General features: G+C 60.0%; 44 protein-coding genes and 1 other RNA gene (2 of these 45 cut by a window edge). 37 read left to right on the forward strand and 8 right to left on the reverse strand.

Annotated elements, in window-relative coordinates; all coding sequences use genetic code 11:
- Positions 1-2 carry a 2-nt sliver of a hypothetical protein gene (locus tag DW171_RS03655; RefSeq protein WP_118270446.1) on the forward strand. Its footprint begins 178 nt before the window's first position, so just 2 of its 180 coding nucleotides fall inside the window; its start codon lies off the left edge, out of view; its stop codon straddles the left edge of the window (only 2 of its three bases are visible, at positions 1-2).
- Between the two features lie 86 nt (positions 3-88).
- Here the strand turns inward: DW171_RS03655 and DW171_RS03660 are convergent, their stop codons facing one another.
- Positions 89-1,435, reverse strand: a complete 1,347-nt coding sequence (locus DW171_RS03660) for an MATE family efflux transporter (RefSeq protein WP_118270447.1) — start codon at positions 1,433-1,435, stop codon at positions 89-91.
- Positions 1,436-1,695: 260 nt separating this feature from the next.
- Here DW171_RS03660 and DW171_RS03665 point away from each other — a divergent pair, with 260 nt between their 5' ends.
- The 22 genes from DW171_RS03665 to gatB all read left to right on the forward strand — a co-directional run bounded on the left by DW171_RS03665 (position 1,696) and on the right by gatB (position 32,403).
- Complete coding sequence (locus DW171_RS03665; protein WP_118270448.1) at positions 1,696-3,525, forward strand: ABC transporter ATP-binding protein; 1,830 nt, start codon at positions 1,696-1,698, stop codon at positions 3,523-3,525.
- Complete coding sequence (locus DW171_RS03670; protein ID WP_118270449.1) at positions 3,518-5,416, forward strand: ABC transporter ATP-binding protein; 1,899 nt, start codon at positions 3,518-3,520, stop codon at positions 5,414-5,416. Before DW171_RS03665 ends, DW171_RS03670 begins: the two co-directional genes overlap by 8 nt.
- 215 nt (positions 5,417-5,631) lie before the next feature.
- Entirely contained in the window at positions 5,632-6,669 is a 1,038-nt protein-coding gene (locus DW171_RS03675; protein WP_118270450.1) for a hypothetical protein, read from the forward strand.
- 233 nt (positions 6,670-6,902) lie between these two features.
- A complete protein-coding gene (moaA, locus tag DW171_RS03680) occupies positions 6,903-7,958 on the forward strand; it encodes a GTP 3',8-cyclase MoaA (protein ID WP_233539088.1) in 1,056 nt (351 codons plus the stop codon).
- A gap of 4 nt (positions 7,959-7,962) precedes the next feature.
- Positions 7,963-9,264, forward strand: coding sequence for a molybdopterin-guanine dinucleotide biosynthesis protein B (gene mobB / locus DW171_RS10400; RefSeq protein ID WP_118270451.1), 1,302 nt, complete (start codon positions 7,963-7,965; stop codon positions 9,262-9,264).
- 243 nt (positions 9,265-9,507) lie between these two features.
- The gene (locus DW171_RS03690; RefSeq protein ID WP_117563640.1) at positions 9,508-10,092 is read left to right on the forward strand and encodes a histidine phosphatase family protein; all 585 of its coding nucleotides are present in this window, start codon (positions 9,508-9,510) and stop codon (positions 10,090-10,092) included.
- Between the two features lie 248 nt (positions 10,093-10,340).
- Entirely contained in the window at positions 10,341-11,186 is an 846-nt protein-coding gene (locus DW171_RS03695; RefSeq protein ID WP_117563639.1) for a PRD domain-containing protein, read from the forward strand.
- Positions 11,187-11,304: 118 nt separating this feature from the next.
- Complete coding sequence (locus DW171_RS03700; RefSeq protein WP_118270452.1) at positions 11,305-12,744, forward strand: PTS transporter subunit EIIC; 1,440 nt, start codon at positions 11,305-11,307, stop codon at positions 12,742-12,744.
- Positions 12,745-13,392: 648 nt separating this feature from the next.
- Positions 13,393-14,841 carry a glycoside hydrolase family 1 protein gene (locus tag DW171_RS03705; protein ID WP_117563637.1) on the forward strand — a complete coding sequence of 483 codons (1,449 nt, stop codon included), beginning with the start codon at positions 13,393-13,395 and terminating at the stop codon, positions 14,839-14,841.
- A 236-nt stretch (positions 14,842-15,077) separates the two neighbouring features.
- On the forward strand, positions 15,078-16,358 hold the full coding sequence (locus tag DW171_RS03710) for an MFS transporter (RefSeq protein ID WP_158571002.1): 1,281 nt from the start codon (positions 15,078-15,080) through the stop codon (positions 16,356-16,358).
- Positions 16,359-16,569: 211 nt separating this feature from the next.
- On the forward strand, positions 16,570-17,391 hold the full coding sequence (locus DW171_RS03715; protein ID WP_118270454.1) for an HAD family hydrolase: 822 nt from the start codon (positions 16,570-16,572) through the stop codon (positions 17,389-17,391).
- 504 nt (positions 17,392-17,895) lie between these two features.
- Positions 17,896-21,267, forward strand: a complete 3,372-nt coding sequence (locus DW171_RS03720; RefSeq protein ID WP_118270455.1) for a Spy0128 family protein — start codon at positions 17,896-17,898, stop codon at positions 21,265-21,267.
- Entirely contained in the window at positions 21,260-22,927 is a 1,668-nt protein-coding gene (locus DW171_RS03725) for a SpaA isopeptide-forming pilin-related protein (protein WP_158571003.1), read from the forward strand. The genes DW171_RS03720 and DW171_RS03725 overlap by 8 nt, the downstream gene beginning before the upstream one ends.
- Positions 22,928-23,041: 114 nt before the next feature.
- Positions 23,042-23,329, forward strand: coding sequence for a hypothetical protein (locus tag DW171_RS10135; RefSeq protein WP_158571004.1), 288 nt, complete (start codon positions 23,042-23,044; stop codon positions 23,327-23,329).
- Between the two features lie 161 nt (positions 23,330-23,490).
- Complete coding sequence (locus tag DW171_RS03730; RefSeq protein WP_199586823.1) at positions 23,491-24,807, forward strand: SpaA isopeptide-forming pilin-related protein; 1,317 nt, start codon at positions 23,491-23,493, stop codon at positions 24,805-24,807.
- Positions 24,808-25,421: 614 nt separating this feature from the next.
- Positions 25,422-25,574 (forward strand): hypothetical protein, encoded by a 153-nt coding sequence (locus DW171_RS10220; protein WP_199586825.1) that lies wholly within the window; start codon positions 25,422-25,424, stop codon positions 25,572-25,574.
- A 234-nt stretch (positions 25,575-25,808) separates the two neighbouring features.
- Positions 25,809-26,771, forward strand: a complete 963-nt coding sequence (locus DW171_RS03735) for a MarR family transcriptional regulator (protein ID WP_147357335.1) — start codon at positions 25,809-25,811, stop codon at positions 26,769-26,771.
- On the forward strand, positions 26,753-27,526 hold the full coding sequence (locus DW171_RS03740; protein ID WP_118270459.1) for a hypothetical protein: 774 nt from the start codon (positions 26,753-26,755) through the stop codon (positions 27,524-27,526). The genes DW171_RS03735 and DW171_RS03740 overlap by 19 nt, the downstream gene beginning before the upstream one ends.
- 132 nt (positions 27,527-27,658) lie before the next feature.
- Complete coding sequence (locus tag DW171_RS03745; protein WP_158571006.1) at positions 27,659-28,576, forward strand: class C sortase; 918 nt, start codon at positions 27,659-27,661, stop codon at positions 28,574-28,576.
- 325 nt (positions 28,577-28,901) lie between these two features.
- Positions 28,902-29,213, forward strand: a complete 312-nt coding sequence (gatC, locus tag DW171_RS03755) for an Asp-tRNA(Asn)/Glu-tRNA(Gln) amidotransferase subunit GatC (RefSeq protein WP_055287082.1) — start codon at positions 28,902-28,904, stop codon at positions 29,211-29,213.
- Complete coding sequence (gatA, locus tag DW171_RS03760; RefSeq protein ID WP_118270462.1) at positions 29,213-30,727, forward strand: Asp-tRNA(Asn)/Glu-tRNA(Gln) amidotransferase subunit GatA; 1,515 nt, start codon at positions 29,213-29,215, stop codon at positions 30,725-30,727. The genes gatC and gatA overlap by 1 nt, the downstream gene beginning before the upstream one ends.
- On the forward strand, positions 30,727-32,403 hold the full coding sequence (gatB, locus tag DW171_RS03765) for an Asp-tRNA(Asn)/Glu-tRNA(Gln) amidotransferase subunit GatB (protein ID WP_118270463.1): 1,677 nt from the start codon (positions 30,727-30,729) through the stop codon (positions 32,401-32,403). The genes gatA and gatB overlap by 1 nt, the downstream gene beginning before the upstream one ends.
- A gap of 299 nt (positions 32,404-32,702) precedes the next feature.
- On the opposite strand, the gene DW171_RS03770 is transcribed toward gatB, so the two are convergent.
- Positions 32,703-33,707, reverse strand: a complete 1,005-nt coding sequence (locus DW171_RS03770; protein ID WP_118270464.1) for an AraC family transcriptional regulator — start codon at positions 33,705-33,707, stop codon at positions 32,703-32,705.
- Between the two features lie 114 nt (positions 33,708-33,821).
- On the opposite strand from DW171_RS03770, the gene DW171_RS03775 reads away from it, so the two are divergent.
- From DW171_RS03775 to DW171_RS03795, 6 genes are all read left to right on the forward strand, one after another.
- Positions 33,822-35,648, forward strand: a complete 1,827-nt coding sequence (locus DW171_RS03775) for an ABC transporter ATP-binding protein (RefSeq protein WP_199569963.1) — start codon at positions 33,822-33,824, stop codon at positions 35,646-35,648.
- Positions 35,649-37,406 (forward strand): ABC transporter ATP-binding protein, encoded by a 1,758-nt coding sequence (locus DW171_RS03780; protein ID WP_118238410.1) that lies wholly within the window; start codon positions 35,649-35,651, stop codon positions 37,404-37,406.
- 195 nt (positions 37,407-37,601) lie between these two features.
- Positions 37,602-37,847: a DUF6110 family protein gene (locus DW171_RS03785; RefSeq protein ID WP_118238409.1), complete on the forward strand. Its 246-nt coding sequence runs from the start codon at positions 37,602-37,604 to the stop codon at positions 37,845-37,847.
- Between the two features lie 78 nt (positions 37,848-37,925).
- The gene (locus tag DW171_RS03790; protein WP_233539089.1) at positions 37,926-39,941 is read left to right on the forward strand and encodes a heavy metal translocating P-type ATPase; all 2,016 of its coding nucleotides are present in this window, start codon (positions 37,926-37,928) and stop codon (positions 39,939-39,941) included.
- A gap of 143 nt (positions 39,942-40,084) precedes the next feature.
- Positions 40,085-40,438: a hypothetical protein gene (locus tag DW171_RS10140; RefSeq protein WP_158571007.1), complete on the forward strand. Its 354-nt coding sequence runs from the start codon at positions 40,085-40,087 to the stop codon at positions 40,436-40,438.
- Positions 40,435-40,950 (forward strand): PIN domain-containing protein, encoded by a 516-nt coding sequence (locus tag DW171_RS03795; RefSeq protein ID WP_158571008.1) that lies wholly within the window; start codon positions 40,435-40,437, stop codon positions 40,948-40,950. The genes DW171_RS10140 and DW171_RS03795 overlap by 4 nt, the downstream gene beginning before the upstream one ends.
- 58 nt (positions 40,951-41,008) lie before the next feature.
- Here DW171_RS03795 and DW171_RS03800 read toward each other — a convergent pair whose 3' ends face one another.
- Positions 41,009-41,443: a hypothetical protein gene (locus DW171_RS03800; RefSeq protein ID WP_118270467.1), complete on the reverse strand. Its 435-nt coding sequence runs from the start codon at positions 41,441-41,443 to the stop codon at positions 41,009-41,011.
- Positions 41,444-41,682: 239 nt separating this feature from the next.
- Between DW171_RS03800 and ssrA the strand changes: the two genes are divergently transcribed.
- The 8 genes from ssrA (at position 41,683) to DW171_RS03840 (ending at position 50,988) form a co-directional block, all read left to right on the forward strand.
- Positions 41,683-42,046, forward strand: a transfer-messenger RNA (tmRNA) gene (ssrA, locus tag DW171_RS03805).
- 586 nt (positions 42,047-42,632) lie between these two features.
- Positions 42,633-43,511 (forward strand): patatin family protein, encoded by an 879-nt coding sequence (locus DW171_RS03810; protein WP_118270468.1) that lies wholly within the window; start codon positions 42,633-42,635, stop codon positions 43,509-43,511.
- Positions 43,512-43,668: 157 nt separating this feature from the next.
- Positions 43,669-44,112: a 50S ribosomal protein L13 gene (rplM, locus tag DW171_RS03815; RefSeq protein WP_022094635.1), complete on the forward strand. Its 444-nt coding sequence runs from the start codon at positions 43,669-43,671 to the stop codon at positions 44,110-44,112.
- A gap of 2 nt (positions 44,113-44,114) precedes the next feature.
- The gene (rpsI, locus tag DW171_RS03820; protein WP_022094634.1) at positions 44,115-44,510 is read left to right on the forward strand and encodes a 30S ribosomal protein S9; all 396 of its coding nucleotides are present in this window, start codon (positions 44,115-44,117) and stop codon (positions 44,508-44,510) included.
- 123 nt (positions 44,511-44,633) lie between these two features.
- On the forward strand, positions 44,634-45,971 hold the full coding sequence (gene glmM / locus DW171_RS03825; protein WP_118270469.1) for a phosphoglucosamine mutase: 1,338 nt from the start codon (positions 44,634-44,636) through the stop codon (positions 45,969-45,971).
- A gap of 101 nt (positions 45,972-46,072) precedes the next feature.
- A complete protein-coding gene (locus DW171_RS03830) occupies positions 46,073-46,540 on the forward strand; it encodes a PTS glucose transporter subunit IIA (RefSeq protein WP_334203750.1) in 468 nt (155 codons plus the stop codon).
- A 271-nt stretch (positions 46,541-46,811) separates the two neighbouring features.
- Positions 46,812-47,540 (forward strand): glucosamine-6-phosphate deaminase, encoded by a 729-nt coding sequence (nagB, locus tag DW171_RS03835; RefSeq protein ID WP_117716776.1) that lies wholly within the window; start codon positions 46,812-46,814, stop codon positions 47,538-47,540.
- Between the two features lie 448 nt (positions 47,541-47,988).
- Positions 47,989-50,988, forward strand: a complete 3,000-nt coding sequence (locus DW171_RS03840; RefSeq protein ID WP_118270471.1) for a BTAD domain-containing putative transcriptional regulator — start codon at positions 47,989-47,991, stop codon at positions 50,986-50,988.
- A gap of 70 nt (positions 50,989-51,058) precedes the next feature.
- On the opposite strand, the gene DW171_RS03845 is transcribed toward DW171_RS03840, so the two are convergent.
- The 5 genes from DW171_RS03845 to DW171_RS03865 all read right to left on the reverse strand — a co-directional run.
- Complete coding sequence (locus tag DW171_RS03845; protein WP_006234690.1) at positions 51,059-51,358, reverse strand: YhbY family RNA-binding protein; 300 nt, start codon at positions 51,356-51,358, stop codon at positions 51,059-51,061.
- A gap of 158 nt (positions 51,359-51,516) precedes the next feature.
- A complete protein-coding gene (locus tag DW171_RS03850) occupies positions 51,517-52,464 on the reverse strand; it encodes a methyltransferase domain-containing protein (RefSeq protein WP_369832463.1) in 948 nt (315 codons plus the stop codon).
- Between the two features lie 260 nt (positions 52,465-52,724).
- On the reverse strand, positions 52,725-54,089 hold the full coding sequence (locus tag DW171_RS03855; protein WP_117563617.1) for a PFL family protein: 1,365 nt from the start codon (positions 54,087-54,089) through the stop codon (positions 52,725-52,727).
- A 108-nt stretch (positions 54,090-54,197) separates the two neighbouring features.
- On the reverse strand, positions 54,198-56,765 hold the full coding sequence (locus DW171_RS03860; RefSeq protein ID WP_233539091.1) for a homocysteine S-methyltransferase family protein: 2,568 nt from the start codon (positions 56,763-56,765) through the stop codon (positions 54,198-54,200).
- Positions 56,755-57,671 carry the 3' portion of a DUF4928 family protein gene (locus DW171_RS03865; protein WP_117800482.1) on the reverse strand. The gene runs 97 nt beyond the window's last position, so the window shows 917 of its 1,014 coding nt (coding positions 98-1,014); the start codon falls outside the window, past its right edge; it ends in the stop codon at positions 56,755-56,757. Before DW171_RS03865 ends, DW171_RS03860 begins: the two co-directional genes overlap by 11 nt.

The raw sequence follows: 57,671 nt of genomic DNA on the forward strand, positions 1-57,671 counted from the left end.
AGAGAGACCGGCACCGTGATCTGCGTCACGTAGGTTGCTGGGTCGTCGCTGATGATGTCGTCGATCAGGGCGATTTTGCGTCGCCTCGCTACGCTACCAGTTTGTCAAAAGCCCCGCGCCGGTTGAGTACGGTAAACGCGACAACGCAAATGACCGCCGACAAAATCGATCCGCACGGCGAAGCGATGCCCATGGGAAACAGCGTATCGGAATAGGCGTTCGACAGCAGCCACGCGCCCGGCACGCGAATGAGTGCCACGGCCAGCACGTTGTGCGCAAAGCCGATGTAGCTCTTGCCATACGCAGCGAAAAAGCCACTAAAGCAAATGTGGATGCCGGCAAAAATCGCGTCGAAAATATAACTGTGCATATAGCCGGTACCGGCCGCGACCACCGCGGGGTCCTTGGCAAAAAAGCCAATAAACGCCGGCGCCACCAGCCACACCAGCGCTGTGATCAGGCAGCCGTACACTACCGAAATGGTCATGGCGTCTTTGAGTACCTGACGCGCGCGGTCGCCCTTGCCCGCGCCGGCGTTTTGCGCCGTGAGTGCGCTGACGGTGGCGCCCATGGAGCTCGGCACAATGAACAAAAAGCTGATCATCTTCTCAACCAGGCCCACGGCGGCGGCGTCGACGAGCCCTCGGTGGTTGGCGATGACGGTGATAAACATAAACGCCACCTGGATACAGCCGTCCTGCACGGCCACGGGCACGCCGATCTTAAGAATGCTGCCGAGCACCTCGGGCTGGGGGCGTAGGTCGCTGCGCTTGAGGTGAATGTGCGTACGGCGGCTCTTGAGCCACACGAGCGCGAGAGCCACGCTCGCCGTCTGCGCGATGACTGTGCCGAGTGCCGCGCCTACGGGGCCGAGCCCCATGTGGCCGATAAACAGAAAGTCGAGCGCGATGTTGATGATGCATGCCACGCCAATCACGTACATGGGCGAGCGCGAATCGCCTAGGCCGCGAAAGATGGCCGAGAGGATGTTGTACGCGGCGATAAAGGGAATGCCCATAAAGCAGATACGCAGGTAGGCGGCGGTTCCTTCGACCGCTTCGGCCGGCGTACCAATGAGTGCCACAATCTGCGGACACAGTGCGAGCAGGACAGCGGCCAGCACCACCGAGACACCCATAAAGAGCGTGATGGTGTTGCCGATGGCGGTCTCGGCGCGGTCAAACCGACGCGAACCCACGGCGTGGCCGACGATAACCGTCGTTCCCATGGCCAGGCCCACGAGCGTCACGGTAATGATATAGAGCGTCTGCGCGCCGTTGCCCACGGCGGTGATGCCGGCGGCGCCGCTAAACTGCCCCATCATGTACAGGTCGGCCATGCCGTAGAGCATCTGCAAAAAGTACGAGAGCATATAAGGCAGGGCAAAGACCGCGATGGTCTTAAGGACATTGCCGCGTGTGAGGTCGTGTTCCATGGGCGGGGCTTTCTGGCTTGGTCTGTTTACGTACCAGTGTAGTGAAAACCCTACAACGATTGTAGAGTCAAGGTTTGTGTTGGCGGCGGGGAGAAAAAAGTCACGCTCGCGTTCATTTCCAATTGAATACAGGGGCGCGTCCTGCGAGCTTGGCGCCTGCACTAGCCTTGCAGAAATCGATTTCGCATCACTTGACACCGCCGCACGGCGCGCCATAATACCTGGGTTTGCGAACAACGTTTGATGGGGGATGAACCTGCGTGCGCAATCTCAAGATTTTGTTTTCCTATCTGGGGGCATACCGCCGCGATGCCATACTCGGCGTGTTCTTTGTGACGGCCGAGACGGCGCTCGAGCTGTTTATCCCGGTCATCATGGCAAATATCATCGACGTGGGCGTTCCCGCGGGCGACATCAACTACATGCTGTTGCAGGGCGCGTATATGCTGGTATTCGCCGCATGTTCGCTGGTACTTGGCTTGGGCTATGCACGCACGTCTGCTCGCGTCGCCTCGGGGCTGGGCGCTAACTTGCGCGAGGCGGAGTACCGCAAGATCCAGACGCTCGCTTTTGGCAATCTGGATAACTACGACGCCAGCTCGCTCGTCACCCGCATGACTACCGATATCACCGTCATCCAAAATGCCATCGGCAATGGCTTTCGCCCCATGGTGCGCGGTCCCGTGACGCTCATCGTCGGCTTGGTCTATGCGCTGGTGCTGTCGCGTCCGCTCGCCACCGTTTTCGCGATCATCCTGCCGGTGCTGGCGATCGTGCTGGGCGTTATCACCTATCGCGTCAGTCCGCTCTACCGCCAGCTGCAGACCTCGATGGACCATCTCAACGGCGTGGTGCAGGAGGACCTCACCGCCGTGCGCGCCGTCAAGGCGTACGTGCGCGCCGAGCACGAGGAGGCCAAGTTCGATGCCGTCAATACCGAGCTTGCGCGCACCGCGACGAAGACCTTTGGCAACGCTGTGCTCAACTTGCCGGTGTTTCAGCTGTCGATGTACGTGGCGGCGCTTTCCATTCTGTGGATCGGCGGTCGCATGATTCTTGCCGGCGAGCTCGGCGTGGGCTCGCTCACGGGCTTCATGAGCTATGTGCTGCTGATCATGAACTCGCTCATGATGATTTCCAACGTGTTTTTGCTGCTCACGCGCGCACTTGCCAGCGTGGAGCGCATCTCGCGGGTGCTCGACGAGCGTTCGCTTATCCAGGCGCCCGACGCTGCCACTGCCGTGCACGGGGTGGCCGACGGAAGCATCGAGTTTCGCGACGTGTCGTTTAAGTACCGCGAGGATGCAGCCGAGGATGTGCTCGAACATATCGACCTTCGCATCGAGAGCGGCTCGACGGTGGGCATCCTCGGCGGCACGGGCTCGGGCAAGAGCTCGCTTGTGCAGCTGATCGCGCGCCTGTACGACGCCACTGAGGGCGCCGTGCTTGTGGGCGGACACGACGTGCGTGACTACGACCTGGCTACCTTGCGCGACGCGGTGGGCATTGTGCTGCAAAAGAATGTGCTGTTCACGGGCACCGTGCGCGAGAACCTGCAGTGGGGCAATCCACAGGCGTCGGACAATGAGCTCCTCGCGGCTTGCCGCGCGGCGTGCGTGGACGAGTTCCTTGATCGCATCGGCGGGCTGGACGGCGAGTTGGGCCAGGGCGGTGCCGGTGTCTCGGGCGGGCAGAAGCAGCGCCTGTGCATCGCGCGAACGCTGCTCAAGCATCCGCGCGTGCTCATTTTTGATGACTCCACCAGCGCGGTCGATATGGCGACCGACGCTAAGATTCGCGAGCATATTGCTCAGATTCCCAATACGACGGTGATTGTCATCGCACAGCGCATTGCGAGCGTCATGGATGCCGATCGCATTGTGGTGTTGGACGACGGTCGTGTCCATGGCGTGGGCACGCACGAGGAACTGCTGGCGGGCGACAACATCTACCAGGAGATTTACGCCTCGCAGATGGAGTTTGCGGGGGATGCGGACGCCGGTGACGGCAGCGACGATGGCTGCGCGAACGATCCGTTTTCTTCCGTCCCCAGCGGATCGACCTTGGAAGGGGGTGAGCGCCATGCCTAAGACATCCGCTCAGGCCCGTCCCACCAATCTGACGCAGACGCTTCGCCGCCTGCTCTCCTACATGGGGCATGCCAAGTTCTCGTTGCTCGCGGTGGGCGTGCTCGCCTCCGTCGCCGCCATCGCGAGCCTCGCCGGCACCTACATGGTGCGCCCCATCGTTAACGGTTTGGCCACGGGCGGGGAGGAACTGCTCGCCAAGCAGGTCATCCTGACGGCGATCATCTACGCCGCGGGCGTGCTCTCGGCTCTGGGCTACTCGCAGATTATGGTGCGCGCGGCCCAGCGCGTGGTCTCCGATATTCGTCGCGACCTGTTCGCGCACATCCAGACGCTGCCGCTCAGTTATTTTGACAGCACGCGCTCGGGCGACATCATGAGCTTCTTTACCAACGACGTCGACACCGTCTCCGAGGCGCTCAACAACAGCTTTGCCAACGTGATTCAGGCCGCCATTCAGGTTGTGGGCACCACGGCCATGCTCATCATCCTTAACTGGCAACTCACGATTATTACGCTCGTGTGCGACGCGGCCATTGTGCTGTATGCGCGCTACTCGGGCATGCGTTCCAAGCGCTTTTTTGCCGCCCAACAGGCGTCGCTGGGCGATTTGGACGGATACGTCGAGGAGATGGTCTCAGGCCAAAAGGTCATCAAGGTCTTTAACCACGAGCGGGTCAACGTGGCTGGTTTTGACGTGCGCAACCAAGAACTGCGCCGCACCGGTGGCGCCGCGCAAGCCTACGCCAACTCGATGGTGCCCATGACCGTGGTGATCGGCTATGCCAACTACGCTATCGTCGCCGTGGCGGGCGGCATGCTCTGCATCAAGGGGCTCGCCGATGTAGGTGCGCTCGCAAGCTACCTGGTCTTTGTGCGTCAGGCCGCCATGCCCATCAACCAGTTTACGCAGCTGGGCAACTTTTTGCTCAACGCGCTGGCCGGTGCCGAGCGCCTGTTTGCCGCCATGGACCTTAAGCCCGAGGTGGACGAGGGCTGCGTGGAGCTGGTGCAGACGGGCGACGCCGCGTGGGCGTGGAAGATTCCCGAGGGCCAGGGCGTGGGCGCGTACGGGCACTTGCATGATGTGGCTGCCGTTGATGAGTCGGGCCGTGCGGTGGCTGCCGACGGTACCGAGCTCACGTGCGGCTTGGTCCCGCTTGCCGGCGACGTGCGCTTCCATGCCGTGGACTTTTCCTACGTGCCGGGCACCCGTGTGCTCACGGACCTCAACCTGTTTGCCAAGCCGGGGCAAAAGATCGCGTTTGTGGGCTCCACAGGCGCCGGTAAGACGACCATCACCAACCTCATCAACCGCTTCTACGAGGTCGATGACGGCGAGATCACGTACGACGGCATCGACGTCAAGCACATTGCCAAGGCCAGCCTGCGCGGGTCGCTCGGCATTGTGCTGCAGGACACGCACTTGTTTAGCGGCACCATTGCGCAGAACATCCGCTTTGGCAAGCTCGACGCGACCGACGAGGAAGTGCGCGCCGCCGCCGAGGCTGCCTGCGCGGATTCGTTTATCCGCCGCCTGCCTAGAGGGTACGACACGCCGGTCACGGCCGACGGCGCCAACCTGTCGCAGGGCCAGCGCCAGCTGCTCGCCATCGCGCGCGTGGCCGTCGCCGACCCGCCGGTGCTCATCTTGGACGAGGCCACTTCGAGCATCGACACGCGTACCGAAAAGCTTATCGAGCGCGGCATGGACCGCATCATGCGCGGACGCACCACCTTTATGATCGCGCACCGCCTGTCCACCGTCCGCGACGCCGACGCCATCATGGTCCTCGAACACGGCCGCATCATCGAGCGCGGCACGCACGAAGAGCTGCTCGCCCAGCACGGCGAGTACTGGCAACTGGCGCATGGCTTAAAAGAGTTGGATTAACCTGTTCGAGCACGATGTTTTGACCCCTCCGTGCCCCTCACCTCGCCTCAAACCATCACAACATTCGACGTTTTTTGCCAAAATCGGGAAAAGCATCGAATGTTGTGATGGTTTTTCTACCACTCGATCGGGTGGAATCGCTTTCTTGCGCGCGAAGGTGTGCGGACCCGTGGGCAGGGGAATAAGGTTGGTTATCCGACTCCATTGGAGGGCTCATGGACCTGCCGATCGTCCTGTCCCATAAGACTGCCTGGCTGTACCACAACGTGGCGCGCCCGTCCGAGCCGCTCTCGCGAGCAAGCAGCCTATACGATGAGGACTCGCTTGCTAGCGAGGCGGAGCCGACTGCGGACCTGCCCAAATTGGGGCTCGATGCCAAGGGGCTGAGGGCTTCAACGGCAGTCGGGATTGTTACCGACCATCTGGTTTCGCTTGGTATTCCACGGGAAGAGCTCGATCATATCGACACGCTCGTCAACTTCGATTTTGAGCGCTCGACGCCGGCTGGATTTAGGTGCCACGTGTTTGGGGCGCCGGTACCTCCAGGCCATCTTATCGAGGTGGCAGAGGGCCTTCTAGTGGTTGATGAGGTCATGTGTTTTGTCCAAGCGGGTTCGTGGATGAGTGAGCCCGAGCAGCTGGAATATGGCTACGAAATCTGTGCCCGATACCATTTGAATCATCTGTCGACGGACGATTATGTCGAGATGGGGCAGAGGTATACCGTTGCCGACTTGATTGCTTATTGCAATGAGAACCGATCTCGTCAGGGGGCTATACGCGCGGCCGCCGTGCTCAAGCGCGTGCACGATGGCGCGCGGTCGCCCATGGAGACGGCCACCGCAATCATGGTCGTAGCAAAACGTTCCCAGGGCGGGCTGGGATACGCCAAGATCGAGCTCAACCGTCGGGTCGATGTTCCCAACGAGTTCAAGTATCTCGCTAAGGCTGGGTATTTCGAGATCGACGTATATGCGCCTGCGAGCGGTACGGGGATTGAATACAACGGCTCGGACCATCTTGATAAACAGCGCAGCGCGTCGGATGCGGAGCGCATGACCGTGCTGAGCGCGCTGGGCTTTAGGATGATCGTCCTCACCGGGACTCAGTTTGCCCACCAGCTGCAATTGCACCGGGCGATGAACGCCATCGCGCTCGCTATGGGCCTCAAGTGCGACCGAAGCGAAGCGTTCCAGAAACGTCAAAACGACCTGCGAGAATTCGTGATTCGGCACTGGGACGGCGGTCTTTAGGGGCGTTCCGGCCCTTCTACGGGGTGCCGTGGGAAGTCAAATCATCACAACATTCGACGTTTTTCGCCAAAATCGGAAAAAGCATCGAATGTTGTGATGGTCTGTGCTGAGGATGGGCTTGGAAAGTCCGTTTTGCTCGAAGCGACCTGTCCTGTCGTACGGGTGTCGGCATGATTCTCCCGTGGGGTATTATGTTTTCCGAAGAATAAAACGCCGCGTGAGGGGAGGGCTGCGTGGACGGGCGCGTGCAACATGACGTCTTTGGCCGCGATATCAACTACCTGCGCATTGCCGTTACCGACAAGTGCAATTTCCGCTGCATTTACTGCATGCCGGCCGATGGCGTGGCGCCCCGCGCGCACGACGAGCTGCTCAGCGCCGAGGAAATCGCCCGCTTTGTGCGCCTGGTAGCGGGGGAGGGCATTCGCCGCGTGCGCCTGACGGGCGGCGAGCCGCTGGTCAGCCGCCGCATCATTCCGCTCATTCGCGACATCCGCGCGATTCCGCAGATCGAGGACATCTCGCTTACCACCAATGGTGCCCTGCTGCCCAAGTTGGCACCGCAGCTCAAAGATGCCGGGCTTAACCGCGTCAACATTTCGCTCGATACACTCGACCCTACGCTGTTTGGAAAGATCACGCGCCTGGGTCGGCTCGAGCAGACCATGGCTGGCATCGACGCGGCGCTGGCTTGGGGCTTTGAGCCTGTTAAGGTCAACTGCGTTGTGGTGCGCCGGCTCAACCAGGATGTGGCGGCCCTTGCGCGGCTCACGCTCGACCGCCCCATCCACCTGCGCTTTATCGAATATATGCCCATTGGCGACGAACGCACGAGCTCGCATTGCGCCGTGGACCCGCATGCGCCCGCGCTCAATCCCGAGCTGTGGGACGCGAGCGACACCGTGCCGAGCGACGAGCTGCGGGCTCGCATCAATGCCGGGGCCGCGGCGGCGGGACTGGGCGAGCTCGAGCCGCTCGGCATCAACGACGCTCCTGCCGGCGCGGGCCCTGCGCGCTATTGGCACTTTCCGGGTGCGGCGGGTACGGTCGGCTTTATTAGCGCCATGTCCAACCATTTTTGTGCGAACTGCAACCGTCTGCGCCTGACGGCAGACGGCAACGTGCGTCCGTGCCTGTTCAGCGATGCCGAGTATTCGGTGCGCGACGCCCTGCGCCGTGGTGATGATATGCAGGTACTTTCGATTTGGCGCGATGCCGTGGCCCACAAACCGCAGGAACACGCGATAATTGAGGGCACGCAACGATTTATGTCCCAAATCGGAGGATGATCATATGGCCAAGAGCAGGTACGCCGATGCCACCAAGGCCGCTCGTAGGGCCGCGATGTCTGCCCACAAAGTCACGGCTGCGGCGAATGCTGGCAACGCCGACGCGTCCGCGCAGCCGACTTCCAGCGCTGTCGCCGAGCCCGCCCGCGACGCCCGTCGCGACGAGCTGACGCATGTGGACGCCAAGGGCGAGGTGCGCATGGTCGACGTGTCCGACAAGGCCGAGACCCATCGCATTGCCATCGCCGAGGGCACCATCCTCATGCACCCCGAGACGCAGGCCATGGTGCTGCAGGACCGCGCCAAAAAGGGCGATGTGCTTGCCTGCGCGCGCGTGGCGGGCATCATGGCCATCAAACGCACGAGCGACATCATCCCCATGTGCCATCCGTTGCTCATTACCAAGAGCAAGTGCGACATTGCGCCCATCGTTCCGGCGGGGACGCCGGCCGAGGACGTGCCCGAGGGCTGGGCGCCGGCGCGCACGGACGGGCAGGTTGGCTTTCACGTGCTGGTTACGGCGGGCGTGACGGGCAAGACGGGTATCGAGATGGAGGCGCTGACCGGCGCGAGTGCCGCGTGCCTAACGATCTATGACATGTGCAAGGCCGTCGATCGCGGCATGGAGATCGTCGACGTTCGTCTGCTGCACAAGGAGGGCGGCCGCTCGGGCGTGTGGGATCGTGCCGAGCGTCAGGCCGCTGCTGTTGAGGCTGTGGGAGCCGCGGGCGACGCACCCGCGAGCGCACCCGTCGCCGTTGTACCCGCAGCTCCCACTCCGGCCGTCCCCGCAATCGCGTTTATCGGCTACCAAAATTCGGGCAAGACCACGCTCGTCGAGAAGGTTATCGCCGAGCTCACTCGCCGCGGCCTGCGCGTGGGTTCGCTCAAGCATCACGGGCACCACGGCTTTGATATCGATGTGCCCGCTAAGGACACCTGGCGCCATCACCAGGCCGGATCCAAGCACGTGGGTCTCATCTGCGCCACGCGCTGGGCGGAGTACGCCGACACGCGCGAGGAGGACGAGATGCCCGCGCGCGAGCTGCTGTCGCGCTACAACGATGTCGACGTGGTGATTATCGAGGGCTACAAGACCGAGGGCTTCGACAACATCGTCGTCGCGCGCTCCGGTGTCGACCGTCTGCGCGGCAAGAGCTCGCTCGACCTGGTCGACGGTCACACGCTGGCCCTTGCCTGCAATGAAGCCCTGGCACGCCAGGCCTTCGACGCCGGCTTTGCGACCCGAGCCATCAACATCAACGACGCCCGAGCCATCTGCGATCTGATCCAAGATCACCTTTAAGGCTCGACGCTGCGCCGGCCCCAAGCACCCCATCTCGCCCCTCAAGCCGTCGCTCGCGTACCAAAGTACGCGTCGCTCCTCTTTCGGGGCGACCTGGGGCACTTGGAACCGGCTCGCTGCGCTGCCATAACCTGCCAAAAAGGGACAGGCATCTTTGTGGTGGTTTTTGCAAAAAAAGCTTTGACTTAAAGTTAGCTCAAGGTGTCATAATCGCTGACAAACGATTGCGATCACGGAGGCCTCATGTCAAAACTGTACTTTATGCGTCACGGTCAAACGCTCTTTAACTTGCTTCGTCGCAAGCAGGGCTGGTGTGACTCGCCGCTCACCGAGCTGGGAATCGAGCAGGCTAAAACTGTCGGTGCGACCCTGCGAGGGCGTGGCCTTACGTTTGACCATGCGTACAGTTCGACGTCCGAGCGTGCGTGCGACACGCTTGAGCTTGCGTTCCCCGGTCAGCCTTACGAGCGCGTCAAGGGCCTTAAGGAGTGGAACTTTGGCAAATTTGAGGGCGCGAGCGAGGATTTGAATCCGCGCCTGCCGTACGGCGATTTTTACAAGCAGTATGACGGCGAGGGCGAAGTCGAGTTTCGCGAGCGTATGATGGCGACCATCACCGAGTTCATGCAGCGCCCTGGACATGAGAGCGTGTTGTGCGTGAGCCATGGCGCCGCAGCGGCTCAGGTCATGCGCGGCGTGGGCGTGGAGCCGCTCAAGATGAAGCACCGCATTGGCAACTGCTGTGTGCTCGAACTCGACTTTGATGCTACTACCGGCACATTTGCTCTTGCAGATTTGTACAACCCCTACGGCACCCCGCGCGAGTAACATCGGGGCATCAGCCAAAACCACCACAAAGGGGCCAGGCACCTTTGTGGTGGTTTTGCCGTTTACAGGCGATTTCCTACCGTTCAGCGGACTTTCGCACCAATGGGGCTTACGCTGCATGCAAGTTTCATCCTACAATCGCCCACGTGCTCACAAGTTTGTTACTCCTCGGGAGGCATCACTTGCGCATAATAGAAGACGAGGAATATCGCCCCGTCGTCTAGCGCCGATGTCCGAGGAGTTTTTTCATGCTCATTTTAAAGAAGATCAACAATAACGTTGCTCTCGCCGCCAGCGATGACGGCCGAGAGGTTGTTGTCTTTGGCAAGGGCATCGGTTTTCACGAGATGCCCTACGAGCTTGCCGATGAGTCGCTCATCCAGCGCAAATTCTATAACGTTCCCGAGAGCCTGCAGGATATGGTCGGCACACTTCCCGACGACGTTCTGCTCGCGGCAAGCGACATTGCCTGCTTCGCATCCCAGCAGCTTGGTTGCAAGCTGTCCGGTGGCCTGCCCTTTATCCTGGCAGATCACCTGCAGTTTGCCGTTCAGCGCGACGACGACCAGATCAGCGCTCCCAACCCGCTCGAGCATGAGGTGGCTTTCATCTACCCGCGTGAGCTCGAAATCGGTCAGGCCGCGCTCGCCATCGTGCAAAAGCACACCGGCGCCAAGCTGGGTCAGAACGAGGCCACGAGCATCGCGCTCCACATCGTTAACGCCGAGGTCGACGGCATGGGCCGCGCCAAGGACATGGACTTCATCATGAAGAGCACCCGCGTGCTTGACGAGGTAACCCATTCCGTGGAAAAGCAGCTCGGCTGCTCGCTCGACACGGCGTCGTACTGCTACATTCGCTTTCTTGCGCACCTGCGCTTTTTGGTTCGCCGCCTTGTTAAGGGCAGCTGCACGCAGACCGAGAACTCCTCACTGTTTATGCAGGCCGCCCGCGATTTTCCCGAGGCCTACCAGTGTGCGTACGCCATCAACCGCGTGTTCGAGAAAGAGTTCAAGCAGAGCTGCTCGGACGAGGAGCTCTTGTATCTGATGATGCATATCAACCGTCTGCGATCGGCTTCGCAGACCGAGTGAGTAAAGCCGCCAGCCCGGCGGCAATCGCAACAATTCTTTTTGGTTTCTAACTGCGGGCAAGGTACCGGCTCGCGGTAGGGGATATTTTTGTCGAAATTTGGAAAAGAGAGGACAGATCATGGCAGGTAAATACGACGATCTTGCTGCCCAGATCGTAGAGCTGGTTGGCGGCAAGTCCAACGTCAAATGCGTCGCACACTGCATTACCCGTGTTCGTTTTAAGCTCAAGGACGAGTCGAAGGCCAATGACGAGGCAATCTCCGAGCTGCCCAACGTCATCAAGGTCATGCACGCCAACGGCCAGTACCAGGTTGTTGTGGGCAACATCGTCGAGGACGTCTACGACGCCGTTCTCAAGGCCGGCGGTTTTAGCGACGGCGGCGCCGTCGACGCCGATGACGACGATGCCGCTCCCAAGGGCGTTACCGATGTGATCATCGACCTCATCTCGGGCATCTTCGCCCCCATGCTCGGCACCTTCGCCGCTGCCGGTATCATGAAGGGCCTGCTGGCGCTCGCTACCTTCCTGGTCCCGAGCTTTGCCAACGACGGCGCCTACACGCTGCTCTACACCGTCGCTGACGGCATGTTCTACTTCCTGCCCGTGGTGCTTGGCTTTACCGCGGCCAAGAAGTTCAAGATGAGCGAGTTCAACGGCATGGCCATCGCCTTTGCCCTGGTGTATCCCACCATGGTTGCCCTGACCTCGGGCGAGGTTGTCGGCTCCGTCGAGCTCGGCTTTGCTGGCACCTTCTCTTGGTACACCACGTTCCTGGGCCTGCCGCTCATCATGCCTGCCTCGGGTTACACCAGCTCCGTTATCCCCATCCTGCTCATGGTCTGGTTTGGCTCCACCCTCGAGCACTGGGTTAAGAAGTGGATGCCCGCTTCTATGAAGATGTTCTTCACCCCGCTGATCGTCGTCACCGTTACCGTCACCCTTGGCTATCTGGTCATTGGCCCCATCGCCACGCTCATCACCAACCTGCTTGGTGAGTTCTTCGCGCTGCTGTTTGGCCTGCCCATGATCGGCTCCATCTTGGGCTGCACCCTCGTCGGTGCCTTCTGGATGTGCCTGGTCATCTTTGGCTTCCACTGGTCCCTCGTGCCCATCGCGCTGGTCAACCTGTCCACTCTGGGCTACGACTACGTTCTGGGCTCCGTTATCGCCCACTCCTTCTCGCTGGGCGCCGTGCTCTTTGCCATGTATCTCAAGAACAAGGACGAGAAGTTCCGCGGCATCGCGCTGCCGGCCATGATCTCCGCCTTCTTCTTTGGCGTCACCGAGCCCGCTATCTACGGTGTCGCCCTACCCGATAAGAAGGCCTTCATCAACGCCAGCATCGGTTCTGCTGTGGGCGGCCTCATCATCGGCATCTCCGGCGCCGTGGTGTACATGTCCGGTGGTCTGGGCGTCTTCAACTGGCTGTCCTTCATCGACCCCTCCGGTGTTAACGGCATCAACCACATGATCTGGGCTATCGTTGCCTCGCTCGTGGGTGCCGCCGTGGGCTTCGCAATCGAGTTTGTCACCTACAAGCCCGAGGCTGCCAAGTAGCCCAAACGACAAAGACTCGGTACCAAGCCGGCGGGAGAGCGCCCCGCCGGCTTTTCTCAAAGGGGCTAGATGCCATGCGCTCGTCCGAGCGACTGCCCAAAATCAAAACCATGCCGGATTACGGGGCTAAAACGGTGAGTGCTGACCATACCCCGTTTTTCCGTAAACTGACAAGCTTCCTACCTGCGGTTTTGTCCTTGCCGTTTCTGGCATGCTCAAGGGGCACTGGTTCTGCTCCGTAAACCGGCATGGTTTTGAACCTGCCAATAAGGGACAGGTTTATTTTGGTCGGTTTTATCTGGGCAAACGTCGTCTCCGTCAGCTCCGTCCGCATATCTTAAGCCGGCATAGTTTCGATCGGCCGGTCCGCGCGCGTCCCGCAACATGCCTCGCCACGAAACCGGTCTATCTACTACGTTTAAGTGGTAGGGGCCAACCACGCGACGGTTTTCCCAAAACCGTCAAGCCTTCTACCTGCGGTTTTATTATTGACAATTGCGGTGTGGTCGGTGATTCGCGGTAAAATGTAGTAGATAGGCCGGTTTCGTGGCGGCCGGCTCAACGCGAACCCCGATCGGGACGCAAATTACCTTGTGGACGCCGCTTCGGCGTCCACGCAACATCCCAACACGTACGAAAGGAGCCAACATGGCTTTTCCCGATGGATTTCTGTGGGGCGGCGCCACTGCCGCCAATCAGTGCGAAGGCGGATACAACGAGGACGGCAAGGGCCTCGGCGTTCCCGACATCATGACCGGCGGCACGGTCTCCGAGCCGCGTCACATCACCGACGGCATCCTGCCCCAGTACCACTATCCCAGCCACGAGGCCGTGGATATGTACCATCACTACCTCGACGACATCAAGCTTTTTGGCGAGATGGGCTTTAAGTGCTACCGCATGTCCATCAACTGGAGCCGTATCTTCCCCAACGGCGACGAGGCCGAGCCCAACCAGGCCGGCATCGAGTTCTACCGCCGCGTGTTCCAGGCCTGTCAGGAGCAGGGCATCGAGCCCATGGTCACCCTCAGCCACTATGAGCTGCCCTATGGCCTGTCCAAAAACTACGGCGGCTGGAAGAACCCCAAGCTCATCGATTTCTATCTCAACTACGCCCGCACCGTCATGACCGAGTACAAGGGGCTGGTGCGCTACTGGCTCACCTTTAACGAGATCAATTGCCTGCTCATGGGCGGTTTTGGCGGCGTGATGGGCGGCGGCATGGTGCCCGAGGCAACCGACACGCCCATGGCCTTTGGCGACTGCGACTGGGACGACCCGCAGGCGCGCTTCGATGCCCTGCACCATCAGTTCCTGGCGAGCGCCAAGTGCGTCACCATGGGCCATCAGATCGATCCCCAGAACAAGATCGGCTGCATGATCGCCGGCAACGCCTGCTACCCGCACACGTGCAATCCGGCAGACGTTCTGGCCGCACAAAAGCAGCAGCGCGAGATGAACTTCTACTGCGGCGACGTGCAGGTGCGCGGTGCGTATCCCTCGTGGGCGCCCAGCGTGTGGCGCCGCGAAGGCGTGCACGTGGAGGTTTCGCCCGAGGACGCCGCCACGCTGGCCGCCGGCAAGGTCGACTTCTACAGCTTTAGCTACTACATGAGCGCCACGGCCACGGCTGACCCGGTGCTGCTGGAGCAGGGCAACATCTTTGGTGGCGCCGGCAACGAGTACCTCAAGAAGAGCGATTGGGGTTGGGCGATCGACCCCGAGGGCCTGCGTTACTACCTGGAGGAGGTCTACGACCGCTACCAGGTGCCGCTGATGATCGTCGAGAACGGCCTGGGCGCGGTGGACGAGGTCGAGGCGGACGGTGCGATTCATGACGGCTACCGCATCGATTACCTGCGCGAGCATATCAAGCAGATGGAGATTGCCATCGAGGACGGCGTGGACCTGATGGGCTACACCATGTGGGGCTGCATCGATTTGGTGAGCGCCTCGACCGGCGAGATGAAGAAGCGCTACGGCTTCATCTACGTCGACAAGGACAACGACGGCAACGGCACGCTCGCCCGCAGCCGCAAGGACAGCTTCTTCTGGTACAAGAAGGTCATCGCCACCAACGGCGCCGACCTGGCCTAGCCAAGTCTCAACCAGCGTAAACGTCGCAACCACCACAAAGGGGCCAGGCACCTTTGTGGTGGTTTTTGCTTTGGTAGATGTGTGGGACATGCCTTACAATCTACCAAGTAGTTCATGACGGGCGAAAAACGGAGAGAAGGGTCCTGATGCGTCCTTAATGTTTCATGCGGATAGATTGATTTGACAGACGGTGGCGAATGCCCACCGCCCGTATTCGTATGAAACAAGGAGTCTCCATGCTCGCATCTCTTTTCTCAAAGCCTCAATCATCGCTGTCCGTGCAGGCCAAGCGGCTGGTGGCGATGCGCTTTCTCATCTACACCGGGTTTCAGACCAGTTATTTTATCGGCGTCATCGGAACGCTCACCTATGCAGACGATGCCTCAGTCGTGGCGACATCGCTGGCCGTTCTGTTTATGAACGTTTTCGTGATCCTGGGATCCTTTGCGGGTGGCGCTGCGCTCGACGCCTGGGGTCCGCGCCGCCATTTCTTGCTGAGCATCATCGGCGCTCTTGCAACTGGCACGGCAATCATCGCCTTTGGTAGCGCGACCGGCGTCGTCCTGCTCGGCGCGGTGTTTCTGGGCTTTGTGATGGGATTCGCCCAGCCCATCGCCACGTCCTATCCGGCCTACCTCACCGACGATCCTGTCGAGCTCAAAGACATCAACTCCGCCATCGCCATGTTTTCAAACGTGAGTATCATCGTTGGCCCCACGCTGGGTGGCTTTGTCGCGGCTGCTGCGTCGTCGCGCGCGGTGTTTGTTCTCATGATGCTCTTTACCGTGCTGGCGCTCATCGCCGGTTGGGGCTTTAGGCCGCAGACCAGCCATGTCGCCGGGGATGCGGATGCCGATTCGGCGGAGGAAGGGGAGCGTGCGGGACAAAGCTCCAACCCCAGCACATCCACCCGCGCCACCTTCGCAGCCAGCATCAAGACAGTCTTCACCAACAGTGTCCTCGCGCTACTTTTCTGCATCATTTTTCTTTCGAACTTTGGCTACGGAGCCTTCGATCCGCTCGAGTCGTTTTTCTATCGCGATGTCCTACGCGTCGGCGTTGAGTGGATGGGCTGGCTCTCGTCGGCCTCGGGCGTGGGCGCGGTACTGGGTGCCGTGCTCGCGCTCCGCTTGCCGCCGCACTTGGTCAACCTAAAAACGCTGCTCGTGGCACTTATGTCCGTGGGCCTGGGAAGCCTGCTCTATGTGGGGACGCCGTACGTGGGTGTGGCCCTTGTCGGTCAGGTCGCCCTGGGCATAGCTTGGGGTGTCGTCAACCCGCTCCACAACACCATCGTGCAGACGACGGCGCCGCTCGAGCAGCTTGGTCGCGTCAATTCGGTCATGGGCTTTGGCAATATGTTCGCTGGCGTGGCCCCGCTGGCGATTGCTCCGTGGCTGGCGGCGACGTTTGGCGTGCAGCAGACGCTCATCGGAGCAGGCATGGTCGTGACGGCAGTCCCCGCGGCGTTGCTGCTGTTTGGGCGCCGGCATTTTGATCGTGCCGCAAGGCAGTAAAGACCATCACAACATTCGATGAAAATCGCGATTTTGCCGAAAAACATCGAATGTTGTGATGGTTTGGCCCACAAACGCCACTTCCCCCACAAAGGGGGCCAGGCACCTTTGTGGTGGTTTTTGCTTTGACGGGCCGCGCCTGTGCCTTGGTATACCATGTACGCCGTTTGCGAATACACCCCACACCGCCGCACAACTCAGAAAGGCCCCCATGGACGCCACCTTCAGCCACATCAAAGCCGTGTTCTGCGATATCGACGGTACGCTGCTCACGAGCCAGCACACGGTGTCCCCGCGCACCGTGGCGGCGATCCGCGCCCTGCGCGAGCGTGGCGTGCTCTTTGGCCTGTGCACCGGGCGCGACGCCCATGCGACCGAGGCCATGTACGAGCTCTGGGGCATCGAAGGCCTGGTGGACGTGCTCGTGGGCTGCGGTGGCGCCGAGGTCATCGACCGCGCGCACGACATCAACGAGCTGAGCTATCCGCTGCCGGGCGAGACCATCGCGCGCATCTGCAAGCACATGGCGGACCTTCCGGCAACACCCGTCTGCCCCCGAGACGGCGTGTTCTACGTGCCCGAGAGCAACGCGTGCGTCGAGCACCTGTCACGCGTCGACGGCGTGCCCTACCAGGTGGTCGATTTTGCCGAGTTCTTGCGCGAGCCGCAGCCCAAGGTGATGTTTACCATGGCGCCCGAGGTAATGCCGCGGGTGATTGAGCGGGCGTCGACGTTTGCCGATAACACTGTTAAGGCGGCGGCTCTGCAAACCACGCAGCGGCTCTACGAGTTCATGGATCCGCGCGTGTCCAAGACGCGCGGCCTTGTACGCGTGGCAGAGCTCAACGACATGGAGCTTACGAACATTTGCGTGTTTGGCGATGCCGATAACGACACCTGCATGGTGGCTGACGCCGGCGTGGGCGTGGCCATGGCAAACGGCAGCGACGCCACCCGCGCCGCCGCCGATTTTGTAACCGCCAGCAACGACGAAGACGGCATCGCGATCTTTATCGAGGAGCATCTGCTGTAGCGCCGGGGGAGAGCCACCGCAAAGGGGGCAGGCGCCTTTGCGGTGGCCTCAGGCGATTTGGTCGAATTGATACCTAAAATCTGTGTGAAAATTCAAATATGGTTGTCTGAACATCATGCTTCTAACCACCGATGGGTTTTTAGATATTCTCATCAATTTGGTAGGATATTCATCCCGGTTAATGACCCCCGCTCACGGTCGATTTTCGACCGTTCACAGGATGCTCGCTCTTGAGCAAAATGTTGTGCAAATAAAACTAATGCCATTAAAAAATAATACGCAACTAAATTACCAGCAGAAACAAAAAATAGATAGCGAATAAACGAAGGTAAATCTGAGCAAATGTCAAGAGAATTGAGAACTCGCCACAAAAATGTCGGTTTTGTTGCTCAGATGTTTAAACAATCGTTATAATTGCATTACTAAACGAGCGCAATTACAGATTGCGCAGATACGTTTGATGGTGAAAGAGCAAGATCGCGGTCTCTTGGGGAGGAGACATCGATGAAAGCGAATTCGGGCAAATCTAAGCAGAGTAATAAAGCGACGCGCCGTGTACTGGCAGGCGTTTTGTGCGGAGCCTCCGTGTTGAGCCTGGTACTGTCGCTCGTCATGCCCCCGATCTCGCAGGCCATTGCCAACGATGCCGAGGCGGGTGCAGCCGAGGAAACTGTGGCGGCGGCTGATTCCTCAACTGAGTCTACTGATGTAGAAAACACCAACAACGGGGATACCGAAAACCAGAATAGTGACGATGCCGGGAATGACGCGAGCGAAGACGCCGCTGCCGCAGGCCTGCCGTCCGACGACACGGAGGTCGAGGGTGACACGCAGCCTTCCGACGCACAGCTTGCGGATGATGAGAATAACGATGAAAACGCGAACGCTCCCGCCACCGTCAATGCCGATGGCTATACCGAGGTAAGCAACGATGTTGCTAGGGCATTTACCAATGGCGGCAAGTTCCGACTGACGGGTTCTGTCTATTCGAGTCAGCAGATTGACATAAAAAAAGACACCACCATTAATCTTGCGGGAAACATGCTCTACAACCGCTCCGGCGGCTTAGACTCCTTCTTTGTGGTCGAAAACGGAGCCACGCTCACCATCGAGAACATTATCGAGGGCTCAGATAGCACAAAAGACGAAGAGACTCCGGTCGACAATGCGCCGGCGGGTCAGCCTGCGATTATGACACGGGAAAAAGGAGACGAGTCTAGCTCTAATAACGGCACTCCTAAGAGTCTTACTTACTATGAGACTAAGAGCACGCCCAATACAGATGGACTTTGCACCACCGAGACTACGTACAGGCATGACGTTACGGGCTTTGGCGCTATCGTTGCGGCATCGGACCGCGGTTCCGTAAAGTATGTGGTCAACGTTGAAGCGGGCGGCACGCTCGATCTCAAGGGCGGCATGATTACCACGGCTGCCAACCTGAGTAACGGCGGTCATGTGATTTATTCCGAGGGTACGGTCAAAATCGCGGGCGGTTACGTCACCAACGGTAGCGGCGGCGGCTGGGGCGGTGGCCTGTGCATGGCAAAGGGTTCACTCAATATGACTGGCGGCGTGATTGCAGCGAATAAGGCTGCTTCCGGTGGTGGCATTTTTGCCGACAGCGGTGTCACGTTGGATCTCTCCGGCGGTGTCATCTCAGGTAATGCTACGTACGCTAAGGGCATCGGCGGCAGCAGCTGCGGCGGTGACACCGGAGACGGCGGATACGGTGGTGGTGTTTATACCAAGGGCGCGAACGTCACCATCGGCGGATCTGCCAATATTACCAACAATCGAGTTGACGCTTGGATTGCTGATTCCAATCTTTACAACTTCGGTCTGCTTGGCGGCGGCGGAATTGCATGCACGCACAGAGGGACGTTAACCATGACGGGTGGATCCGTTACTGCCAATTACTCCAAAGAGGCCGGTGGCGGAATCTACGCTGGTTTCTGGAACCAGGCGATTACGTTTAAAATGACTGGCGGCACGATTGCCGGCAACGAATCTGAAAACGCCGAGGGCGGTGGTCTCCGTATTTCCACCGGTACTACCGGCGATATTAAGGCTGAGCCGAGCACGTCCAACAAGATTTACATCACCAACAACAAGACCATGACGGGTGAGAGCCGTGGCGGCGATTGGGGCGGCGGTGGCGTCTTTGTCCAAAAGGACGGCAAGCTTAACATCGTAAGGACGCTGATTACTGATAATGAGGCCGGCGGCTGGGGTGGTGGCATCGGTGCCTGCCCTACGGGCGAGACAATTGTTTCGCACTCAAATGGTGCCGCAATCTACAACAATACGGATAATGGTTTAAGTAATCACATGTCTGCCGGTGGTAATGGCAAGAACGAGGACAGCAACACTAACTACATTACCAAAGACTTCAAAGAAGCCGGCCACAAGGATTTCTTCCTCGTGCGCAAGGATGACAGCAATAAGACGGTTGCAGTTGTGCTCGGCAAGATGCTCGGCGGCGGCTCAGCTGGCTGGAAGGGCACCTGCGATCGCCAGAAAATCACCATCGATCCTAATGGCGGTGCCGAGGCCAAGTACATGTTTGGTCTTGAGGCTCATCCCTCCGATACGGCTAAACGTGATGCGCAGAGAGATGCTACGACCATCATCAGTGGCAACTACTCCTACACCCACGGTGGCGGCATCATGACCAACGGCGACCTCATCGTTGGTGAGGTTACTTCCCTGGACGTGTATCCTGCAATCAAGGTCAAGGCTAACAAGGTCCTCATGAAGGACGGCAAACCGCAAGGCCTCACGGGCCACGGCTATAAGTTCAAGCTGTTGGGTAAAGCCGCCGATTCAGCTGGGGAGCCGTATTGGAATACGGACGGCTCATTTAACGCAAACGGATGCGAGGCGACGTCCGAGGTTACCGTTAATGAAAGTGGAGAGATCGTCATTGATACGGCTGCGAACTACCAGTCGGGCAATTACGACCTCTACCTTGTTGAAGTCCCTATCAATGAGGAAGGCACGACCTTTGATAAGGCCATTTACAAAATACATATAAAGGTTGGTACGACACCAGTTAATACGACCAACCTCTTGGGGATCAATATTAATCGTTATGAAGTTGATAAGAGCGCTTCCACAGTATCCGTTAAAAGGGAAGGCGAAACGGGCTTCACCGAGTGTAAATCTCTTGAGTTCTATAACTGGAGTGTAGATCCGAAAGACAATACAATCTCGACCGTAACGATCGGCAACGACTCCAACCCTGCGTTTACGAACGAACTTGCGCCCTACCAGACCTCAGGCACTTGGACACCCAAGGTGACCAAGAAGGTCGACGGCGGTGAGATGAAGAAATTTAAGTTCGAGCTGTATACCAAGAATTCGGACAACAATACCAAGAATTCGGACAACACGGAGAAATCTTTTAAGCCCATATATAAATATACTACTGCTGGGTCGAAAAACCTTCAGATAGTAGATTTCGGATCGGTACAAATCGGCCCACTAGGCGTTAATGAGCTCGATAATAATCGGCAGGCGCAGTTCACCTACTACATCCGTGAATGCGACGCCGACAAGAACGATGGCACCAAACACGAAGGCTACAAGAACGACACCAAGACTTTCAAGGTCGTGGTGACGGCAAAGGACAAGGGTGACGGCACGCTGGAATGCACGCCGACCTACTACGAGGTCGACGCCAGCGGTCATGAGAGCGCGACTCCGACCTTCAACCCCACCTTCACCAACACCTACTCCACCTCTTTGCCCCTTTCTGGTATGTCGGGCGTCACTCTGACGTACCTTGCCGGCGCGGCGGTGCTTTGCGCTGCTGCGGCCTGGATGCACATTCGTCGGAAGGCGAATGCGAAGGGAGGTGAGCGTCGTGAATAAGAAAGTTTGCTCCTTCCCGATCTTGTTTGCGCTGCTTGCCCTCTTGATCGGCGCCTGCGCGGTTGTGTTCCCCGCTTCCGCGCAGGCCGCGCCGACCTCGACCGGTTCCATCACGGTGAGCGGCACCGTGGCGAGCAGCTACGACGCCTACCAGATCTTTAGCGCCAACGTCGTCGACGGCGACAGCGACGCCAAGATCGCCACCGATCTTGCCTGGGCAAGCGACGCCGTGCGCGACGCCGCGCTGCCTGTGCTGCATAGCGCCGGCATGCCCAATTCCCAGACCACCGCGCAGGAAGCTGCCGAGTGGCTCAACACCGATTCCCACCTTACGAGCGCGCTGAGCGCACAGCTCGCTCGTTCCCTCCAGAGCTCTGGCGCCGAGCCCGTGGCCCTTAACGCGGGAACGACGGCCGAGCTGCCCTGCGGCTACTGGCTCATCGTCGCTAAGGACGACGCCATCGCCCAAGGCGAGGCCGGCACCGCGCCGATCATAGCCCTGGTCGGCGGCAACGCCGTCACCGTCAAGCCCAAGGCGGCGACCCCCAAGGTCCAAAAGCATGTGCTGGAGGACAGCACCGCCGCCTGGCGGAAGGCCGCCGACGCCACGGTCGCCGACGACCTGTACTGGCGCCTCTCGGCCACGGTCCCGGCGGGTCTTACCGCCTACGACACCTATACGGTGCAGTTCGTCGACACCATGAGCGCGGGGCTCGACCCCTCCAAGGTGGCCGCGAGCATGCGCGTGTACGTGGCGGCGGGCACGGACGGCGGCTTCGACGCCGTCTCGGCCGACAAGGACGGGCGCGCCGGCACCGAGCCCGCGAAGGACTGGACCGACATCACGGCCCAGTGCGCCACCAAGGTGGCCGCGGACGGAACCTTCACCGTGCGCACCGGCGACCTGATCGCCACGCTCGGCGGGGCCGACGCCTTCACCGCGGGCGCCCGCGTGGTCGCCGTGTACAATGCGCCGCTCAACAGCGCATGCAACCACGGCATCGCGAAGGGCAACCCCAACGAGGTCTACCTGCGCTACCCGCGTTCTCCCTTTGCCGACCAGTCCGGCGACGCCGGCTTCACCCGCACGCCGAGCGACGACGCGTGCGCCTACACCTGGGATCTCGCGCTCACCAAGCGCGGCAGCGACGGCGACAAGCCGCTGTCCGGGGCGGTCCTGAGCATCGCCGACGACCGCGGTCGCACGCTGGCGGCCGACGGCACGTGGGATGCGCAAGGCAAGGCCACCGTCACCACGGGCGAGGACGGCCGCGTGACCGTCTCGGGCGTGGACTCGGGCAAGCTGGAGGTCCGCGAGCTCAAGGCGCCCAAGGGCTACACCGCCTTCGAGGGCACGCGATCCGTGACGGTCAAAGCCGAGGGCCTGGACGTCGACCAGGTGGCCGCCGCCAAGCCCAAGCTCACCATCACGGCCGAGTCGCCCCTGCGCGCCGACAGCGCGGACGGGTCGACGGGCAGCCTGGAGGCGTCGCTCATCAACGCGCCCACCGGCACACCCCCTAGCATTACCACCGGAGGCTTTATGCCCTCGACTGGCGATATGGCAATGTACGCCGCGGCCGCCGCAGCGGTCGCCGGAGCCACGCTCATCGTGGTCGCGCTCCTGGTCAAGCGGGGAGGTGGCAGCCATAAAGAGTAGCTGGCAGCCCCACAGAGAGCGGGGCGAGACGTAGCGAAGCAGATGCTAAGACACAGACAGACAGATTTAGATCAAATGGACTTCAAGCAGAAAGCAGAGGAAAAGAAGATGAGCATGAGCAAGAACATCGTACGCCTGGCAGTAACCGCAGGCCTCACAGCGGCGTTGAGCTTCGGCGGCGTCATGGCCCCGGTCACGATGGCGTTTGCGGCGGGTACGCCGACGGTGGCCACGGAGAAGGGTAAGGTGGCTATCACCGACGAAACATACACCGGCGCACGACATTCAAGGGCATTCAGATCTTCACCGCGAAGGTCACGCAGGATCAGAAGGGCGATGGGAGCTGGGATGGCTCGGCCGCTAAGACTCTTTCCGATATTCAGTGGGCTCCGGGTAATGTGAAAACCCTCGTTACGACTGCGCTCAAAGACGTTACTGGAGCACCTGGCGTAGATGCTGACGCCCAGACGTGGGCGGAGTTCATCAGCACGACTCAGGGCCCTAATTCTGGAGAGACTACGGCGGTTGATACTGGCACAACTCTTGACTTGATTGCCAAGGCCTTGGAAGGGGACAAGAACCTCACGTGGACAAAGCCAAGCGATTCCACCAAAGGTAGCTTTAAGGATCTTGATCATGGCTACTGGCTTTTCGTGACCGATACGCCCAGTACGACCAGCGGTGCTAATGGCAATACTGATGCGTATACCTCGCCGATTTTCACCATCGTCGGTGGCTCTGACGTTAACGTGACCCCCAAGAAGGACGTCCCCAACGTGACCAAGGCCGTAAAGGATGACAAGAACGGCAAGTTTGTTACGGACGATAGCAAGAATGTTTTCACCGCAGCCAACAAGGCCGCCGACTCCGCTGCTGGACAGCTTGTTAAATATCAGCTTGCCGGCACTGTGGCTAGCAACATTAACACATACGTCAAGTACAGCTACGCTTTCACCGACAATCTTCCCTCCACGATGGTGCCGAATCTTGATGGAAATAAACCGGTCGTTGAGGTCAAGATTAACGATTCAGTCGTAGATCCCGCTTACTACAGTGCGACCTATGTCCCGGGGGAAAGCACGAATACGCTCACTGTTTCCTTCGAAAACCTCAAAGGAGCAAAGGATAAGGCTGGCAATCCTATCACCGTTGACGGTAGTTCGACAGTCTATGTGAACTATGAGGCAAAACTTGTTGCTGGCAAGATTAACGCGGATATGCTCGGCAAGGCCCAGGTGAACAATGTCAAGTTGACCTATTCCAACAACCCGTACAACACCAGCGACACCGGTACCACGGTTGACCATCCGGCCTATGACTACACTTATGGTATCGATGTTACCAAGGTCGGTAGCGACAAGGATGAGACCGGCAATCTCAAGAAACTCCAGGGCGTTCAGTTCACGCTGAAGGAGGAAGGCTCCAACGAATTTATCAAGGCCGACGGTACCACGACGACAGATACAGATGCCGCAATACTAACTACCAACGATAAGGGCATGATCAACGTTGTCGGTCTTGATGAGGGCACCTATATCCTTAAAGAGGTAACTCCGGCGCCTGGTTACAATAACTCTGCCTCCAATGGCGTCAAGTTCACTATTGCCCGCGGCACGCTTAAGCAGGATGGCTCCGAAGTGATCCCTGACAAGAATTCTGCCCACGTCACTGCTGCTGATGGTGTTGTAAAGGCTGATTCTGCTGTCACTTCTACCGGTAAGCTGAGCTTCATCATCGTCGACCAGAAGGGCTCCAACCTCCCGCTCACCGGCCTTAACGGCGTGACCTTCACTTGGATCGCTGGTGGCGCGGTGCTGTGCATCGGCGTGGCGCACCTCATCCGCAGCCGTAAACAGGCTGAGGAGTCCGAGCAGGAGTAACGCTCGCTCACCCATCCCTTTGGCAGGTGGGATGTGATGGCCATGAGACTTGCGGACACTTTTCTCGTCCATCTACGTCCTTGCTTTGCCATTCTCTTTTCGGGGCAGACTCCGCACTGGAGTCTGCCCCGTTTTTTTTGGGATAACACAGCCAGCCTTCATCGTCCGATGCGGGCACGTTCGTCATCGCGTTTCTTGACTCGTATGAAGTTCGGTTTAAGGTCCGTAGGCGCACGCGCGATGCGGACGGTAGAAGGCATTTGCGCCGCAACAAGCGCAAATAAGAATGCCCGGGGTTAGAGGCCCGGGCATTTAACAAAACCAGAAAACTAGGCCGCCCGCGCTCTCGTACACTTACGCGGGGTGCGTCGTTTTCTATTGATATTGTATCCCGAATCGCCCCGCCGATCCGGGACATTTTGAAAACGCAAACACGTCGGGCAAACCCGGACAATGCGGCCAGGCTCCGCTGGATGAGGAATAGTGTTTGTAGCTATCGAACAAATGTTTGTCAAAATCGCGTTTACCAGCTGTGGGTGCATACGCTCGCAGTAAAATATCCTTGCGACGCATCCCGTGCGCGGGCGGCCGACGACTCGATCGGAGGTCACCATATGCTGAAATTCCTTAACGCGCTCGCCGCCCTCGCGGCGGTGGGCACGTTCGTCATCGCGTTTCTTGACTCGTATGAGGTTCGGTTTAAGGTCCGTAGGCGCACGCGCGGTGCGGACGGTAGAAGGCAGTTGCGCCGCAACAAGCGCAAATAAGAATGCCCGGGGTTAGAGGCCCGGGCATTTAACAACGTCGGAAACTGGTCGCCCGCGCTTTCGATCACTTACGCGGGGTGCGTCGTTTCCTACAGACATTGTATCCCGAATCGCCCAGCCGATTCGGGACATTTTGAAAACTCAAATATGGGCTTAGGCGCGAACGGAATCTCGTTAATTCCGAAAATTATGTATAATTCCAATATAAACTGGAATCGAACGAAAACAATGGAAATGAACGAAGCACTAATCTACTTACAAGAAGCACTAGGCCTTTCCGCCAAGACCAAAACTTGGCCTGGATCCGCATGCTTGCCGCTGCATCTGCGGGCGATTGAGGTCCGCGCTGTTGACGCAAACGGTTTTTCGTTTTTGCTTGCAAGTTTGCCTACTGGCGTCGGGCTTCCCGAGGCTAAGAGGGTCTATAGTCAGCTAGCCTTGCGTGCGGAGACTCCTGTTGTCGTTTCGTTTCCTGATGCCGATGCACGTCAGCGCAAAGCATTGGTCGCACAAGGGATTCCGTTTGTTTGCCCCGGCAGACAGGCTTTTCTTCCATTTATGGGCACGGCCTGCACGGAGAGGGGCAGTGTCCGGTTTCGCAATCACGCGACCAAGATGTCACCCAACGCGCAGGCTGCCGCAATCTGGGGAGCAGCCCAGGAGCCATATCGTCCCTACGACCTTTGTCGTGCGCTTGGGATCTCGGCAAGCCGCGCGAGTGAGGCCATAACCGAGCTTGTTGACAGGGGGCTCGCGAGGCGCGAGCGTCGCAAGCGACGTGTCGTCGTGTTCCCTGTTGCCGTTGATCTTCTGCTCAGTGAGCACATGGCAGAGCTCTCCTCGCCTGTCTCGAAGGTCTTTTTTGCAAGGAAGACGCCGCAGATCGACTATCTTGTTGACGCCGGGGAGACGGCGCTCGCTGCGCGTTCGATGCTCGCTGCGCCGGGCATGGAACAAAAGGCCGTCTTAAGAAGTGCATGGCGTCAACTGAGCGATCTCGAAGTCGCAGACGGGGAGTTGCCGGATAACGAGACGGCGATGATCCAAGTGTGGCGCTATGCACCCGTGTTTGCCGACTCCTCCCGTGTCGACAACATTTCGCTTGCGCTATCTTTGGCGGCAATCGACGATGAGCGAATTCAGCTCGAAGTCGATCGCATGTTTGGAAAGGAATATCCATGGCAAGAAGCGCTGTAGAAGGTCTCCAAGAATTTCAGCAGCATATGCAAGAAGCTGAAGGATCGTATGCCCTTATCGGCGGCACGGCATGCGACATTTTGCTCGCGGAGGCGGGGCTTTCATTCAGGGCGACTCACGATTTTGATGTGGTAATTGTCGCCGATGACCGGTTGCCTCAGACGGCAGAAGCTATATGGACTTTGGTGCGTGATGGCGGTTACCGCTGCGGCTGGGGCGAAGGCAAAGGCTCATGTTTTTATCGGTTTACAGAGCCTAAGAGGCCGGGTTACCCCCATATGATCGAACTCTTCGCGAAGTGCCCCGACTTTCTAAAGGGTCGTGAGGGGATTGATGTGGCGCCAATTCACGTTGATGAAAACATAAGCAGTCTTTCGGCAATTTTGTTGGACGATGCTTACTACAGCTTGTTCCTTCAGGGAATTCGGACCGTAGACGGCGTTTCGGTCCTGGGTACGGAATACATTGTCCCGTTCAAAGCGAAGGCGTATCTCGACCTAAAAGCCAGAAGGGAAGCGGGGGAGAACGTTGATTCGAAGAAGGTAAAAAAGCATAAACGCGATGCGCTGAGGCTTGCTCAGCTGCTTGGCGAGTCGGAAGGTGTCGACCTGGGCGAAGAACTGAAGGACGATATGCTTGCGTTTGTTAAAGATTGCGAGGTGGGCGACGTCAATCTGAAACAGATCGGGGTTGCGGGCGTAACGATGGCGCAGTTGCTCGAGACGATGAAAGCAACATATGGCTTGATTGGTTGAGTGGGGTTACGTGGCCCGAACGGTGCAGCCTAGCTGCGTTGTCCGGCGCATGAGCTCGCGAATCGGCTATTATTTGTTTAGACAACTTGAGTTGTAGAGGAGTGACCGGCGATGGTGCAGGGCGCCAAACATATGAAGAGCAATAACGCCGCGGACAACGGCGGCTCAAGCCCTCAGCCCAAACCTCAACCAAAGCCCAAGCGCCGTCGCAAGCGACTGCCGCGCTGGGCCGACCGTCTCATCACCATCGTCATCATCCTTATTGGCGTGGGCCTTATGACCTGGCCGTGGATTTTGGACCGGCTCGAGGCCTCGGGCGTGTTCAACCAAATCAGCACGGTGTCCAGCACCGTGGACGCGCTATCTGCCGAGGAGCGCGAGCGCATTCTGCTCCAGGCTCGCTCCTTTAACGAGCAGCTGGCGGGCGAGGCCACCGAGCTCCCCGCCGACCAGATTGAGCCCTACGCTCAGCAGCTCATCTTTGACCGCGACCCCATGATGAGCTGGGTCGAGATCCCCTCCATCGACGTGAGCATGCCCATCTACCACGGCACGAGCGAGGAAGTCCTTATGGCCGGCGTCGGCCACCTGGAGGGCACGAGCCTGCCGGTGGGCGGCGCCTCGACGCATTGCGTACTCACCGCGCACTCGGGCATGCGCAACCTGAGCATGTTCGACGATATTCACTCGCTGGAACCCGGCGACCTGGTGCTGCTGCACACCATGAACAAGACGTTCGCTTATAAAGTGGTCGACTCCGAAGTGGTGCTGCCCGAGGAGATGGAGTCGCTGACCATCGAGCCCGGCGCCGACAAGGTGACGCTCGTCACCTGCACGCCCTACGGCGTGAACGACCATCGCCTGCTGGTGCATTGCGTGCGCACCAAGTACAACAAGAAGGACGTCGACAAGCAAAAATCACTGGCCGGCCGCCACTGGGGCAAGCGCGAGTTTGCCGTGCTCATCGTGGTCGTAGCCATTGTGCTGTTGCTGCTGGACATCGTGATCCACGCGGTCCGCAAACGCCGCAAGGCCAAGGCCTCAGCATAGGGCATTCTCCAGAACCACCACAATGGGGGCAGGCACCTTTGTGGTGGTCGGGACTTCCAAACCATCACAACATTCGATGAAAATCGCGATTTTGGCGAAAAGCGTCGAATGTTGTGATGGTCTTCGTTGTGGACGGCGCGGTTTTCGTTATGGGCGGGATGGTTTTCGCTATGGACGGTGCGGTTTCGCTCCAGAACCGCCAGTCCGCAGCCTGCCAACCGCCGCCCTCGTTACGTTTTCGCTGCATTTGGGTAAAGCGCCTGCTCCAAGCCGGCGTTGCCTTGTATACTAGAGCGGTTTAACTGTTATGCGGAAGGGAGCGCCTATGGCACTCAGCGAGAAAGATGTGCGCGGCATCGCCGAGTACGCAAAGATCGCACTGACCGATGACGAGCTCACCCAGATGACGTCCTACCTGAACGACGCCGTCCAGATGCTCGAGCCCGTCTTGCAATATGACTTGCCCGACGTGGAGCCCACGTTCCATCCCATCGGAAGCCTGTCCAACGTGATGGGCGATGACCTGCGCGAGCCCGAGCGCGACCTGCCGCTTGACGTCGCGCTGGAAAACGCCGGCAGCGCGCGCGACCGCTACTTCCGCGTGCCGTCCATTTTGGGAGAGGGGGAGAGCGAGTAATGGCGCAGAGCTTCGATTCCCTTACTGCCGCCCAGATCGCCGCGGGCGTTGCCGCCGGCGACTTTACCGCTACCGAGGTGGCCCAGGCCTCCCTTGACGCCATCGAGGCGCGCGAGGGCGGGGTCCAGGCATTCCTGCAGGTGGCGCCCGAGCTTGCGCTCGAGGCCGCCGCGCGCGTGGATGCCGACCGTGCCGCAGGCGAGCCTCTGCCTCCGCTCGCGGGCGTGCCGCTGGCCATCAAGGACAACATGAACCTCGTGGGCACGCGCACCACCTGTGCTTCCCGCATGCTCGAGAACTACCAGAGCGTCTACACCGCTACCTGCGTCCAGCGCATGCTCGACGCCGGCTGCCTGCCCATGGGCAAGGCCAACATGGACGAGTTTGCCTTTGGCAGCTCCACCGAGAGCTCGGCGTTCCACCGCACCAACAACCCTTGGGATACCGAGCGCGTGCCCGGCGGCTCTTCGGGCGGCTCCGCTGCCGCCGTCGCCGCGGGCGAGGTCGCGCTCTCGCTGGGCTCGGATACCGGCGGCTCCATTCGCCAGCCGGCGTCGCTGTGCGGCGTGGTGGGCTTTAAGCCCACGTATGGCGCCGTGAGCCGTTACGGCGTGGTCGCCTTTGGCTCGTCGCTCGACCAGGTGGGTCCCTTTGGCCGCACGGTCGAGGACGTCGCGCTGGCCATGAACGCGCTTACCGGCGCGGGCCACGATCCGTACGACTGCACCAGCCAGGATTGCGCCGTCGACTTTACCGAGCATCTCAACGACAGCATCGAGGGCAAGCGCGTGGGCATTATCCCTGCGTTTATGGAGGCCGAGGGTCTGACGCCCGAGGTCAAGGCCGCTGTTCAGCGCGCCGCCCAGGAGCTGCAGAACCAGGGCGCCGAGCTGGTCGAGGTCGACCTGCCGCACATGGATGCCGCCATCGCCGCCTACTACGTCATCGGCCCGGCCGAGGCGTTCTCCAACCTGGCCCGCTTCGACGGCATTCGCTACGGCTATCAGGAGGAGGGCTGCGCCAACCTGTCCGACCAGAGCTCGCTGTCGCGCGCCCACGGCTTTGGCGCCGAGGCCAAGCGCCGTCAGATGCTCGGCGCCTACCTGCTGAGCTCGGGCGTGTACGACAAGTACTACTACGCCGCGCAAAAGGCCCGCACGCTCATCACGCAGGACTACGACGCCGCGTATGCCAAGGTGGACACCATCCTCATGCCCGCCTCGCCGCGCACGGCTTTTAAGTTTGGCGAGATTAGCGACCCCACGCAGATGTACCTTTCGGACCTGTACACCATTTCGCTCAACATCTGCGGCAACGGTGGTATCTCGGTGCCGCTGGGCCTGGGCGAGGATGCTCATCTGCCCGTTTCTGCCCAGCTGGTGGGGCCTGCCTTTAAGGACCGTCAGCTGCTCACGTTTGCCCGCGCCCTGGAGCGCGGCTTTGCCGATGCCGCCACGGGAGCGCCCGCGCTTTCCGTCGCGCCCGATTTTGCCGGGAAGGGAGGCGAGCTGTAATGAAGGAGCTTTCCGAGGTCCTGCAGGATTGGGAGGCCGTGATCGGCCTGGAGATCCACACCGAGCTCACCGCACTCGATACCAAGATGTTCTGCAACTGCAAGCTCAGCCACGATGACGAGCCCAACGCCAACGTGTGCCCGGTGTGCCTGGGCCTGCCCGGCGCCCTGCCGGTGCCCAACAAGCGCGCTATCGAGAGCATCGTCAAGGCCGGTCTCGCCACCAACTGCGAGATCCAGCGCCACTCGATGTTCTACCGCAAGCACTACTTCTATCCCGATATGGCCAAGAACTTCCAGACCACGCAGGGTCCGGTCGCCTTTGCCATGTACGGCCACCTGGATCTTGATGTGACCGGTCGCGGTGCCGCCGAGCGCCCCGAATGCGCGTTTGGCGAGGCCGAGGCCCAGAGCCTGGCGAGCGCCTCGGCCAACGCCGAGGGCTTGTCCACGTCCATGACGTCGACCATGCGCGAGGGCAACCAGCGCGCCGGCCACCTGGCCAGCTATGACGCGTCCAACTTGCAGATGCCCGAGCGTCGCGAGGACGGTTCCTACACGGTGCCCATCCGCATCCTGCGCATCCACATGGAGGAGGACGCCGCCAAGATGGTTCACGTGGGCGGCGCCGAGGGCCGCATTACCGCCGCGGCCGAGTCGCTCGTCGACTACAACCGCTGCGGCACGCCGCTGATCGAGCTCGTCACCGAGCCCGACCTGCGCACGCCCGAGGAGGCTCGCCTGTTTATGGAGAAGCTCCGCCGCATCTTTGTGACGCTGGGCATTTCGGACTGCTCCATGGAGAAGGGTTCCATGCGCTGCGATGGCAACGTGTCGCTGCGCCGCCGCGGCGAGACCAAGCTGGGTACCAAGACCGAGCTCAAGAACCTCAACTCGTTTAAGAGCCTGCATGACGGCCTTGCCTACGAGATCTGCCGTCAGGCCGAGGTGCTCGAGGAGGGCGGAATCATCTATCAGGAGACCCGCCACTGGGAGCCCAGCCGCAAGCGCACCGTGGTCATGCGTGTGAAGGAAACGGCCGACGACTATCGTCTGTTCCCCGATCCCGACTTGGCGCCGTTCGACCTGGACGACGAGTTTATCGATCGTTGCCGTGGCGAGATCCCCGAGCTGCCCGATGCCAAGCGCGCTCGTTTTGAGGCCGACTTTGGCATTAAGACGGCCGACGCCGAGCAGATTGCCGGCGACCCGGAGTTTGCCGAGTTCTTTGAGGCCGCCGCTGCCGGTATGGCTGGCAAGGAGGCCCAGACGGTCGCAAACCTGCTGGTCAACGAGATGATCGCCTACCTTAAGGGAGCGGGTGTGTCGCTCGCCGAGTCCGGCATCGCGCCGGCTCAGGTGGCAGCGCTGGCTAAGCTGCTGGCGACCGACGCCATCAGCTCCAACCAGGCGCACGAGGTCTTTGAGGCCATGGCCCAGACCGGCGACGACCCCAATAAGATCGTCGACGAGCGCGGTATGCGTCAGGTGAGCGATGCCGGCGCGCTGCAGCCGATCGTGGACGAGGTGCTGGCAAACTGTGCCGATCAGGCACAGCAGTATCGTGATGGCAACCAGAAGGTCATCGGCTTTTTGGTGGGCCAGTGCATGAAGGCGAGCCGCGGCAAGGGCAACCCGAAGCTCTTCAACGAGTTGCTGAGAACGTCGCTCTCGTAGCTGCGAGGCCGGGGAAGCCCCGAGTCGCCGGGGTATTTCCTCCAAATTTCAAACAGTCCTATGCAAGACGAAGGCCACATTTAGTGGCCTTCTTTGCATGCGGAACTCATTTGGAGCAAACACCCCGGCGACTCGGGGCTTCCCCGGCCAGACGACTCGGCCGTTCGGGTCAGACGGGCTGAATTGAATAGAGTGAATGGGCGCGCCGTTGGCGCGCCCATTTTTGTAAATGTGACAAAAGGACAGTCCCTTTGTCACATTGCGTGTGGAACTCATGGGGCTGTCCCTTTGCCGTCTTTTTATTGATGTTGGGAGCGCCAGGTGGTGGGGGTGGTGCCGGTGTGTTGCTTGAAGGCTTGGGCGAAGGCGGCCTGCTGAGGGTAGCCTAGACGCTCTGCGACCTGCGCTATCGTGAGCGAGCTATCGGCCAAAAGGTCCTGTGCTCGCTCCATACGGCGTCTGCGAATGTAGGCACCCAGGGACTCGCCGGTTTGGGCCTTAAAGGTGGCGCATAGCTTGGAGCGGCTTGTGTAGAGCCTCTCGGCTACCTCGTTGATACCCACACGTCTGCCTTTGTCGAGCGCGCGCTCAATCATTGCCGTTGCTTCTTCGGCAATGGTTATGCTGGCGCGTGTGTCTGCCGCCCGCCGCGCCTGCTTGTGGGCCGCGCGCGAACAGGCGAGCTCCGCGACCATGGTCTCCACGATGCCTTGCATATAGACGTGTCCGCCTACGGTGCGGGCGCGGTCCTCGTTAATCCGGCGCAGCGTGTGGCAGATGGCAGACGTCGCCTCCTCGTGCCACGACTCGGCAAACGCCTCAAAGACTCCCGCGAACTCAGTGGGATACCGATGCTCCAGCTCGTCAAAATACCCGGGCAAAAAGAGCACCGAGCGCGAGTGATAAAGCTGCCCTGCAAACAGCGGACTTAGTTCCTCGCCGCAGCTATCTTGGATAAAGCTGCACACCGCGCTGTTCGGCCACGGTCCATGCAAGGGTTTAAGGTTCGCAGGCGTTATGCCAGCCTCGGGCATGCATATAAGTGTGGGCGCGCTGACCTCGCTCACGCAGGCGTACGGTTCGGGTGTGTATTCGGCCAGGTACATATCGTGCATCGGGGTAATGAAATGCTCCATAACGATGCAGGCGGGGGAGAGAGGCATGATCCATGCGCGTCCGTGCGCCCGATCGTTTGCCACCTCGCCGGTAAAGACGGCGCCCTTGCCGGTAAGCTCCAGGCCAAACTGCTCAAACTGCGGTGCGTAGAGCTCGGTTATGTCGGTCGCTGCCCGCCGTATTTGCAAAAGCGTCCCTTTCCTTTGCAGAAACGTCCACGCCTGGCTCGATTGTGAGCCATGGCTAACACATCAATGATAAGTTCATTACGGTTAACTCTCAAGCCGTTAGAAAGGAATCTCATGGCAAAGGGATCAAAAAAGGAAGGCGGCGGTATCGGCGAGCTGCTTGCATATGCCGGCGACCGTAAATTCCTAACATATTTGGGCATGGCCCTCTCGGCGCTCTCGCAGCTGCTGAGCTTTGGCCCGTACGTGTGCATTTGGCTTGTCGCGCGCGATCTGATCGCCGTGGCACCTAACTGGAGCGAAGCCTGCGATATCGCGATGTATGGTTGGTGGGCCGTCGGTTTTGCCCTGGTGAGCATCGTGATTTATTTCGTGGGGCTCATGTGCACACACCTATCCGCGTTTCGTTGCGCGTCCAATATCCGCAAGGCTACGAGCGAGCATCTGCTTAAGCTGCCGCTCGGCTACTTTGACACGCACGCCACCGGTGAGCTGCGCCGTATCGTAGACGGATGCGCCGCCTCAACCGAGACACTGCTCGCGCACATGCTGCCCGATATCGCCGGCGCCACCGCCATGGTCGCAGGTCTGCTCGTGCTGCTTTTCGCCCTCGATTGGCGCTTGGGCGCGGCATGCCTTATCTCGGTCGTCGTTTCGCTTGGCGCCATGGCCGCCATGATGGGCGGCAAGGGCGGCGAGTTTATGAAGGCCTACATGGGCGCGCTGGTCAAGATGAACAAGACCGGCACCGAATACGTACGCGGTATCCCCGTGGTCAAGGTATTCCAGCAGACGGTCTACTCCTTTAAGGCCTTCCACGATGCGATCGCCGAATACGCCGACATGGCGCAAAGCTATGCGGGCACGTTCTGCCGAGGTCCACAGGTGCTCAACCTTACCGCGCTCAATGGTCTTGTGGCATTCCTTTTGCCCGTGGCGTTGCTGTTGGTGCCGGGCGAGACGGACTTTGCACGCTTTATGACCAACTTCACGTTTTACGCGATCTTTTCGGCCGTGGTGCCGACGGCCATGACCAAGCTTATGTTTGTGGGCGAGGCGTCTCAGATGAGTGCCGATTCGCTGGCGCGTATCCGAAGCGTTATGGATTCCAAGCAGCTCTCCGTGCCTGCCCAGCCCAAGCATCCTGTTGGTAGCGATGTGCGCTTTGAGGACGTGAGCTTTACCTACGAGGGTGCCGAAGCGCCTGCCGTCGATCATGTGAGCTTTAGCGTTCCCGCAGGTAGCACCCTTGCGTTGGTTGGTCCCTCGGGCGGCGGTAAGTCAACCTGCGCAAGCCTGATCCCGCGTTTTTGGGATGTTTCCGCGGGTCGCGTGCTCGTAGGCGGCGTAGACGTTCGCGACATGGATCCCCACGAGCTTATGGACCAGGTTGCCTTCGTGTTTCAGACCAACCAGCTGTTCCGACAAACACTTGCCGACAACGTGCGCGCCTCCAAGCCCACGGCCACTGACGACGAAGTGCGCGCGGCCCTCTCCGCGGCCCAGTGCGACGATATCGTGGCCAAGCTTCCACAGGGCATCAATACCATGCTCGGCCCCGGCGGAGCATATCTTTCGGGCGGCGAGGTCCAGCGCGTGGCACTCGCCCGCGCGATCCTTAAAGACGCGCCTATCGTGGTGCTCGATGAGGCCACGGCGTTTGCCGACCCCGAGAACGAGGCGCTCATCCAGCGCGCCTTTAGCAAGCTGGCGGCGGGTCGCACGGTCATTATGATCGCGCACCGGCTTTCGACCGTGGTGGGGGCCGACAAGATCGTGGTGCTCAACCAAGGTAGCGTGCAGGAGGCCGGCACCCATGCCGAGCTGCTGTCCCAAAAGGGTCTATACGCCAAGATGTGGGCTGAATACGAACAGGCCGCGAGCTGGAAAATCACTGCAGCGACCGCGGATGCCGCCGTCACGAAGGGAGGCGAGGCCTAAATGTTCGCCTCATTCCAAAAGAAGTATTTCCTATCCGATAAAGGCGTCGCCGGCGTAAAACGCGGCATTTTCTGGACCACGCTCACCAATCTCATTACCATGGCCGGCATGGGCTTATTGTTCCTGGTCATGGCCGGTTTTGTCGAGCATCTTGCCAGCGGGGCCGATCTGCCGGGCGCGCTGCCCATTGTGGGTGGTCTTGTTATCTTTTTTGCGCTGCTCTTTGCCTCTAATTGGCAGCAGTACTATTACACGTACTGCATCTTTTACGAGGAGTGCGGCAAACAGCGCATGGAGATCGCCGAGCGCTTGCGCAAACTGCCGCTGTCGTTTTTTGGTCGTCGTGATCTGGCCGATTTGACCGAGACCATCATGGGCGACGTTCAGACCATGGAGCATGCTTACAGTCATGTGCTGGGAGAGCTCTGGGGCGCCATCATCGCAAGCGCCATCGTGTTCATATCATCGCTGTTCTTTTGCTGGCAGCTGGCGATAGCGGCGTTCTGGAGCGTGCCCGTGGCCTTTGCCGTGCTGTATCTAACGCGCGGCCCCATGGCCCCGGTGTTCGACCGCGTGCGTGCCGAGAAGGTCAAGGTCACCGAGGCCATCCAGGAGACACTCGACTGTGTGCGCGAGATTCGCGCTACCAACCAGGAGGCCCATTATCTCGAGGGACTCAATGCCGTCATCGACGCCGAGGAGCGCGAGACCACCACAGGCGAGCTCGCTAGCGGGCTTTTGGTCAATTCCGCTTTTGCCATCCTGCGCCTGGGGATTGCCACTACGTTGGTCACGGGCGCCGCGATGGTCGCCTCCGGCCAGGTCGACTTTTTGGTGATGTTTGCCTTCCTGCTTATGGTGAGCCGCATCTATGCGCCCTTTGATCAGGCGCTGATGCTGATGACCGAGCTGTTTGCCGCCGAGTCGTCGGCCAAGCGCATGCGCTCCATCATGGAGGAGCCCATAGCGCGGGGCAGCGAGAAGTTTGAGCCCGTGGGCCATGACGTGGTGTTCGATCACGTGGCATTTAGCTATGGTGCGGGCGAGGACGGCCGTGCCGGCGAGAAGGTCTTGACCGACGTGAGCTTTACCGCCAAGGAGGGCGAGGTCACGGCGCTGGTCGGTCCTTCGGGCTCCGGTAAGTCCACGGTGAGCCGCCTGGCCGCGCGCTTTTGGGACGCCACCGAAGGCACGGTCACCGTGGGTGGCGTGGATGTTGCGAACGTGGACCCCGAGGTGCTGCTGCGCGACTACGCCATTGTGTTCCAAGATGTGCTGCTCTTTGACGATACGGTGATGGGAAACATTCGTCTTGGCCGTCGCGATGCCACCGATGAGGAAGTGCTTGCCGCCGCGCGTGCCGCCAACTGCGACGAGTTCGTAAGCCGCATGCCGCAGGGATATGACACTATGATTGGCGAGAACGGCTCCAAGCTCTCCGGTGGTGAGCGCCAGCGTATCTCCATCGCCCGTGCGCTGCTCAAAGACGCGCCGATCGTGTTGCTGGACGAAGCGACGGCGAGCTTGGATGTGGAGAACGAGACCGTGGTGCAGCAGGCGCTCTCCCGCCTGCTTGCAGGCAAGACGGTTATCGTGATTGCCCACCGTATGCGCACGGTGGAAAATGCCGACAAGATCGTTGTGCTCAAGGATGGCGTGGTAGCCGAGCAGGGCGCTCCGGCGCAACTCAAGGCGGCAGGTGGAGAATTCGCCCGCATGGTGGCGCTGCAAAAGGAAGCAGCTACCTGGCAGTTGTAAGAAGGGGCAAAGGGACAGTCCCTTTGTCACATTGACAATCGGTTACTCCGCATCGTTAATTTTCAAAAGGTTAGCCATGGCTGACCTAGATAGTTAGATAAAATTGAGATATTTCAAAAGCGTGCTCGAGCAAACTTGTTTACTCGGGTGCTGAGGCACCATGCCGCGTCCAATGCGGCAAAAGGGAGAAGCAACATGAAGAAGTCGACGTTTAACACCCTGCTTGTCGGTGGCGGTTTTCTGCTCGGTACGGCCGGCATCAAGCTGCTCACCAGCGCTCCGGTAAAGAATGCCTGCGTGCAGGGTATCGCGTGCGGCATGCGCATCAAGAACGGCTACCAGGACATGGTCGAGCAGGCCAAGGCTAATGTCGACGACATGGTTGCCGAGGCGGCCTACATCACCCAGAGCGAGGCCACCGCGGACAACGCAGCCGAGTAGCGCTCCCAGGCACAAACTATGAGATTCTCGATTATCAGCGAGATCCCCGGCAGGACCCGCCTTCAGTTGGCGGGTCCTGTGCCAGAGAGCGATCTCGATGCGCTTCTAAAGCTCAGCGGCGAAATCGACGGTGTGCGCAAGGTGTGCGTCTACGGCCGCATCGGCCAGATGGCGCTCGAATACGACGAGCCACGTCGCGATGCCGTGCTGGCCGCCGTCGGTGCGCTCGACGCTCAGGCCATTGCCGACGCAAAGACGGGTTACGTGATGCAGCTTGAGCCGCGCAAGCACAAACTCGTTATGGACCTGGCGACACTCGTCGGTGCCCATTACGCACGTCGCTGGTTTTTGCCCACGCCACTGCGTGCGGTGTTTGTCGTGGCCGGTTACATGGCATTTTTGCGCGCCGCCCTCCGTGAGCTCGCGCAGCCGCGCCTGACCGTTCCCGTGCTCGACGCTTCGGCCATCGGTATCTCGTTTGTCAAACGTGACGTCGACACCGCGGGCCAGACGATGTTCCTGCTCAACGTGGGCGAGCTGCTCGAGGACTACACCCGCGCCATGAGCGAAAACGAGCTCATCAACTCGCTGCTCGATGTGCCCGACAAGGCGCAAAAAGTGGTTGGTGACACCGAGGTAAGCGTTGCCGCCACCGAGCTTGAGCCCGGCGATCTGGTCGCCGTGCGCACTGGCATGTCCATCTGCATCGACGGTGTTGTCGAGCAGGGGAGCGCTATGGTCAACCAGGCGACCCTGACCGGCGAGCCGCTGGCCGTCGAGCGCAGCGTGGGCGACGACGTGTTCGCCGGTACCGTCGTGGAAGACGGCAGCATCTTGGTGCGCGTGCGCGCCAACACGGCGCAGACCAAGCTGCGCTCGATCGTCTCGCTCGTGCAGACGGCCGACTCGCTCAAGTCCGAGGGCCAGTCGCACATGGAAGACCTCGCCAACAAGATCGTTCCGTGGAACTTCCTGCTTGCGGGTCTGGTCGCGCTTACCACGCGCAGCCTTATCAAGACCTCGGCGGCACTGATGGTCGACTACTCGTGCGCACTCAAACTCACGGGTTCCGTTGCCGTCATGACTGCCATGAGCGATGCTGCCAAGATGGGCGTCATGGTCAAGGGCGCCAAGTACTTTGAGTCGTTTGCCAAGGCCGACACCATTGTGTTTGATAAGACCGGCACGCTCACCGAGGCACAGCCGCGTCTTGCCTGCGTGCTCACCACCGATGGCTGGAGTGAGGACGAGGTCCTGCGCCTTTCTGCCTGCCTGGAGGAGCATTTCCCGCATCCGGTGGCGCGCGCCGTGGTTAACGCTGCCCGTGAGCGCGGGCTCGAGCACCGCGAGCGCCATGCCGCCGTCGAGTACATCGTGGCGCACGGCATCGCTTCGTCCATCGAGGGGCGTCGCGCCATCATCGGTTCCGCGCACTTTGTATTTGAGGACGAGAGCGCGCAGCTCGATTCCGACATTAAGGAGCGCATAGGGTCCCAGATGCAGGGCCTGTCGCCGCTGTATCTGGCGGTCGATGGCAAGGTCGTCGGCGTGCTCGGCATCGAGGATCCGCTCAAGGCCGGGGTCCGTGAGGCCATCGCCGACCTGCATGCGCTGGGCGTCAAGCACGTGGTCATGCTCACGGGTGACTCCGAGCGCACGGCCGAGCGCATCGCGCGCGAGGCGGGTGTCGACGAGTTTAAGGCCGAGCTGCTGCCCGAGGACAAGTACGCGTATGTGGAGCGCATTAAGAGCGAGGGGCGCCACGTTGCCATGGTGGGCGACGGCGTCAACGACTCACCGGCGCTGGGCCTGGCCGACGTGGGCCTGGCCATGGGTGGCGGAAGCGACATCGCCAAGGAGGTCGCCGATATCATCCTGACCGATACGGATCTGGCCGCAATCGTGCGCCTGCGCCGCATGAGTCAGGGCCTCATTGATCGTCTGACGAGCTCCTACTCTAAGGTGATGCTCACTAACTCGGCGCTGTTGGCATTGGGTATTACCGGCATGATCACTCCGCAGACGTCGTCACTGCTGCACAACGGCTCAACGATCGCCTACAGCCTGAGCAACGCGAAGGCCTACCTGCGTTAGCAGACGTGTTCGCCCACGTTATCTGGCCTGCGCCCAGACGGCATTTGTGTCGTCTGGGCGCAGGCCTTTTGCGTTTGACCATGTGCTAGCTTCTCTATATAGTGTTGCTAGCAGGGCTAGCAATTGAAGGGAGCGGGATCGACGTGGGTGCTGTTAGCGGCATGGCGCAGGTGAACGTTCGCGTGGATCGCCAGGTCAAGAACCGTGCCGAGGAGGCGCTGCGGCTTTCGGGCGGGTCACTGCCCGAGCTCATCAAAAAGGTGGTGGCAAAGGTTGCGCAGGGCGGCGAGAAGTGCGAGGAAGTGCTTGCGGCCGTCGACGACCGGCGGCAATCCGTCGCGCACGATACTCCGTTCGCCGCATCATGGGCGGCGGCGGATCAACTTTACGCGGACCTGGGCATCGCTGCGTCGCCCGTATCCGACGATCGCGATTGGGACACAATCTATTCCGAAGCCATGGACGAGTACTATCGCCAAAAGGGGATGATCCTGTGAGCGGGGCTCCCCTCAAAATAATGGTGGATGCCAACGTATGGGTTGATTCGTTTTGCGCCGACCATGCCGAGTCGCTTGCCGCACGTGCGTTTATTGGGCAGGCGACGGAGGCGGGGGCATTGCTGTTCTTTCCGGTGCATATCGCCAAGGACGTGCTGTACGTTGTCCAACACGAGCTCAAGCGTAGCGTTCTTGCCAGCGGGGGAGCGCTCGACGAGGCGTCTGCCCGCGCGATTGGCGATGCGGCGCTGGCGTTTGTTCGGAATATGACCGAAAACGCTATGGCCGTGGGCGCTGATGCATCCGATCTGTGGCTGGCCGACAAATACTTAGCACTCCATCGCGATTACGAGGACAACTTGGTGCTCGCCGCGTGCAAGCGCGCGCAGGTCGATTACTTGGTGACCAACGATCGCAAGCTGCTCGAACATGCCGATCTTGCAGCAAAGACACCTCGTCAAATGATGCCGATTCTTGCTTTGGCCGAACGCGGCGGCGCGGCTATCGGTTGACGCGAACTGTTTGCGGGCCTCTTGGACGACGATGCGCCAAGGGACCCGCGTCTGCTATTTACAAAAGCTCGGCCTTAATGGCGGGACTTTCTGCGAGCTGCTCGACTGCCTTTTCGTCGGAGCTGTCGAGTGCTGCCAGACTGCGGTAGACCCACTCGTTGACCTGGGTGTTCTTGACGCCTGCGGTCTGCATAAGGGCGCCTACCTCGCGGATTGCTGCGAGCAGATCGGCTTTGGGACCCGCGAGCTCGACCTCGATGCCGTGGTAGGCGGCCACACCGCGGTTCTCACTCACGTGGTCGATAAAGCCCTCGACGGCCTCAAGCTGCTGAGCGAGAGCTGCATCATCGTCAGCGTCCAGCGCGACGAGTGCGTTCGATACCGTGAGGGCGGGATGTCCGCAGGGGACAAAGCCTTCGATGACATCCATAGCTTCGGTAATGGTTGAGCCCAGGCCTGCGAGGGCATTGACGAGTTGCTGCTTGGTATCCATAACGGTCCTTTCGACGGGTCAATTTTGCTTGGCGAAAATATACGTGACGCGATCGGTAACAAAAGTGCGAAGTGCGGCGCACATTGGGGTCTTCACAGCTCGTGCATAGGACAGCTGTCCGCTTTCAGAACGTGGTAAGATAACACTCCACAAGCGGGGCTCGCCCCGTATGTTCCTTGAAAAGTCGACGGTTATCGGGTGTTTGCAGGCCCGATGCCATCCAGACTTTCCCAGCATTCGGGGGCGACTGGTTTCGACACGATAGCTCTGAGAGAGGAAGCAAGCCGAGGTCTCCTCGCCTCGTTAAACAGGGGTACCGTCAAATTGAATTGACAACAACTCTTCTTTTGAGCCTATGGCTCTCGCTGCCTAATTTATAGCGGCGCGTCAACCCGGTGATTTCCCCGACACCGGCGCGACGTCATGTTAGGGGAATGCTCCTGCGCACGTAATCGGTATGGCGCAGGCTAAGACCGAACCGGTTAGGACGCCGCGAGCGTGTCGCTGCGCGCAAAGCGTCCGAGACAAAACCAGCGACTGAGCTTGGAGATGCCAATCAGGGGGCTTTCGTGGACCGGAGTTCGATTCTCCGCGCCTCCACCATAAGCAACAGGCAGGTAGATATTCGTATCTACCTGCCTTTTTATTTCTAATCCGTACCGCGGAGAATCGAACTCTATGCAGGGCGCGGGCGTAAAGAAAACGCGTAAGCGTTTTTAGCCCGCGGGCGAGGACGCCGACAGGCGGCCGAAGCCGGTGCGGGTTCGCGAAGCGAACACGCGGATTCTCCGCGCAAAGCCTCAACCCTATGCAGATGCGATGCCGATCGGACTGCAGCCTGCCATGCCCCGCATCAACGTCGCCCCAGGCGGAAAATCCATCCCAGAATTCCGGCTCAGACTGGGATGCGGTTTCCGGATGACGTTTCAAGCGGAAACTGCATCCCGGAATCGACGCTCGGAATGGGATTCATTTTCCGGAAGACGCCTCAAGCGGAAAGTTCATCCCGGAATCCGCGCTCAGAACGGGTCGCGCTTTCCCAACGGCGGTCCAAGCGGAAAGCGCATCCCGTAATCCCGCCTCAAACTGGGACGCACTTTCCGCTGCACCTGCCGCCTCGAAAAACCTGCGCGCCCTCCATTCCAAAACTGGGTAGAAGAAAGCCAAAACGCAATCGCAGGAGGTCAACATGACTGCAGAAGATAAGGCAAAGAACGCCGGCAAGGTCGCGCTCGTTTTGGAGGGCGGCAGCTTCCGCGGGCAATTTACCGCAGGCGTACTCGACGTTCTCATGGAGGCCGGCGTCGAGATTCCGGCGGTATATGGCGTATCGGCCGGCGCCCTCAACGGCGTGAACTACAAGTCGCACCAGATCGGCCGTGCCAACCGCATCAACCTGGCTTTCTGCAACGACAACCGCTTCATGGGCGCCGCATCGTTTGCGTCCACGGGCTCCATCGTGGGTTACGACTTTATCTTCAACGATGTCCAGGACCGCCTGGACCCCTTTGACAACGAGACGTTCGACGCGAGCCCCATCGAGATGTACGCCGTCGCGACGGACATGCTCTTTGGAACCGCCACGTACCTCCCGGTCAAAAGCGCCGTACTTGACCTCGACGCCGTGCGCGCCTCGACCTCGTTGCCGCTGGTGACGCCGCCGGTCGAGATCGATGGGCACAAATACGTCGACGGCGGCGTAGCCGATTCGGTTCCCGTCGAGCACGTGCTGGAGGAGGCGGGCTTCGATCGCGCGGTTGTCATTGTCACGCAGGACCGCTCGTACGAGAAAAAGCCCTACGAGTTTATGCCCGCCGCACGCGCTCGCTATGCCGACTACCCCTACCTGCTCGAGGCTATCGAGACGCGCCACGACCGCTATAACATCCAGCGCATGCATCTATGGAAGTATGAGCGTGAGGGCCGCGCGCTGGTCGTTGCTCCGCAAAAGCCGGTCGAGGTCGGTCACGTTGAGCATGATCCGGCAAAGCTCCTCGACCTGTATATTCAGGGCCGCCAGGAGGCAAAGCGCCTACTGAGTGATATCGAGGCATTTGTCGAGCGCTAGTGTCGCGACGTCATGACCCATGGATGACATGTGCAGAAACTCTGGTCGGAGCCAAAATACCTGTTGACTCGTACGGTGAGCGGGGTAATATGGACGGGTTACTTGCAGAGCCCCGTGAATCTCTGTAACAACACGTACTGTACATGGAGGAGTCTAAGTGATTTCGAAATCGACTCACTACGCCAAGCAGGGCGAGGTCCAGCGCAACTGGGTTCTCGTCGACGCCGATGGTGCTGTCCTGGGCCGTCTTGCCACCCAGATCGCAATGATCCTGCGCGGTAAGAACAAGCCCCAGTTCACGCCCAACAGCGACTGCGGCGACTTCGTTGTCGTCATCAACGCCGATAAGGTCCAGCTTACCGGTAACAAGGCCGACACGAAGACCTATTATCGCCACAGCGGCTACAACGGCGGCCTCAAGGCTGAGAGCTTCCGCCAGGCTATGGAGAAGCACCCGGAGAAGGTTATCGAGCGCGCCGTTCGCGGTATGCTGCCCAAGACCACCCTCGGCCGTGCCCAGATGACCAAGCTTAAGGTCTACGCTGGTGCCGAGCATCCGCACGCTGCCCAGAACCCCACGAAGATTGAGCTGGAGGCTTAAAGATGGCTGAGAACACCGTTGTCTACCAGGGTACCGGCCGTCGTAAGAACGCCGTCGCCCGCGTCCGTCTCGTCCCCGGCACCGGCAAGGTGACCATCAACAAGCGTGACGCCGAGCAGTATTTCGGCCGTCATCAGCTCGTTGAGAACGCCCTTGCTCCCTTCAAGGTGACCGACACCGCCGGTCAGTTCGACGTTATCGCTCTGTGCGATGGCGGCGGCATCTCCGGTCAGTCCGGCGCTCTGCGCCTGGGCATCGCTCGCGCTCTTCTGAACGCTGGCGACTACCGTGCTGACCTCAAGAAGGCCGGTTTCCTTACGCGCGATGCTCGCGTGGTCGAGCGCAAGAAGTACGGCCTCAAGAAGGCCCGCCGCGCTCCCCAGTTCTCCAAGCGCTAAGGTTTTATCTCCTTTCGAGATACAATGTACAAGCGGGGCCTGCCGATTCCTCGGCGGGTCCCGCTTTTCTTTTTCGACTAGGGTGGGCGGTTGCATATCGCCTGCTAGGGAAGGAGCGATCCTATGCCCCAGAACATCTTCGGTACCGACGGCGTCCGTGGCGTCGCCAATGCCGACCTCTCGTGTGACCTCGCGTTTCGCCTGGGCCGCGCGGCGACCAAGTTCCTTGGTCCGGATATCTGTGTCGGCCGCGACACGCGTCTTTCGGGCACCATGCTCGAGAGCGCTCTGACCGCCGGCATCATGGCCGAGGGCGGCCGTCCGCACTGCTGCGGCGTCATCCCCACGCCTGCCGTGGCGCTGCTCACCGTCCAGAATGAGCTCGACGGCGGCATCGTCATCTCTGCTTCGCATAATCCGCCGGAGTTCAACGGCATCAAGTTCTTTAGCCGCAAGGGCATGAAGCTTCCCGATGCGGTCGAGGAAGAGATCAGCGCCTGGGTCATGTCCGAGGAAGCCATGGCTGCCGACACGCTGCCGACCGGTGCCGGCGTGGGCCACATCATCAAGATGAAGGACGCTCGCAAGGCATACGTCGACCACGCCATCGATACGCTTGATGGCCTGAGGCTCGATGGCCTGGTCGTTGCCGTCGACTGCGGTCACGGTGCTTCCTGCCAGACTACGCCCGCCGCGCTGCAGCGCCTGGGTGCCACGGTCCATGCCATCAACACCGATTACTGCGGCACCGACATCAATGTCGAGTGCGGCTCCACTCACCTCGAGCCCCTGCGCGAGCTCGTGCTGCGCACCCATGCTGACATCGGCCTGGCCCACGACGGCGACGCCGATCGCGTGCTCTTTGTGGACAGCGAGGGCAATGAGATCGACGGTGACTACATCCTGGCTATCTGCGGTTCTGACCTCGCCGCCCGCGGCAAGCTCGCCAGCTCCGAGATCGTCTCGACCGTCATGTGCAACCTGGGCTTCTCCATCGCTATGAAGGAGCAGGGCTTCGAGATGGTTCAGACCGCTGTGGGCGACCGTTATGTTCTTGAGCGTATGCTCGCGGACGGTGCCGTCATCGGCGGCGAACAGTCCGGCCACATCATCTTCCTGGAGCACAACACCACCGGTGACGGCCTGGTGACGGCTCTGCAGCTGCTGGCCGTGCTCAAGCGCACCGGTCGTACCCTCACCGATCTTGCCGGCATCATGAAGAAGTATCCGCAGGTACTCGTCAACGTGCATTCCGACAACAAGGCTGGTCTGGATGATTGCCAGCCCATCTGGGATGCCGTCGCTGCTGCCGAGAAGGAGCTTGACGGCCGCGGCCGCATTCTGGTGCGTCCGAGCGGTACCGAGCCGCTGGTCCGCGTTATGGCCGAGGCCGAGACGCACGAGCTGACCCAGCGCGTTGTCGACGACATCGTCGAGGTTGTCAAGCGCGAACTTCCCTAATGGTCAAAAACGAGTGCCAAGTGGTAAACTGTTAAGGTTATTTTGGTTGATCGGTATGTCCGAGGGGGAGCATGTTCACTAAAGTCCTAAGGTCTTTTGGTATGCGTGGTCGAGTCCTTACGCTGGATGCTCCCATCTCGGGCGACGTCATTCCGCTTTCCGAGGTAAACGACCAGACATTTGCCACCGGCCTTTTGGGCCAGGGCGTGGCGATTCAGCCTACCGGCACGCGTGTGATTGCACCGGCTGATGCCAAGGTCGAGGCCATTTTTCCCACGGGACACGCTGTTGCGCTTAACACGGTCGATGGCTTGGACGTGCTCATCCACGTTGGTTTGGACACTGTTCAGCTTGAGGGCAAGCACTTTACCGTATATGCGCAAGTGGGTGACATCGTCCATAAGGGCGATGTACTCATTGAGTTCGATCGCGAGGCAATTGCTGCCGAGGGCTACGATGTGACGGTTCCCATCTTGGTATGCAACTCCGTTGAGTTCTCGAGCATCAAGGGCTCCGTTGGCGCGCATGTCGAAGAGATGGACCAGCTCATCGTTGCTCGCGAGCGCTAACAAGTGCACGTGGCCATTAGCCTACAATTCAAACACGTTTACGGAGGGCGCCCTTGAAAGAGGACGCCCTCCGTGGCAAGATGGGATTTGTCCGAAGCTAAAAGGCTTTGGGTCACCGTGGACGGGCAGGGGCCTCGACGCGGTTAGACACGAGACACATACATTACGCGACCTCGCCCTGGTGGCCGCACACGTTGGTTGCGGCCGACGCGGGCCGCGGGCAAGTGCTTGTAAGGGAGCCTTGCCTCTCTTGTACGAGAAAGGACGCGTAATGAAGATCATTAAAGCTAAAGACTACGAGGATATGAGCCGCAAGGCCGCCAATATTATCTCGGCGCAGGTTATCCTCAAGCCCGACTGCGTGTTGGGTCTTGCCACCGGCTCCACCCCGATCGGTGCCTACAAGCAGCTCGCTGCTTGGTACGAGAAGGGCGACGTCGACTTTGCCGAGGTCAGCACCTACAACCTGGACGAGTATCGCGGCCTTTCGCACGACGATCCCCAGAGCTATCACTACTTCATGCGTGAGAACTTCTTCGATCACATCAACATCGACCTGAACAACACGCATGTGCCCGACGGTTCCAACCCCGACGCCGCCGCTGCCTGCTCTGAGTACGATAAGGTCGTCGCTGCCGCCGGCTATCCCGATCTGCAGCTGCTCGGCATTGGCAACAACGGCCACATCGGCTTCAACGAGCCCGATGACCACTTCTCCAAGGGCACGCACTGCGTCGACCTTACCGAGAGCACCATTCAGGCCAACAGCCGCCTGTTCGACAGCATCGACGATGTTCCCCGTCAGGCCTACACCATGGGTACTCAGACCATCATGTATGCCCGCATGATCCTGGTCGTCGCCAACGGCGAGGCCAAGGCTCAGGCCGTGCACGATATGTGCTATGGTCCGGTTACGCCCGAGTGCCCGGCTTCGATCCTGCAGCTGCACACCAACTGCGTTGTCGTTGCCGACGAGGCCGCCCTTTCGCTCTGCGAGTAGCGCGAATCCTGCACCTCGACATAGCCTTGCCTAAGGCCTCCGCTTTGCGGGGGCCTTTTTGCTATCCCTTTCTGTCCACTTGACCAAAATCTTGCCGCAAGCTTGACGAATGCCGGATGCCCAACAGCTTGATTCATTCCATATCAGATTCTATGCAAAAATGCCACTAAAAGGTCGTAGACGGTAGCGGGTGCTAGGCGAGTTGAATGACATAGCTGAACCTTGTTCATTTGCGTTACACTGCCGCTTAGATGGGACAAGCTGACAAGCTCATTTACCTGCTTAAAGACCGATTAGTCGGGGGATTAATAACAATCGGCCCTCGCTGTACAAAAACTTGCCGCTTGCGTACCAAAAGACAACCTAAAACACAAGGTCGCTCTATTCATAGCGCGGCTTGTATGGTCTTGCGGCTACAGTGTCCATACGGTCGAGTTGAGGAGCGGGCATGGTAAACGATTTGAGCGGTATAGACGACCTCGAGCTGATGCCGCTGGGCGGAGGCTATATGGTGCGACGCGAACGCTTGATGAATGAGCTTATCGCCAAGGGCCGAAAGGCCGGCATCGTGGTTCTTTATGCGCCCGACGGGTTTGGGAAGACCTCGGTGCTGCTGCAGTACACCCATGAGGTTAAATGCGACCCGACGCGAGGCCCCGTGCGGATTATCGAGGCCGATCGCGCCATTGGGCGCGAGGTGTTTATGCAGCTCGAGGTGGTTACCGAAGAACTCAAAGACAAACCGCACTCCCTTATCGCGATTGATAATGTGCCAAACCTCGATCAGCACGATACCGAAGACCTCATCGACAGGATTCGCGGCCTGCGCGCTATGGGGATAGGGGTCTTTATCTCCTGTCGTCCTTCAAATCGTCAGCTGATTCATGGGCTGGGCGATTCGGTTAAGATCAATGCGCAGATGCTCAAGGTGCATGCCTATGAGTATTCGGCGTGGGCATCGGCGTTTTCGATCAGCACATCGCTCGACTTTTATCAGCTCACGCAGGGCGTGCCCGAGCTCGTTTCGGCATTGCAGACGGGTCTGTATGGCCAAGGCGACGTAGCCGGTCTGCTCGAAAACGAGATTGTCAACGTATATGGCGCGGCACTTGTCGATCTGGCTTCGCTCGACAATAATGCACTGTTTTGCGTGGCATGTCTCATGATTTTGATTGGCGAGGGCAATATCGCAGAACTCGAGGCTTGCGGGGTGAGGCTATCGATGGTCGACCAGTCCTACTTTGTACGCGACTACCCGATCTTTGGCTTGGATCCCGCCGAGCGGAGTTTTACGTGTCTGGGCACGGAGGATAACGGACGCTTGCGTTTGCGTAAGTTGGTGGCCGAGGTTCGCCCCGACCTTGTTCCGAGAGCGGCCCGGATTTTGCTTAAGGCGGGTAGATGCGATGCGGCGATGGGCCTGGCGGACGCCTTTTTGGACCGTGAAGCGGTCCTTGAACTTGCTGGGCAGTATGGGGTCGATCTGGCTCTGACGGGGCACGGGGCCGATATCTGCCGAGCAGCGCTGGGCACGATCGATGCCGACGATCCGGCTCCAGAGCCAACGCCTGCCGAGGCGCTCGGCGTATATCTGGCAGCGGTCAGCGTGTCCAATACAAAGCTCGCTCGCTATATGGCATCTGTTATCGAGCGCGGGGGCGAACGGGCGGCCTGTGAAATAGACCCTGTTTCATGGACGGTGGCCCGGACACTGACGGCTGTTTGCTATGGGGACAACGGGCTTGGGCTTCCTACGAACCTGGCCGTGCCAGAAATAGAGACGTCCCACACCGCACTCGACATGCTGTCCGCGCATATCGAGGTCAAGCGCCGCCTGACCGAACGGGGAGATGACGGCGGCGTTCTACAGCAGCTCAAAACGAGAAAGGCCTACGACTGTGAGCTCGACATCGCGGGGATTGTTATACGGGCCGATAGCATGCTGGTGGAGCTCTTTGACGGGTCGTTTACGGGAACCGACGAGCGCGACGACGAGATGACGGTGGTGCGGGAGGCGCTCGACGTACGTGGGCTTAAGGCGATGGCTATCTGGGTGCGCATGGTGCTGGCGGCACGGCGGCTCCTTTCCGGCTTGCCGGTAACCGACGACGCGGCATTCAACGAGCTCGATCGTTTTGCCGTGCGCATGCGCGACAACCAGATTCAGCTGTTTGGCCTGTTGCTAGAAGGCTGGCAGTCGCTGGCAGAGGGACGGCCGGTTAATGCAAAGTTCCGTGCGGTCCAAGTGCTCAAACTTGCCGAGGAGTCGATTGCGTACATGCGCGATAACGCATTGCTGCTGGAGCGCGCGGCGTATCTGCGTAACACCTCGATGGTTTCGGTGCGTGAGGAAGCGGAGTTGCTCGATATAAGCCAGACGCAGGTTGGTGGAGCGGAGGCCTGGATGGTGGCGCTGCATTTGGCCTGTGCGGGCCGAGACAGCGATCTTGCGGCCTGGATGTCCATGAATCGTGCGGGGATTCTGGAGCCATCGTATCGGCTCTTTGCGCGCCTTGCCATGCATTGTCTGGGCGAGCCGGCGACCAGGATTCGCAAGAAGCTTCCCGTGCGCGAGCTGTCGCGGTACTCGCTGCGCGACGATTTGGAAGGGGAGGGCGAGCGCCTGTTCCAGGCCGGCGAGGTTGAAGCCGTTGATACCATTGACCATATCGAGATTCGCATGTTTGGTGCGTTTCGCGCCGAGCGCGACGGGTTTCCCATCACGGACAAAATGTGGCGCCGCAAGAAGGCGGCGACACTTGCCGAGCGGCTTGCGCTGGGTATGGATGCGCTCGTCGATCGTGAGACGCTGGCCATGGAGTTGTGGCCCCATGCCGAGTTCAATAGCGCCCGCAACAACCTGTACTCGACGATATCGCGCTTGCGGTCGGCTTTGGGACCGACGCCGGATGGCAAGTCGTGTGTGCTCATCCAAAATGAATGCATCGGACTCAACGGCGACTACGTCAAGACCGATGTACGACTGTTTGACCAGATAAGCCGCGAGGTTTTGGGAAATCGCACGGGTGCGCGCGGGCCCCATTTAGTTGAGCTGTGCCTTAAGATTGAGCAGCTTTATGCCGGGCCGCTGTATGTTCCCAATGGCTGTAACCCCACCTACTTTTTGCGTATGCGACGCATTATGCAGTCAAAGTTCATCGATTGCATGATTAAGGGAGCAAATGCCGCTCTAGAAGAAAACGATTTGCAGTCGGCGATTTGGCTGGCGGAGTCGGGGCTTCGACAGGAAACGGCGCGTGAGGATATGGTGCGCTGTGCCATGCGCGTCTACAGTGCGGCGGGGCGGCGGCGCGATATCGTCGAGCTATACAGCGGGCATATGCACCATCTAAGGGAACAGGTCAATGGCGTACCCGAGCCCGAGACGCGGCATCTATACGAGCGCTTGGTGGAGGGGCGGCTCAATCGCGTGCTGGTCGAGCGATAAAAAAACGGGCGCCCGAAGTACTTGGGCACCCGTAAGCTTGCTATGTGTTGGCTCGCCGGATCATTGGCTCTTAGACGAGCTTGATCTTCTCGATGTCCTTGCGCGAGGACTCGCGATACAGCGAGAACTTGCGGCCGATGACCTGGACGACCTCGGCGTGGCAACGCTCAGCGAGCTCTTCGGCGGCCTCGCGGGCGGAAAGACTGGAGCCATCGAGCACGGAGCACTTAACGAGCTCGTGCTTCTCCAGGTAGGCGACCGTCTGCTCGACGGTGCCCTCGTTGACATCGGACTTGCCGATGATGATGGCGGGGTTGAGGTGATGGGCCATGCTGCGAAGCTGCTTGACCTGGGCTCCTGTCAGTGCCATGGGTTCTCGCTTTCTATGTATGGGGCGCCCCGCGACGGGGCCTTAATCTACGTGAGCTGTCCCACGATAGCGCAGGAACGGCGCGGTGTGGAGCGTGTTTGCCCAGTTCAAAAAGAATGCGGATGCCGAGGTGATGGGCAGCGCAGGCTGTGAACGGGCTACGAGCGGGATTCAGAGACCGGTTCCCATGCAATAAACGCCCAGCGAACCTTACGGACATGGTCGAGCATATAGCGCCCCTGCGGCACGCCCTTGGAGCCCGGCTCACCGGCATGGGGATTCTCGATCATGTGTTGGGCGATGTAGTCGCGCAGACGGTCGACCTTATCCTCGTTGCCATGCTCAAGCATGCGGGAAAAGTCCGCCACGCCTGCCTCAAGGCTGTCGAAGGTATCGCGACGCGGCGATTCAAAGTACGTGACCTGCGGCAGGGCACCCATCTGAATGAGGATGTTGAAGGCGTACACAAAGCCATTGCTGCAGGTAACCGAGGCGCCGATAGCGTTCATCAAGTGCAGATCATAGCGCGGGCTGGAGTTGGCGACCATCGTGACTGCACAACGCCGACGAGCCGTACGGTCGAGCTTGGCAAGCGCGCCTTTTAGGTTGGTCGTGGTGACAGAGCGACTGGCAAAGGCAACATCAACAGCCTTGGCAACCGGCCCAACCAGATCCCAATCATCGTCCCAGGCAAGCTCAAGCGGCGTAATGCGATCCTCGAGCCCATAGTACTCAATGCCAGCATCAAGCGTGCCCAACATGGCAGGGGAAAAGTCAGCAGCAATCACAGGATGCCCAGCCTGAGCAAGCGGAATAGCAATCGACCCAGCCCCGCACCCCATATCGAGTACCGACTCGCCGGGCTCAAGCGCCAGCAGCTTTATAAAATCCCGAGCATAAGGGGCAGTCTCCAACGGCCGAAAATGCCGAGCCCTTTTATCCCACTCAAAAGAATCGTCAGCCCGCCGCCGATCAGCTTGCAGACGCATCCACTCCAGATTCCAATCTGTGGAAAGCAGCTCAGAACGATTCTCCCCATCAGCCACGGGCCAACCTCCTAGCAACAAAAAAGCGACTCCTCCCAAAAGAAGAGCCGCAACCAGCATATATCAGAAAGAACCGATCCAACGCCAAACCGTCATACCAGCAAAGTGGAGCAGAAGCGAAGCGACTGCAACCGGGATAGAACCCAACCGAGGTCCCGTTGTGCGGGAGCCCCGGGGAGGGCAAATATATAAGGTCGATCGCGAGTTCCGCACGAGCCGGAGAGCACTTAATGTGCTCTCCGTGCGAGTCAGGACTGTCCGAGCAGGCGACCTTATATGTCTGCCGCCCGGCGGCGGGGCTCCTCGCCAGTCCCCCTCAGCTAGTTCTTCAGCGAGTTCAGCGGCGCCGGGAAACGTCCACCGCGATGGGCAAGCACGGTGCCGGCGTTGGGGTTCACCGGCATGATGGGTGCACGGCCGAACAGGCCGCCGTACTCGACGCAGTCACCCACGCCCTTGCCGATGGCGGGAATCACGCGGACGGCTGTGGTCTTGTTGTTGATGACGCCGATGGCCATCTCGTCGGCGATGATGCCGGCGATGGTCTCGACCGGGGTGTCGCCGGGGATGGCGATCATGTCCAGGCCGACGGAGCACACGCAGGTCATGGCCTCGAGCTTCTCGAGCGAAAGCGCACCGGCTTCGACGGCGGCGATCATGCCGGCGTCCTCGGACACGGGGATGAAAGCGCCGGAGAGACCGCCCACGCTGGAGCTGGCCATGACGCCGCCCTTCTTGACGGCATCGTTGAGCATGGCGAGCGCGCAGGTCGTGCCCGGGCCGCCGCAGGTGCCCACGCCGATGATCTCGAGGATGCGGGCAACGGAGTCACCGATGGCAGGCGTGGGGGCCAGCGACAGGTCGACAATGCCCTTCTCGACCCCCAGGCGATGGGCGGCCTCGCGGCTCATGAGCTCGCCGGCGCGGGTGATCTTAAAGGCGGTCTGCTTAATCTTTTCGGCGACTTCCATCATCGAGGCGGAATCGGGCAGCGTCTCCAGGGCTGCGGCCATAACGCCGGGGCCCGAGACGCCTACGTTGATGACGGCGTCGGCCTCGCCACCGCCGTGGACGGCGCCCGCCATAAACGGGGAGTCCTCGACCATGTTGGCAAAGCAGACAAACTTGGAAGCGCCGACGGAATCCTGGTCGGCCGTGAGTCTAGCGGCATCGATGATGGTCTGGGCCGCCATAAGCACGGCGTCCATGTTGATGCCAGCGCGCAGGCTAGCAACATTGACGCTGGAGCAGACGCGGCTGGTGGTAGCGAGCGCCTGGGGGATGGACTGGATAACGCGGCGATCGGCGTCGCCGATGCCCTTCTGGACGAGTGCGGAGAAGCCGCCCAGGTAGTCGATGCCGAGCGTCTCGGCCGCGCGGTCGAGGGCGTGCGCGATAGGGGTGAGGTCCTCATCCTTGCAGCAAGCGGCGATCTGCGCCACCGGGGTAACGGAGACGCGCTTGTTGACGATGGGGATACCGTACTCGCGCTCGAGGTTCTCGGCGGTCTCGACCAGATGCTCAGCCGTGTGCGTCACGTGGTCGTAGATCTTCGTGCACATGCGGTCGAGGTTCTCGTCACCGCAACCCATGAGCGAAACACCCATGGTGATGGTCCTGATGTCGAGGTTCTGCTCCTCAACCATGCCGCGGGTTTCCGCGATTTCTGCGGGCGTGATCGCCATCCTTGCGCTCCTATCTGCCAAAACGAGCATAGTCTTTTCTATTCTAACGTGCCGCACGTGCCAAGTGGCGCATGCGGCACGTTTTGGTGCTCGGTTGTTTCCGTTGTGTTACTGCCCAAAGACCTCTTCGGCGATGCGCGCGCTTTCGGCGGCATCCTTGGCGTAGTAGTCCGCGCCGATCTGCTTGGCGTATTCGGGGGTGAGCACGGCGCCGCCTACGATGATCTTGACGCCCGGCACCTCGGCATGGAGCAACTTGATGGTCTCCTCCATGGCGACGACGGTGGTGGTCATAAGCGCCGAGAGGCCGACGAGTTTGATATCGCGCTCCTTGACGGTCTTGAGCACCTCCTGTGGATCGACGTCGCGGCCCAGGTCAAAGACGGTGTAGCCGTAGTTGTCGAGCAGCATTTTGACGATATTCTTGCCGATATCGTGGATGTCGCCCTTGACGGTGGCCACGCAGATCTTACCCTTGTCGGCAATCTCGCCGGCGGGCATCAGGCGTTTGATGGTATCGAAGCCCACGCGCGCGGCCTCGGCCGAGGCCATGAGCTGCGGCAAGAAGAACTTGCCCTGGTCAAAGAGGACTCCGACCTCGTCGAGGGCGGGGATAAAGTGATTGTTGATGAGGTCCATGGCGTCGTGGTCTGCCAGCAGACGCTCGGTCTCGGCAGCGATCTCTCCCTTGCGGCCCGAGACGACCATGTGGCGGATGGGGTCGTCGTTGCCGTCGGTGCTGGTGACACCAGCGGCGGGCACGGTGTCGGTCGATGCGGCCTGAGCTGCTGCCGGGTTGGCGGCGATCTTGTACGGATCGGTCCAGCCGGCATAGCGCTCGATGTATCCGGTCGAGCCCTCGTCCTCAACGCTCAGGACGCGATAGCTGTAGACGGTGTCCATAAAGCGCTTGGAGCCCGGGTTCATGATGGGGGCGTCCAGGCCCGCGCCGAAGGCGGCAGCCAAAAAGACCGAGCCCAGCAGCGGGCGGGCAGGCAGGCCAAAGCTGATGTTCGAAACGCCGAGCGCGCATTTGACGCCCAGGCGCTCCTTGCACAGGGACATGGCGCGCAGGATCTGCTCAGCCTGGCGCTGGTTGGTCGAGGCGGTCATGACCAGGCAGTCGATGAGGATGCGGTTCGGGCCGATGCCGTAGCGGGCGGCCTCGGCCACGATGCGCTCGGCGATGGCGAAGCGGGCCTCGGCGGTATCGGGGATGCCGCCTTCGTCGAGCGTAAGGCCGACGACGTTGGTGCCGTAGTGGGCAACCAACGGAAAGATCTCATCCATGATCTGCTGCTTGCCGTTAACCGAGTTGATGATGGGCTTGCCGGCGTAGCGGCGCACGGCGGCCTCGACGGCAGCGGGGTCGGTGGAGTCGATCTGCAGCGGCAGGAGCGTGGAGCCTTGGAGCTGTTCGGTTGCCTGCTGGATGATCTTGACCTCGTCGATCTCGGGCAGGCCCACGTTGACGTCCAGGATGTCGGCGCCCTGTTCCTGCTGGCTGATGCCCTGGCTTACGACGTAGTCCAGGTCGCCGTCGCGTAGGGCCTGCTGCAGGCGCTTTTTGCCGGTGGGGTTGATGCGCTCGCCGATGACAGCGATCTTGTGGCCGTCGCAGGGAAGGTCCACGACCGTTTGGGCGCTCGTGACCGACATGCTGGGCTTGCGGTGGCGCGGGCTGGACGTGTGGTTGTCGATAAGCGTGCGCAAGGCCGCCATGTGCGCCGGCGTGGTGCCGCAGCAACCGCCCACGACGCTCACGCCGTCGGCGATCATGCCGGCGACGGCCTTGGCGTATTCGGGAGCCTGGATATCAAAGACGGTGTTGCCGTCGTCGTCCACGCGGGGCAGTCCTGCGTTGGCCTGCACCATGATGGGCTTGTCGGTAACGGTGAGCATGCGTGCGGCGAGCCCTCGGAGCTCGGCCGGTCCCTGGCTGCAGTTGATGCCCAGAACGTCGGCGTCGATAGCGTCGAGCGTGATGGCGGCGACCTCGGGGCTCGTTCCCAGGAAGGTACGGCCGTCTTCCTCGAAGGTCATGGTGGCAAAGACGGGCAGGTCGGAGTTCTCGCGGCAGGCGAGGACGGCTGCCTTGATCTCGGCCAGGTCGGTCATAGTCTCGATAATAAAGAGGTCCACGCCCGCATCGACGCCGGCACGCACTTCCTCGGCAAAGAGGTCATAAGCCTCGTCGAAGCTGAGGGTACCCAAAGGGCGAAGCAACGCGCCGATGGGACCGATGTCACCGGCGACGTAGCGGGCGCCGGCGGCGCGGGCACAGGCGACGGCCGCGGCAAAGACATCTGCCACGGTGGCGGCGCCATCGAGCTTGTGCGCGTTGGCGCCAAAGGTGTTGGCGGTGATCACGTCGCAGCCGGCCTCGACGTACTGACGCTGAATATCGGTAATGACCTGGGGCTCCTCAAAGTTGAGCAGCTCGGGCAGGGCGCCGGCCTTCATGCCGGCCGCCTGCAGCATGGTACCCATGCCGCCGTCGAACAGCAGGTGTCCCGTGCCCTCGATGGCGGCGCGCAGACGATCGTCCTTAATGCGAAGGTCGTCGATCGTGCGCGTCTTGTATGCAGCTCCGTTGCGGCGCGCAGCATCAACAGGCGCCGCCAGCGCGGCACCGTCCAGATCATGAGTGATAAGTATGTTTGAGCTATTCGCCATGTGCGTCCATTTCGTCTAGAGCCCACTGAGGAATTTCTATTTGAAGGGATTTGTCGGGCTCGATATCTTCGATTCGCTTGTTGTAGTGGGCAAGAAGCCGTGCGACATTTAATCGAATTAGGTCTCGCTTGTAGAACGATAATTCTTCAATATTGATGCCGATAAACGATTCGAGCGCGATAACCTGTACGCGATTGCCGAGTCCCTCACTTTCGAACAGTCCGTAAGCGAAGGAAACTTTATCGTGGGGGACAACGACGATGGGCCGAATGCCATTTCGAATGTTATCTCGGCATCGATCGGTCAATTTGGCCATTGGCGATACAGTCACGTGAAATGCAGCATCATTGATTTGGAAATCGCCAGAACGGTCTGTTTGCTGGTCGGCAGCGTTTGAGTTGTCCTTTCCGATTTCTATGGTTGGAAATAACATCTCTAGTTTTGCGCCTACCAGGTGCTGTGCGACGGTACCCGTTGGCTTATCGGACCGTAGGCTTGCTTCGGCTAGGATATCATCGACAATGACAGAAATTGGTTTTTGAAGATCGATTTCTACTTTGATTCTCTGCCGGTTAAAGAAATCGACCTGGATTCGCTCGACGAAGAAATTGGCGATTGCATTCGCAGCTTCAAGACGAGCGTCTTCGCAAGTGTCACTGGGTAGGGCAGAGTTGATAATTGTGGCAAGCTCAAGCGCCATCGGGAGTGTGCCGCGTGAGGTTCTGCCGCCCTCTGATGCGAAGGCACGCGTTTCCCCATGTCTGGCTAAAACTGTTTTGATGCATGCTCCACTTAGGCCTCGTACTTGGCTCCCCTTGTCCGATTGCACATAATCGTCGGTGAGCGGAAAACGGTTTTGCAACAGCTCGCTTATGCCTATGCCAACCGCCATGACGTTACGGTTGA

This window comes from Collinsella sp. AM15-2, from assembly GCF_003471985.1.
Taxonomy (GTDB): Bacteria; Actinomycetota; Coriobacteriia; order Coriobacteriales; family Coriobacteriaceae; genus Collinsella.

Excerpts from the sequence above, each read along its gene's own strand:
- DW171_RS03710 (WP_158571002.1), top strand. The coding sequence starts at position 15,078 with ATGCTCGCATCTCTTTTCTCAAAGCCTCAATCATCGCTGTCCGTGCAG.
- DW171_RS03845 (WP_006234690.1), bottom strand. The coding sequence starts at position 51,358 with ATGGCACTGACAGGAGCCCAGGTCAAGCAGCTTCGCAGCATGGCCCAT.
- DW171_RS03800 (WP_118270467.1), bottom strand. The coding sequence starts at position 41,443 with ATGGATACCAAGCAGCAACTCGTCAATGCCCTCGCAGGCCTGGGCTCA.
- DW171_RS03855 (WP_117563617.1), bottom strand. The coding sequence starts at position 54,089 with ATGGCGATCACGCCCGCAGAAATCGCGGAAACCCGCGGCATGGTTGAG.
- DW171_RS10220 (WP_199586825.1), top strand. The coding sequence starts at position 25,422 with ATGCTGAAATTCCTTAACGCGCTCGCCGCCCTCGCGGCGGTGGGCACG.
- DW171_RS03780 (WP_118238410.1), top strand. The coding sequence starts at position 35,649 with ATGTTCGCCTCATTCCAAAAGAAGTATTTCCTATCCGATAAAGGCGTC.
- glmM (WP_118270469.1), top strand. The coding sequence starts at position 44,634 with ATGCCCCAGAACATCTTCGGTACCGACGGCGTCCGTGGCGTCGCCAAT.
- DW171_RS03700 (WP_118270452.1), top strand. The coding sequence starts at position 11,305 with ATGGCAGGTAAATACGACGATCTTGCTGCCCAGATCGTAGAGCTGGTT.
- DW171_RS10135 (WP_158571004.1), top strand. The coding sequence starts at position 23,042 with ATGAGCAAGAACATCGTACGCCTGGCAGTAACCGCAGGCCTCACAGCG.
- DW171_RS03705 (WP_117563637.1), top strand. The coding sequence starts at position 13,393 with ATGGCTTTTCCCGATGGATTTCTGTGGGGCGGCGCCACTGCCGCCAAT.
- DW171_RS03675 (WP_118270450.1), top strand. The coding sequence starts at position 5,632 with ATGGACCTGCCGATCGTCCTGTCCCATAAGACTGCCTGGCTGTACCAC.
- DW171_RS03745 (WP_158571006.1), top strand. The coding sequence starts at position 27,659 with ATGAAGAGCAATAACGCCGCGGACAACGGCGGCTCAAGCCCTCAGCCC.
- DW171_RS03830 (WP_334203750.1), top strand. The coding sequence starts at position 46,073 with ATGCGTGGTCGAGTCCTTACGCTGGATGCTCCCATCTCGGGCGACGTC.
- gatC (WP_055287082.1), top strand. The coding sequence starts at position 28,902 with ATGGCACTCAGCGAGAAAGATGTGCGCGGCATCGCCGAGTACGCAAAG.
- DW171_RS03720 (WP_118270455.1), top strand. The coding sequence starts at position 17,896 with ATGAAAGCGAATTCGGGCAAATCTAAGCAGAGTAATAAAGCGACGCGC.
- DW171_RS03735 (WP_147357335.1), top strand. The coding sequence starts at position 25,809 with ATGAACGAAGCACTAATCTACTTACAAGAAGCACTAGGCCTTTCCGCC.
- DW171_RS03660 (WP_118270447.1), bottom strand. The coding sequence starts at position 1,435 with ATGGAACACGACCTCACACGCGGCAATGTCCTTAAGACCATCGCGGTC.
- DW171_RS03810 (WP_118270468.1), top strand. The coding sequence starts at position 42,633 with ATGACTGCAGAAGATAAGGCAAAGAACGCCGGCAAGGTCGCGCTCGTT.
- DW171_RS03690 (WP_117563640.1), top strand. The coding sequence starts at position 9,508 with ATGTCAAAACTGTACTTTATGCGTCACGGTCAAACGCTCTTTAACTTG.
- mobB (WP_118270451.1), top strand. The coding sequence starts at position 7,963 with ATGGCCAAGAGCAGGTACGCCGATGCCACCAAGGCCGCTCGTAGGGCC.
- DW171_RS03850 (WP_369832463.1), bottom strand. The coding sequence starts at position 52,464 with ATGCTGGTTGCGGCTCTTCTTTTGGGAGGAGTCGCTTTTTTGTTGCTA.
- gatB (WP_118270463.1), top strand. The coding sequence starts at position 30,727 with ATGAAGGAGCTTTCCGAGGTCCTGCAGGATTGGGAGGCCGTGATCGGC.
- rpsI (WP_022094634.1), top strand. The coding sequence starts at position 44,115 with ATGGCTGAGAACACCGTTGTCTACCAGGGTACCGGCCGTCGTAAGAAC.
- DW171_RS03695 (WP_117563639.1), top strand. The coding sequence starts at position 10,341 with ATGCTCATTTTAAAGAAGATCAACAATAACGTTGCTCTCGCCGCCAGC.
- DW171_RS03860 (WP_233539091.1), bottom strand. The coding sequence starts at position 56,765 with ATGGCGAATAGCTCAAACATACTTATCACTCATGATCTGGACGGTGCC.
- DW171_RS03715 (WP_118270454.1), top strand. The coding sequence starts at position 16,570 with ATGGACGCCACCTTCAGCCACATCAAAGCCGTGTTCTGCGATATCGAC.
- gatA (WP_118270462.1), top strand. The coding sequence starts at position 29,213 with ATGGCGCAGAGCTTCGATTCCCTTACTGCCGCCCAGATCGCCGCGGGC.
- DW171_RS03840 (WP_118270471.1), top strand. The coding sequence starts at position 47,989 with ATGGTAAACGATTTGAGCGGTATAGACGACCTCGAGCTGATGCCGCTG.
- nagB (WP_117716776.1), top strand. The coding sequence starts at position 46,812 with ATGAAGATCATTAAAGCTAAAGACTACGAGGATATGAGCCGCAAGGCC.
- DW171_RS03785 (WP_118238409.1), top strand. The coding sequence starts at position 37,602 with ATGAAGAAGTCGACGTTTAACACCCTGCTTGTCGGTGGCGGTTTTCTG.
- DW171_RS03740 (WP_118270459.1), top strand. The coding sequence starts at position 26,753 with ATGGCAAGAAGCGCTGTAGAAGGTCTCCAAGAATTTCAGCAGCATATG.
- DW171_RS03775 (WP_199569963.1), top strand. The coding sequence starts at position 33,822 with ATGGCAAAGGGATCAAAAAAGGAAGGCGGCGGTATCGGCGAGCTGCTT.
- DW171_RS03670 (WP_118270449.1), top strand. The coding sequence starts at position 3,518 with ATGCCTAAGACATCCGCTCAGGCCCGTCCCACCAATCTGACGCAGACG.